Consider the following 57,671-nt stretch of genomic DNA (forward strand, 5'->3'; position numbering starts at 1 on the left):
CCCATTCCGAACACGGAAGTTAAGCCCACCCGCGTACCGGGAAGTACTGGAGTGAGCGATCCTCTGGGAACCGCGGTCCGCCGCCTACCCATTCATCGGGACCATTCCCGTTCAAGCCCACGGACGACGCGTCCGTGGGCTTTTTTCATATCTCGCGAGCTGTCCGTCGGTTTCCGACCGCTAGGCTTAAACGCTCGACTGTGGTACGTTCGGTAGCGCCAAGGTGGCAGAGTCTGGTCAGACGCAGCGGCCTGCAGAGCCGCCCAACGCCGGTTCAAATCCGGCCCTTGGCTCTAACACTAAACCCTAAAGCCCAAGACGACTATCCCTTGGGCGATCTGGATTTTTCACCAGTACCTCTATAGTATCTGATAAACTTCATCGGTAACATCAGGACAATCGTCAACGGGCACTAAACCCAAGGCTTTGTCGGAGCGTGATGTTTAGCTAGGCTTCGTCGAGTACCTGCTCCCATAGTCCGGGCAGATTATCGATCCGCTGCCAGCCGACGGTCTCGTCTACGTCTTCCTCGACGACGGTAATCTCCTCGAAGTAGTCGTCGAGTACTTCCGCGCGTTCCATTGCAAGCGGGGGAGAGCAGTAGTCCTCTTCAATCCAGACGGCTTCTCCCGTCTCTGGGTCGAATCGAGCTTTCCCAAGGGCGCGCGTCATCGCGCGACCGAACGGATTCATTGCTTGAATCTCGCCACTGTCGAGCCGTTTGCGGAGTTCTGCCAGACGATTCCCCGGACGGGCGCGCACGAACCGTTTAGCCATAGGTGGATTTTGGTAGTCCTCACTAATCAACCCTCAGCTGTACTCTACCGTTAGTCGAGGTTAAGCAGGAGTTCGTCGTTCTAAAGGGCGGTAGTGCGGTGATTCGAATCTTACTCTTCGAATCCAGGGCCGACAGTGAACGAGTCCGAAGCACAGGGAAGCTGATTATGCTGACACCATTGGCAGTGGTCATCGGCGATATACTGGGTGAACGAAAACTCTGTGATCTGATTCATTGATTCTACCACGTCGTCTTCGACACCTTCCAGCTCGCCCTCACTGAACGCTCGTGACTCGACTTTCGGTCCGATACCCCCCACATACGCGTATCCAGCGTGTCTGATTGGTTCTTCATAGAGATCTCGACAGGCTAATAGATAGATGGGGAGCTGCTTGTCGTCCTGTATGTCTCGATGCCGTTCAGTCGCCTTGTAATCGATGACAATCAGCCCGTCATCCGGCGTCCGATAGACTGCATCAATGAACCCGGTGATTTCGTGTCCGTCGATGTTGAGTTCGAACTCTCGCTCTGCGTCGACGACCTCGTACTCGGAGAGATCTAACTCGAAGTACCGATCAATACACTCTTTCGCAACTGGAAGGGCATCTTCGTCTCGACGTTGACTGGCGAGCCGTTCGCAGATTTCGTACCACTCCTCACGGCGTTGTAGTTCCTTGTTGGCTGCCTGCTCCGCCGTGTCGTGGAAGAGCAATCCGATCGCGCGCTGGGACACACCACTCCCGCTACTACTCGTCGATTCTCGATAGTCCTGGAATGCGTTGACGACGTAGTCGAGGTAGTGACTGCGTGGACATTCCTCATAGGCTGCCAAGGATGTATAGCTGTGAGTGAGCGACGGAGACGGGGTAGATGGCCCGGTCAGTGACTCGATCTGAAGCCGTGAGCGTTCTCTCTCTGTTGTAAGGTGACTGTTGAGAGATGCTGTTGCGAGTTCCAGCACCCGGCTGCGTGCGATCTCTACTGCGAGCGTGTCACCGTCGTGGACAATGGTCCCGCCGACCTCACCGACGGTCTCCCGCGCGAGCGTGTCGGTCCAGTCCGCTGACCCATCTGGTAAGCATTCCTGTGCATCACTCCAGATGGGAAGCTGTCCACGTTGTGGCTGCCACGGGATCCGTGGTGGCAATATCTCGTCGACTACGCTCGGAATCGGGTGAATGCTGTCGTCAGTATCGTCGTCTCCCTCGTGCCCACCTTGTAAGACGAGAATATCTTCAGCGCGTGTGATTCCGACGTGGAACACGCGCCTGGTTTCTCGGGCATCGCGTGCGACGTAATCTTCAGCAAACACTATAGTCGGGCCGTCCGATAGCCCTGTTTCGAGAGCATCGTACGCGCGTGAACTCGGAGCCCACTCATCGGCGGTGACCTGCGGGATGAGAACGACTGGGAAATCGAGTCCTTTGCTCTTGTGGACGGTCATCACGTTGACCGCATCATCGGCAATGTCCGGCTGGCTTGTCGGCGTGGATCCACTCTCATCGAACAGCGAGCCATAGTGTTCGAGCGACTCGATAAACTCAGGTGTGAGTGGGGGTTGGACGGCGCTGTCGCCGTACTGTTCGATGACATCGTCGAGTTGTGCGAGGTCGCGTCGTTCCTGCTCGCTGAGGTACCATTCGATGTTCGTACAGCTCTTCAGTTCACGGTACAGGTGGCTGAGGGATGCAGATTCTTTGATGTCGAGGAGCTTGTTGACGTGCTCGCGGGCTTCTGCAACGCGGTCTGGCTCCTCAAACTCACCGGGCGGGGTTTCACGGAGAGCGTCGACGAGTGGCGTGTCGCCCTCGTTGAGTGTGCGGAGATCGGCATCGCAGAGTCGGTACCGCATCAGCAGGACGCGATTCCAGCTCACCTCGTCTTCGGGTCGAGCGAGAGACTTGAGGTAGGCTGTCACCGTGCCGACGCCAATTGATTCTGTGGCAAGATCACCGGCGACCTGGTATGGAATCCCAGCGTCTTCGAACTCTTCTATAACGGGGGTAGCGTGGTCGTTTTTCCGAACAAGGAGTGCAATGTCTCCTGGACCGTATGCCTTGTCGAGATTATCTGCCGCGCCAGTCAACAGATTCTGGACGACGGTTCGAAGCTGGGGTGCTCCATCCCTGTCGTCGTCTTCGTCGGGTAACTCAACGGTAGCGACAGTGTCACCGTCGTACTCCGGTTCGTCGACACGAGTGAGCGTCTTATGCTGTTCACGGTGGTCCAGCTTCGTGATGGCTTCATTCGCCAAATCGAGGATCGGCTGTCGTGAGCGAAAGTTCTCCTCTAGGGGTTTGTCTGTGAGTGCCGCAAACGCGTTGTCAAGTTCCTCTGTGATGTTGGCGACGTGTGCGCCCCGCCATTCGTATATCGCTTGATCGTCGTCACCGACGACGAACAGGTTGTCGTCAGTGACCAGTGACGTGACGAGATCGAACTGAAGGCGATCCGTGTCTTGGAACTCGTCGCAGAACACGTAGTCCCACCGGGCGGCAATCTCGTCACCGACTGGCGAGTCCATTAACTCCGCAGTCTTTACGACTAACCCATCGAAGTCGATGAGGTTTCGCTCGTCGAGCTCACGCTCGTACGCGGCATAGCCTGCAGCCAGGTCACGGGCCGTAAGGCAATCTGAGACAAACGAGTCGAGATGGTCTGTGAGTTCAAGATCAAGATCGTTCGGGATGCCTTTCGGTGCGCTACTGTATCCACCGAGTAGGTATTTCGGCAGTTTGTACGCGTTATCTGGAAGGTCTCGTTCACCCGCCTCATATGCTTCGAACGCGTCTTCAAGCGCGTCGCAGAGCTCAATAAGACGATCAAGGAAGTCGCGTGTGCTGGCTTCGATGCCGGCCGTCCCTAACGCATCCCGTTCCTCAACGAGTTCTTCACGTGTCTCTGGAATCCCACCCAAGACGCTTGAGACAGAGCGACCACCAAGGTGGTCACTGGCGATGTTCTCGATTCGGTCTGGTAGGTCAGCAAGATCGTATACGCGGTCGGCCGGGCCGAGGAACGCGTCGATGTCCTCGGGCGTGATGCCGCTGCGCTTCATCGATCCGATGAAGTTGAGAAGTTTCGAGGCAGCGCCCGATGCATATCCGTCGCCACCGTACACATTAGGCTTGACAGATCGGTACTCGATCTCGTCGAGGACATCCAGGACGATGGCGTACTTTTCGGGGTCGGTAGCGATGTCAAAGTCCGGGTCAAGCCCTGCAGTGTATGCGTAATCGGAGAGAATCTCGTTACAGATCGAGTGATACGTGTACGCGTCGATGTCGTACCCTGCTGTGCCGAGCTTCGCGTTGAGCTTCTCCCGCATCGAATCTGCCGCGTTATTGGTGAATGTCAACGCAAGAATCCGGTCCGGCGACACATCCTCTTCGTCGATGAGATGCTCGATCTTCCGAACCATCGTGAACGTCTTTCCCGTCCCTGCCCCGGCAAGCACCCGTATCGGATACTCATCTGCGTCAATGATCTCTCCCTGCTGTGGTTCCGGAGACAACTCGTCTTCCGGGACCGGGAACCACGACGGGTACTCGGTCTCGTCGCCGCTCATCGTTTCACCTCTGTGGCGAGCCGGTCAGGACACATTTCCCGGTACTCGCAATCCGGGCACGCTTCCTCGCTGATGATGGCGAACGGTTCCGGGTCGTACGTCTCGCTCGTGATGCCGTCGTGTGCAGCCCGGATGAGTGCCCAGATCGTGTCGTAGTGTTCCTCGTAGATTTCGGTTGTTTCGCGCGGATACCCCCGCACGGACACGCTGTATCCTGAGGCGGTGCTCTCGAAGGATGTTCTGTTGAGTAGCCCGTAGAAACTGAACCGCACTTCCATCCCGTCCTCGTAGAACGGTTCGTTCTTCACGCCCTCAATGTACGTCGCCGTCTGGAAGGCGTTCCGAACACGCTTCGGTTCGTGTGCGTCGCCGTCAAGATGGTCAGCCAAATACTCTGCTGTTCCTGAGGAGATCACCCCCCGTGTATTTCGCTTGTAATCGATGATGTGGAGACCATCATCGGTTCGAATGACGTTATCAGCCTTCCCGTGAAGCCCTCTCCCATCGCGTTCACACTCAACCCAGCACTCCGTTGCGACTGAGCGACGTGCGTGGTCTATCCCATCGCCACCATCCGGCTCGAAGAACGCATCGATAGCAGCCTGGTTCTCGACTCGCTGGTACTCGCAATGCGCAACTGATTCGTAATCGTCCGGGTTACTGTGTTCGTCCCACTTCTCGTCGAAGATACGCATTGCCCGGGCGTGAATCATCTCGGGGTCATCATCACGCTCGGTCGCATCACACACGGCCTCGATAGTTTCGTGGTAGATCTTTCCCTGGTTGAGATAAAGCTCAGTTCGAACTGGCGTGTTGATGTCCTGCGGGTAGCTGTACTCGTATTGTCGCGGACACGCTGCATACGTCGCCAAGCGAGACGGGGAAAGCGAATCGTCGCTCATCGCCGCACCTCTCCATTAGCGAACTCGACGCGCGCCCGTAGCGCTTTCCGAAGCTCTTCGCCTCGGGTTCCGCTCTTGTCGAGCAGGTCTTGAATCTCACCGAGCTCCGCTTCAACCTCATCAAGTGAAATCGTCACGTCCTGGCTGTTCGCGCGACGAACATCCGCGAGTGCGTTATCCACCCGTGAAAGCAGGAACTCTTCAGCTGCTTGCTCGCTCGTGATCTGCGGATCAGCATCGTCCGTCACCCACGGCAGATCTGCATACGCCGCGGTCAGGAACCGCGACGCCTGCGCACGCTCTTCGAGAGCGGTATCCTCGTATTCGTAAAGACAACAGTACAAGCGCTCTGTTGCCGCTCCAGCACCGATTGCCAAGCGTCGCCGTGCGTGCTCCGCGTGATACCGTACGAACGGCCGGCTTGACGCTGTCGAGTCCGTCGGGAAAGTTTGGTTAACACCCGTGTCGCTGAGATCCGTTACGCCTGGATAGTCCGGCATCGACGCAACGCGTTCGTGTGGAAACAGCCGTGTGAGGAAAGGCTCACCGGGGTACTCGCTGTCTGTGAGATTAATCAGGAACACCGCCTTGAACGAGGTGTTCTTGATCGCTTGCAAGTGATCGACTCTGACACCGCCATCGAGGTCAGTTGCGCTGGTCTGATTCTGTTGGGACGCGTACTCGTGGGCCCGTTCCAACATTTCTTCGAAGGACTCCCACGTCGCATCGAGAAACGCAGTATCATCCAGGAACGCAGCCATTCGAAACGCACGGCGAACGTTTCCGAACTGTGACCGCGCATCGAGTGGTGTCGCCTGCTCCGCGATTCGTTCTTTCAGCCCGGAATCAGTTGCCCACCACCGTACCGCGTCTTCCAACTGATCCATCTCGCCAACACGAGCTAAGCGATCCGTATCGAGTGCTGGTCCGTGATCAGGTACGTCATCGTCCTCGTCAGCGGCCAAGTGGCGAGTAACAGCAAGCAGCTCCCTAATCGCGGGATCGTCGCCAAATCCAGTAGTAGTAGCCGACTCTGTTGGGATTCCACTACGTTCGAACGATTCGATGGTGTCTGTAACGGTACTCCCGCTTTGTTTGGTAGCGACCGCGATGTCGGCGTAGTTCCAGCCCTCTTGCTCGACGAGCTCTTCAATCTCGTTCGCAATCGCAGCAAGTTGGTCGCCACCGGAATCCGCAGCGAGCACGGAGACTGATCCGGCATCCGGGTCGTTCACGACAGTTTCTTCCGCGAAGTACGCAGCCGTGGCGGCCGGGCGAGTTGATGGCTGGACACCGGACGCGCGCTGAGATTCACTGAACGTGACATAGTCCGTGACTGGACCTGTCTCCACCCACGTTCTGCGGACACTTGCGTCATCCTCGGCGATACAAACAAGCTCACAGTCTGCCGTGAGCGCGTCGAGATACGCCCGGTCAAGCGGAAAGAATTCCTCAAATTCGACTGCTAGCACCGCGTCAATATCGACGATGTCGTCGTAGTCCTCGCCCGTGAGGACAGCGAGAGCTTCCGATATGAGTTGCCCCCGCTCTATGTGATCGTGTTCAGCAAGCCAATTGTGGAACCCTTCAAGTGCCGTGGTAATTTCCCGGAGTTCTGGCGTCTCACTGGGAGAAATATCCTGCCACGAAATCGTTCCCATCACTCGATCTACGTCTTCGATGAACGAGGATTGGTTCGACGCCCGCCGTAGGTATTCTGTCTCCCATTCGTAACCGGCGAGGAATCGATGTAGGAGTTCACGCCGCAACGCGTCCGAAAGAATCACACGATCGTCCGTCTGATTAAGGACATCCGTCGCGTGCACGACAGGCGATGTCACGTACGGGGTCGCCGCACCAGGAAGCACCTCGTCCAACGTATCACGGAACGAGTCTGTACTCGTCGGCGCACCTGTGAGAACGAGTACGTCTTCGGAGTCGTATTTGTCGAGGAGTTTCTTGTATTCATCCTGTGTCGTTTGTCGGACGTTTTCAGCTCCGAACGGCGTGGAAACCAGAGTGCCGTCAAACTCTCGCGGAGATGAGTTAGCTGTCATATTCGATCTCTTCATACAAATTGTGGTGCCCAGAATATGCCACAGCTATTGTCTGTAGTGGCCTTTCTCCCTGAGCGTATCTGTGTTCGAAATTCAAACTCATCGATCCAATCCTAGAAACGGCTATCGGCTTCAAACGGGACCTTATTCCCGTGAACATCGGTCCAGACGTTATCCAAAAAGGCTTTTACCCCCGACGCTGTACGATGTCTTGTAAAGCAATTCTCGCAGGTGGCGGGCATAAGCCCCATTCTGTAGGTTTCAACCTGGTCACCTGCCAAATTAATTCCTAATAGATACATCACTGCTCGATTTCGCTCGAAATATCGTCAAGGCAGATATATTCATCGGCGGTTCTTCGCAAATCTCCAGACATCGTGTGTTCAAAAGCAGCTATTTTCACAACTTTCCCTTGATCTTGAACATATCTCACTGCTCTGAGGAAATCTTTGTCACCCGTAATGACGATGGCCACATCGTACGAGTCATTAAATCCGCGAGCAATCAGCTCTGTTGCTAACCGGATGTCTGCTTCCTTTTCTTTATAACTCCCTTCTGAGCCACTTAATCTGACAGACTCAACACGAAATCCGTTTGTTTGAAGGAAGGTGTAAAATCCTTGTTTGCTATCCCTTTCACCGGGTTTGTGAGAGTCGAACCAGTAACCCCGTATTAGATCATACTCCCCGGTCAACTCCTCAACCAATTTGTCTACATCATAATTTAATCCATCTTCCCCATAGCTTCTAGCCCCGTTTATTAGGTTCTGAGCGTCGATAAAAAGCATCGCGCGTTTTTCTACCATAACCGGCCGTTGAACGGCTGGTTTCATTAAACTACTTGAGGCGCATATTCAGCTATTTACCTTGTATATCTATACGATTCGCCGTTTACGATGGTCTGACCTGTCACAGTATAACAATCAGACGAACTTTCATACTGTCACCCTCGAAGTTAGTTGTTATGGCAGTCAGTCTCCTCTCGCCCGTAAAGGTGCTATGACAGATGAGTGAACAGCACGCTACTCACCAAGTGCCTGGGTTTGTCCCTGAACCGGACGATCTTCGAGCGGTCTTCCAGCGGCATTACGAGAACGCGGCTGCGATGAGTGGCGATGATGCATATAGGGACCTGCAGACCGAAGAATCGATTCGTCGGCAGTACACGGCTCGTGTTCTTTTCGAACTGTTGCAAAACGCACTTGACCGGGCTGAATCAAAGGTCGCGGTCGAAATCCGGGACGTTGACTGGGGTTCCGCTGAACAGGCGCTTGTTGTTGCTAACGATGGTGTGCCGATCCGAGTTGATCCGGAGTATGACTATTCGACTCACCGGAAGTTCGGAGAGGAGCGTCGACCGGATTTCAACGCACTCTGTACGCTACACGTATCGAATAAGCGCCCTGAGGAGAGCGTCGGGAACAAAGGGGTCGGTTTCCGGTCTGTATTCTGGCTAAACGATTTCGCGCGCGTATGGAGTCGATTTTCTGAATCTCCCGAATGGTGGGGAATGGAGATGCACCTGCCACTGGATCAAGACACCTGGCAGCAACGGCTCGACTATCGAGAAGTACAGAAGGGTCACTCTGAGTTTCTTGACTCGACCACGTGTCCATTAGGTGAAGGTGAGCAACGGGCTAGCTTCCATTTTCCACTTCCGTTACGTGCACCAGCACCACCAACTCTTGACGACGCTTCAGATTTTAGTACGGTTGTAGTCGTTCCAATTGACCCCGGAAAAGAGGATGAACTGCGCGACTCCGTTGAGACATTCCAGCAACGACATCTCAATTTCATCGGACTATTCGAGGACCGTCAAAACCTAGATGTCTCGTTTGATGTATGGGGGGAGCAATTTCAGAAATCCACCTGGCCATCAGCGACGCCAGAGGATGCGAAACGATCGCTCGTATTCTGGGAATCATCCGAATTACAACCACTTGCCGACGAGGCTGAGCACGACGTTTCCACCCCTGGGGCAGCCATCGCCTGGCCTCGGTCAAAAACCCGCTCTGACGAATTGAAACCAGGACTGTATGGGTATCTCCCCACGCGAATTAAAAGCCCGTTTGGTATCGATTTACAAGGTGACTTCCACTTACGAACGGACAGAACAGCGATTCATCTTAATGATGAGACGATCGGTCGTTACAATCGAGCCCTGCTTAGAGCGGCTGCAGAGCTACATCTCCACGCACTCTTTGACCACCTCGGTATCTCTGATGAAGATCTCGAATACGAGTGGATTAATCCCGACGAGGTCAGGACAGTCCCAGAGACGGTATCGAATGAAACACCCCGAGACGACCTTTGGCAGTTGCTAGATCCAGGGTCAACGAACTCATCAGCCGCTAATATCGTCGTTGACCACCTGGAAGATCTTCTGTTTTCGGATGCTGGCGTCAAGGATCCGGATCGCTATCGCAAGTGGGCTGAACTCGCTGATGCGTTTTTCGAGCAGCAGGATCAGTGGCCGCTCTCGACGTACGACGAGTTCTGGGAAGCAGCTGGGAACTGGATTAATCGGACGTGTAAATCCCGTCGAAATTCGGATACATGGCGACGACGTGCCACTGCAATGTGTGATGCAATCCGGGATATTGAGACCCGGGTTGCACCCATCACTGCAACAAGGGATGAAGACCAGTCAGGTAGAACCGCTGCTGTTCAGCTTCCTCAGCGAGGAACAGCAGGTGGACAGATACAGACTGAACGACATACGCATCGTCTTTTTATCCGCCGATCGGAGACGACGCAATTGGATCTCCCGCTTGCGCTCCGCGAGTCAGGGCGTGCCGTGACTTCGTATGAGTTCGCGTCTGGCTTCGATCGTGAGCCGCCGCACCCTCTCGGAGCGAATCAGTTCAACCGCTGGGATGTCCTCGGTGAGCTTCGGCAACTCCCAAACGATCTCTCCAGTTGGGAGTATAAGCCCCTAGATAGCGACGTAGATCGGGCTGACCGACTACAATCTGAACTGATTCAGTTTGCGATGGATCTCTTCGCACTAAGCTCGCAGGGTAGTGCTGCTCCCCCAGCAGAAACGGAGAAATACGGTCCTGGTTGGCGCGCAATTAGAGACGATGTCTATAGCGATAATGCGCGGTCCGCCGGTCGTGCGATCGCAACACTGTTTCTCCCGACACTAGATGGACAGTGGGAACCAGCACGTCAACTCACACGAGATCGGGTTGCCGTCGAAAAACTCCCCTCACTCCCCGAAAATGCGGATCTGGATTCATTCCTCGCGTTCATTGGAGTAACGCCGGAACCGCCCGATCCAGACGATGGGGTTCGACTCACGTTAGTCGAAGGGGGTGAGGACGGAACGGTTGCGCCCCGCGACGCACCCCCGGTGTTAGTTGCAGCAGGGACGGAGTGGAACCCACTCCGTCTCGGAACAGAACCTGCGACTTCAGACTCGGTTGATCCGGCTGCGTGGCTACCATCGCTTGATGCAGCTTGGGACTCGTGGCTTGCAGACATCATTGAAGCTGAACGGAACGAATTAGACGAAGAAAAGCAAGGGCGACGGCCAATCGAGATCCTTCCGGCACTTCGGAATCAAGCCTGGTTCCCAGTCGGTGACGCTGAAGGGGAAGCAGAACCACCGCTCCTCGTTGAAGACCCACCAGATCGGATTGCACCGGCAGAGCTCACGCTTGTCTCCCGACAACAGCGCCAGTTCCCGTCCGTACTCTGGAGTGTGTCGAAGGAAGCTCCACTCTCACAGGAGTTGTTGATCGCCCTTGATTCGGTCAGCGGGACCGATATGGATAGTCTCGGACGAGACGCTGCAGAACCAGCTTTCAGACTACTGACTCAGGTACATTCACTAACAGCGGATCGGTTAGACGAGATCGAAGAGAATCCACGTGCACGGCAGGCCTTGACTCGGTTATTTGACCGTCTTCTCAACACGATCAGTCGGGAACACGATCCTGAAGCGGACGACCGAGAGATCCCCATCCTCGGGTATCGACCCGTCGACGAACCACGAGCGCTCGCTGAACGAGGATTAGTGTGGTATGAACCGGACGAAGATGTGTGGATTCCAACGACAAACACCACCCGAGATCAAATGCGCCGGTTCTTCCCATCGGTGCCGCTGGCTGCAGCGACGATCGGGACTGAGACTCTTCGAGGATATGAGCCACTGGCCGCACGCGAGATTGATATTTCACGTCAGGTGTACCCAGCCCACCGGGGCAGCGAAGAAGTGGAAGTCGTTCAGAACCTCGAAGAGCAACTTCGACCAATCATCGCACATCTGCTTGCCCTCGCCAGTACGACAAACCAAGTTGATATTGACCCGGCGACGGCGGCTGATCGATGGCGAAGCAGCACGATTCGCTACGTTGAGAACGCATGGATCGAATTCCAAGCAACTCTCGGCGGGGAAGAGTCACTGACTGCAACGCGGTACAAGAACACTCACAATCACGCGCTCTATCTGCAACCGGACCCACCGACGATTATCTTTGATACGCCAGACGGAACCACAGGTTCACCACCGCTTGATGAATTCGGTGAGCCGTTAGCTAAACTGCTGCTTGAGGATTCCGCTACTGGCGTCGGCCCACTCTTCGGTCAGGCCCTCAGCGGCTACGAGTCAGATGATGTCAGCCGTGTCGAACGACTCTTGGAGAAACGCGACGCAATCTCCTTGGTTGATGCCTACGAGCGACATCTCCGCCAACTCGATGATGAAGAACACGAGGAGCTACGTCGCCGGGTGCGGACGGCGCTATCTGAACTCGATATTCGGGTTCGTGACTCGTGGAACCGACTCTCTCATGTCGACCCTGATGATGTGGATGTGACCGCGGTTTCATGGTCCTTTACCGCTGCTGATGTGAATGCTGCGTTACGATCGATAGACTTGACAGACGCTCAGGAGCCGTTCCGGCCACAGTTCTCCTGTGAACAGACACACCGAGCGAAATGGGACGCGTGGTTCACGAAGTGGGAACAACTTATTCCGTTCTTGGAGCACCTCATAGAGGAGCACATCGAGGTAGCGTTCTCTGACGATGAACTCGAAGCTCGCTTGCAGGAATACATCACTGAAGATGCGTCTCGACGAGTCGCCTTCGACCCCACACGGGCCGTCATCGAATGGCTACGAGGGAATCCATTCGGCGGATCACTCCCTGAAGCGGCGATACCAGCTTACGAAGAACTCGAAGATCGGCTAATTGAGTTCTCACCGCGGTACGAACCCGTCGAGAACGTGGCAACCACAGAGGATCTCGGCTGGGGTCGACCAAGGTTGTCCGAAGGTGATCCGAACGAAACTGAAAACGGAATCGTAGAGATCGAAGACCTCGAATCTGAATGGAAGAATACGAAAGCAGTTGGTGACGATGCCGAGCGAGCGGCCGCATCGTGGATTACCAAGCAGACTGTAGAACTTCTCGAAGATGCGAAGGCACGAGGAGAGTTTGATGAGGCTCTGGAGAGCCTTCTATCGGTGATTCCATCCTCGGGCCGGACTGCAGAAAATCTGGAACGCGGCCTTCGAGAATGGCACGAAACAGGTAGCGATGAAGCCCTCGAATCCGGTCTCCACATCTCAAGCGTGTGGGATGGTGCAGGGTACGATATGCTCGGGCTGGAACGCACCGGTGGCGAGATCGAGCCCGTTCGATACGAAATCAAGAGCTTGGGCGATGAAGGTCCTTACAAGGTACATTTGACCCAAAACCAGCTCCGGGTCTATCGCAAAGTCTTGCACTCATCTGAGACCGACGATACAGAGCAAACCCTGTATCAGGGCTCGTGGCGGCTGTTAGGTGTTCAATCCGGACGACAAGCTGTGGACCTGACCAGGGAGCTTGACGGACTCCCTGAATTAGTCAATAGCTTCCGGAACCAAGGCTATGGCCACGACGGATTAGTCATCTACGTTCAGGATAGCGACGAATCAATCGATCTCTGACTCCCAAGGAGAGGTGTTTTTCACAAGTCAGGGTTCTGTAGCTCCGCAATCGGTGGTTCGGCTCCAATTTGAACTGTATCTCATCATCTACATTCTATTCAACCAGAACAACCTGTTGTTCCGGGAAATGTTATCAGACCAGTGTAGTCCCCGGTCAGAATTCACACTACCAACTACGGCATTAACCGAACGGACACTAACTCTCTGCCGCTACTTGAATCAGACAGAACCACTAGATTCGCCCCCTGTTTGACCCCAGCAGTCTTCTTAAGAATAAGTTCGAACACGAACGAATCTCGTCCTGCCGGTGCATGCCCTTCGATACTCGTTTTATTGTCAGATAGATCCACTCCCGTTATTGCAGAATAGTTCCATACCTCGACGCCGTCCGGAACCGCAAGATCGATCTCGAACTCATCGATATTGGAGCCAGTTGTAATAGGAAACTCTAGAATATACTGGTCGTTATCTAATGTGGCGATGTTTTCGATTTCTTCACCTATCGCTGTCCTTCCGTTTGATGTACGAGCGCGGTATTCGACTTTGATTGAGAACGGGGAGTTTTGATGATAGTAGGCGATCGCAGGCGCTGTAAACAGGCTAAGGAGTGTGAGATCTACAAATACACTTTGACCAGCGCCAATTGTTAGTGAGATAACGGAAATTAGAAATGTTGTCAGCCACCACCAAGCAGTATTCTTGTAATAGTGTACGAACTCCGTTAATTCGTATCTTAACTCCTTGAAATTTGAGATAGGTTCGACGATTAAGAGAATGCCGACAGCGGCACCGACCAGTATTAGGTAGATAAAAATAACTTCCAGAACCTCAATAGTTTGAGGATTCAGAATCTCGTTCAAACACCTAGCCACCGTTGCCATCGATACTCCCTACACTCCGCCGTGGATCACGTCACGCTCAAAAAGCTGAATCACGTACTCACGGGCGTCAACATCTTCGGCATCCAACTGCAGTACTCCCCGTTTGTACCAGACATCTGCGGCTCGGTCACAGAACCAGTACGTTCCCTTCACCTCATCGATAATAGTGCTGTAGATGTCGATATTGAGGTCCTGTATGCCGTCGACCTCTGACGGAGTATCGACAGCTGAAATGATGTCTTCTATGTCCTCTATGGATCGAAGGTCACTGAACTCTGGATTCGTACGTAAGGTTTCGACTGGATCATCGTATTGGAGAACAGAGAGAAGTTTGGCTGCATCATACGTTCCCCCTCGGCCGCGGAGAATCAATGTTTCAATAGTATCTGCCTCTTCGATAAATCGCCAGAAGGAATCACGTGGGAGCGACAATGCGCGCTGTATCTCGGCAGTGGACGCAAGTTGCTGATTCAGGTCTGTAAACACATCCTCTGCGTCAACTAGATCCGTGGGGGTCTCTACAAGGAATAGTTCTGATGCGGTCCGGTATTCGTATTCCCCTGTTTGTGTGAATGAACCGTTGTTCCGGCTTGGGATCTCGAACGCGAAGGTCCCGGTCAGTTTTATTTGCCCATCGAAGGGATAGTCCGCAACTTCGGGAAAGGATTCCACGTGTTCACGGTCGATAGACTTGATAGCCACATCAGTCTCAGGCCGGTCACCAAGGTGCTCGGACCAGTATTTTTCAAGTCCCTCTGATCGACCGAGCCTGCTTGTGGACATAATGTCGTGAATTTCGCTTCTGTATCCTTTCGTTATGACACGTCTTCGGCGGGCACTGATTTTGTACTTTCGTCCATAACCCCTTGGCGCTTACGTTCATAACGGGCTTTCACATCCTCTGCGTCGAATCGAGGGGGCCAGCCTTCCTCTTCAGCGTTATCCGCCATTGCATCGAAGAATGACGGTGGTGGATAACGATCTTCGGGATCGAGGTGTTCCCAGTCGTCGAACAGATTAATCAGTTCGGAGAGGAACCGAAGAGAAACACCCATTCGCCGCAGGTCGCTCAAAGTACTTAACGGGTTGTCACTAACTTTGACGTGGACCTTCCCACCAAACTCGATTAGTGCTGTTACTTGATGCTCATCAAGTATGAAATCCCCTTGTATACCGTCAATCTGTTTACCTGAAAGAATGGGTGCTATTAACAGTACAGACCGCAGTACGTTCTGCGAGTCTTTCACCTGTCCAACACCCATATTATCGCTAGAACCTTCGACATCGGCTACGGTTGACGCGCGTTTTATTTTCCGGACACGAAGATCAGAGGACAGTGGTTCGCCTGCGTACTGCTTGTAGAGAATCCATAAAAAGAAATCAAAGTCGAATGAAACCGAGTCCATCTTCATATCCCCAGAAAGCGCACCCAAAAGGTCAGTCTGCTTTTGTTCAAGCAACCGTTTTTGTCCCTTGAACATCATTACGCCGTTTACGTAATCCCAATAGATGCGGATCTTGTCGTGATTGGGGTGGAAATACATCTGTTCGTTAGCGTTCTCATCGTATCCCCACGTCTCTACCCAGTCCTCGTCAACGTACTCTAGTGCATAGAGACCCCGGGCGAATTTCTCCGTCTTTTCACTCAACTCCGTCATCATTTGGAGCTTCTCGGGGGTGTCAATTTGTTTGAACCCTTCGTCTGGTTCATTAGGGGTTCCTTCCGTGTACTCATCAAATGCGTCTACGATTTTCTGTGGCGACATGCCGTCGTCCCCATGAACAGTCGTTTTGAAGAATCCGTTAAACACTAACCACCCAGGATACTCGTATTCATCCTCAACAGTGGTAATATCTGACATACCGAATCAAGAGAAGACTGGCTCATAAACTTTTGGCAAAATGACGCGTATTTGCGGGTGACTAATGTTGTTGACGGGTTCTAATTTAGATACGCACTTAGTCCAGATTGACGATTGGTGATCAAGGTGTAACCTCGCTCAGTTTTCTGATTCCGATGTGTCGTCTATCGGTGGCCGTAAATCCCGCCAGCGGAAGTCAACCGTCTCATCGGTTTCGAGGGCAACACGGTAAAGCTGTGAATCCCGTTCGTCCGTAGTCACTACCCCCGCATCGTCGGTGAGAACCTTCACAACCTCTCCGTGGTCGCCGTGGAACCTGCTGTGCTCTGGATCCGTCTCATCAGGAATGTCAACTCGGACACGATCCCCCTCAGCGAACCTCGCCATCATCTCCATTAGGCGGGGCCAGCTACTATAGCATCGTGGATTCACAGGCACGCATTTATGACTCCCTCGTGTCAGTAGGCGAGTAATGAGCGAGGCTGACTCGTCGCTTGATATTGACGCTCTCGTACAGGAGTACGTCTCCAACAAAGACTGGGAACAAGACAAAGCACACGTCAGGAACACATCCGAGGCCGTACAGACACTTGTCCGTGCGATCGTTGACACCGGATCGATCGATGAGTATGCGATGCGAACGGTGTACAACCTGTGTCAGAACGACAATGCGCTGAGTCTGGAAATGAAGAAAGAACGGATCGACGATCTTGCGATTGACTCAGCCTCGAAGACAGAAATCAACGACTGCATTGAACAAGGGACAGGAATCGTCGGAAAGGGGACGTACTCGGTGCCGATAGAAGGCTACGAAGAGGAGACCTACGAATTTCTCAAAACGGTGATCGAATCCGATGATAGAGAAACAATCGACGAGGCAGTCGAAGAGTTCGCCGCATTGGATATTGGTGGAGTTCAAGCCGGTATCATTTCCCCTATTCTGTATTTTGTTCATCCAACAAAATATCCGATCAGTAACGATCGGTCTCGCACTGGTATGGAGAAATATTTCGGCTACGGGATGTCCAGACAGTTGCGTCAGTATATCGAAGACGCAAACAAATTCCGAACGGTGCGGGATTCCTACCCATTCAATGAGGATTTCCGTCACTTAGATAGCTTCTTCAATTGGATCGAACAGCAGGATCTTGCCGAACTAGACGAAGCCGAGCTAGAGGGAGACGAAGCCGAGCTAGAGGGTGAATCGGAAGCTGAACAGTCAGTTGATGACCTCGATATTGACGATGTTTCGTTTTACTGGGTGAACCAGAACCGCGAGGTCGAATTCAATGATGAATTTCTCCGCTCACAAGATAAGAAGTGGCAACGCGATCTGACGGTCCTCGAAACAGGCGACATCATCTTCCACTACACTAACCAGGCAGTTCGTGCGTGCTCCGTCGTCACGACCGAAGCACGACTCACCGAGATGGAAGGCGGCGAGTATTATCGCGTCGATGTCGATACAACCCGTCTTGACGAACCGCTCCCACTAGTGGAACTCCGAGAGGAACTACAGAACTCCGAAGTACGACAAGAGCAAGAGCGGTATCCACTCGACAAGAACGGGAATGTTATTCAAGCGTATCTTTGCCACCTCACGCCCGAAGCGGGCCGATACCTGCTTGAGACAGCGGGTATCAACACGTCCAACTTGGTAGCATCACCATCCGAGGCGACGAACTACTTTTGGGCGACAGCCAATCCCTCTATCTGGTCCGTCGACGATATTGCTGACGGGAGCGAGATCTTCTATAACGCCTACAACGAGAAGGGGAACAAGAAACGGCTGTTCGACGCATTCAGATCAGCTGCTCCCGGTGACCGTGTCCTGTTCTACGAGTCTACCCCGGTCAAAGCAATCGTGGCCGAAGGTACGGTAAGCGAGGTAATCCCGCCAGAGCGAGATCATCAAGGGGGCACAACGACAGATGAACAACCGGAAACCACCGATAGTGACCAAGAGACGACATCTGATGTTGGTGTTCGAATCCAGTTTGATCGGCGTATTGAGAGCATCACGTGGGGCGATTTGAATGCGATTCCGGAACTCGAAGATGCGACCCCGATTACGAATGGGGCTCAGGGTAGCTTGTTCCCACTGACGAAAGATGAGTACGAGACAATCCTCGCACTGGAAGAGCCTGCAGTAGATGGCGTTAGTCAAGAGGCATTGGACAGGTTCGAACAGAAACTCTCCCCACCGCAGATCGACGCGCAGATTCCAGAGACGCTCTACTTCGAAGACGACGCTCGACTGCAACGCGAAATCGAAGCGTCGCTTCGTTCTGGCAAACACATCATCTTCACCGGGCCGCCAGGAACCGGGAAAACCAAACTCGCCAAGGCGGTTTCTGACGGAGCAACGGCCCACGAGCAAGTCGATGGGTACCGATTCACGACAGCCACCTCAGAATGGACCGCCTTCGACACGATCGGTGGATACGTCCCGTCCACGAATGATGGTGGTCAGGAACTGTTGTTTGAGCCTCGCCTGTTCTTGAAATGCTTCCGGCAGGACCGAATCGTTAATGAGTGGCTCATTATCGACGAAATCAACCGGTCTGACATCGACAAAGCATTCGGTCAACTGTTCTCCGTTCTCTCCGGTGACTCCACGGAACTTCCGTATGAACGCGAGCGCACCGTCGAACTGCTTTCTGTGAGTGACCACGCCAGTGATGGTGAGCTTGCTGAGATCATTGCGAACCCGGATGCGTTTCCCGTGACGCCGTCGTGGCGTCTCATCGCTACGATGAACACGTATGACAAAACCTCGCTGTATGAGATGTCCTACGCGTTTATGCGCCGCTTCAATTTCATCCACGTCGGTGTCCCGCCACTCACCACTGACGACGGCGCAGTCCGCACGTCACTCTTGGATCCAGATGCCGACGATAATTACTCGACCGCATGGCTCGCTGACAACCCCGGACTGCGCCCCGTGCTTGAGGCGTCGTACCCAGTAATTACTGTGCTGTGGCAGCGCATCAACAAACACCGCGTCATCGGACCGTCCATCGTCTACGACATCATTCGGTACCTTGACTCCTTTGAGCACGCCGGCGGGACCCAGAGTGAAGCGCTCTCATCAGCCGTTGTCTCGCTCGTGTACCCGCAGCTCGAAGGGATGCGACCTGAGGATCAAAAACAACTGATTCGCTCGCTCACAGACACCGACGTACCCACCGAAAATGGCGACATCAATCTCGACTTGGATGGAGAACGACTGAAGGAGAAAGCTGCTGACTTCTTCGGTATCAATTTCGACGATGACGCGTAGCCTGACTGCCGACGCGCTCGTCGACGCCACAACTGAAGAACTGGCCACGTATCTTCGGAGCGGTGCGATCAACCCGCGGGTGCTCACGCGGTCACTCGATTACGAAGGCCTCGACATTGACGACTGGGATCGAATCAAACGCATCCATTTCTGTCTGAGTGAGGATGTTCACAACTTCATTAGCAAGCTCCCAGAACGAGTCCGCCGGATCAAAACCGAAAATCAACGCGAACACGTCGACACCCAAGGTGAGGTTCGTGGTTCTATCAATTGGAGTGGGACGTTACGGACGTGGTCAGACAGCGGCTACGCCGATAAGAGCCGATTCGTCTGCGATACGCCCTATACCGAGTACGACATCGCTGAAAACCGTGTTCTGAAACGTCTACTCTGGCAGGTTCATCGTACCGTCACGACCGATCTCCGCGGTGTCGAGTATGACTGGCGTCGCCAATATTGGACCGACGACCAGATCGACCACTTTGACCGGCTCTACAAGCAGAACGTCCACCTGAACCGTATCGCTCCCGGACAGCAAATCTCCGTCACCGACCAAGACCTCACGGCCGCCCGCCGCTCCCGCCTCGACCTGTACACGGAAGCCTACGAACTCCTCGACCGGTACCAACGATTACAATCGAATCGATTCGATCCGGACATCACCAAGCTCCTGACCGAGACGCTCATCATTCCAGCATCCACGCCAACGCTCTTCGAACTCTTCTGCATCTTCCGGATTCTCCGGTATCTCAACGACGAAACTCCCGGTGTACGACTTCATCCAATCGCCGGTGAAAGTACCGCCTTGGCACAACTCGAAACCGATGACCGACGCATCGATATTTTCCACGACCAGAACGGCGCGATCGACTTCCACGAAACCCTTGACCCAGACGTTGTACCCGCCCACCCGACGTTCAAACGCTACCAAGACGCGCTCGTCGACTATACCAACGCACTTCGCGGGTTGACTGGGAGCGATCAAGATCCTGTTCTGTATCGAGGTCGCCCCGACATCGTTATCGAAATCTACGACACGAGTTCCCCAGACGACGACCTCGTCGCCGTGCTTCTCGGCGAAGTCAAGTACTCATCCGCAGCTCAAACATTCCGGCAGGGACTAGAGGAGTTGGCTACCTACCGACGGTTTGCGTACCACGACGACTACCTCATTGACAATCCAGATCTACCGGTCACTAGTCTCCTCATCACGAACGGGTATTCAACAGCCGGTACTGCTGACGAGCTCATTCACCTGAACGGGAGCGAGTTACTCACCGACGATGTTGATTTGTTCCGTTCGTTCGCTGCTGATTCATTTCCTGATAGCCCTACAATCAAGCCGTAAGTCGACTGAGGTCGAGATATAATGGGTATTGAAACATCTCATATCAGGAGAGTCTCCCAACAATCACATCTCGTCGAACCTAGTTAGCTCTAGTCGCTACACGGATGGTTCCCCTTTACGACTCGTCAGAGGTTTCTAACGTCGCACCATTACCGGCTGGCACGAGTTCCTCATCAAGTTCATCGAGTATCTGTTCGAACGAGAATTCGGACTGCGGGTCCTGGGCGACTCGCATCGCCTCAAGATGTCGTTCGGTTTTGGTAAGGCGATGATAAAATATTCGGTAAAGCTCTTCTTCTTGCTTAGCATCGGCGGCCGCAGCGCGACCGTTTATTTCATACCTTATTTCTGACATCTTCCGAGCAAGATCACTATCGTCACTCGATCGATGCGCATCAGTCGTAGTCCCGGTCGTTGAATTGTGTTCTTCTGTTGTCATAGTTTGTTGTTGTGATTCTCGATTGTTCATCTGCCGGTCTGTATGAGTATCGGCCCTTCTGCTGTTCGGACGCGTATGATTGCCCGTCCGCTGGTATTGACTCCGCTTGGAAGCGGCAGCCGTACTCAGGGGTGGGGGTGGGATCCGGACTGCTCCCGAAAATTACTATGGATGCGGGGATTCTGCATCCTGAGATTAGTTGGGGTTAGGTGTCCGGTGGTGTGCTTACATTCGTGAAAAACGGAAGCTCATTTATATGTCTTGTGGGGATAGGATGATCGCCGGACAGATTGATACGAATACTGTGTAATAGTACAACTTATGAGCGCCTCGCTCGGGGTCGACTGGGCCGGTGACCACTGGCTTTGCCTCGAACACCGACCCAACTCTGCTGCACCACATCCAGAGACGTACGACTCAATCAAAGACGTGTGGGAAGACTACGATGATGGACACGATATTGACCGTCTTTGTATCGACATCCCGATCGGGTTACCAACCGGCCCGAACGAACGTGCCGTCGACAAGGATTGCCGATCGCATCTTGACCGTACTTCAACCGTCTTTCGTGTCCCCGTTCGTGAAGCCCTCGAAGCTGACACTCCTGAGGAAGTAAACCAGAAAAGTCGTGCCGCTACGCAAACCGAAGAAACAGACGGTGTCGGCGTCCAACCACCTGCCTACGCCATCCGCAACCAGATCCTCGAAGTGAACAACTTCATCGACGACTGTGCACAGGATACCACGGACAAACTCTACGAAGTTCACCCAGAACTGTGCTTCACCGTGTTCTCCAGATCACCACCGCAGTATAGCAAGACGACTGCCCACGGTGCCGCTGAACGTATCGAAGCCCTCGACACGGTCGTTGACAACGCAGCAGTACTCGTTGGCGCGACACTCACTGCAGTCAAAGACAATATCGACGATGCTGCCGGGATCGAGGTCGATGACGTACTTGATGCCCTCGCAGCGATGTATACTGCAACTGCACCCGAGAATGAGTTCTGGTTGCTCACCGACGACGCCGACGCGACCCCACCGCAACGAATGGCCTATCGTTCCCCCTCAGAGTTAGATTAAGCTGTTGAGAGGGTCACAGAAGACTTCCCACATTAAATAAGAATCGCTCAGTCCAGCCTCTGAAACTATCGATTCATCCGTAGTCCAATAGCGGTATGCGAGTCTTTGTATGACATTCACTAAGTTGTTAGAGTAGATATGGCTCTGGTATGCCAAGTGACGCGAACGATTTTGTGGAGAAGTTAGACTCGTTCAAAGAATTTAGCGACGATAAAGGCGGCCACTACCTTGTAATCCAGTTCGAGGATGACAGCGGCCGCGTATTCAAGAAACAAGCAAGCGAAGACACTCGTTCAATCGCAGAACTCGAAATCTGTGTAGGACATACGAGAAATGCGATGCGGAGAATCTCCGAAGCAACCGACTTTGAATTCAACGAGGATATGAACACTCAGCAGAATCTCCGTCACCTGATGAGGGAAGGCTAACGATCTATGGGGGGCCGCCGCTAAATATACAGGTTCTTTCTAACGACTAACTCTCCTAATTACGGGTGTAAACAACACCTTGGGAATCGTTCTATGACATCCTCTGCTGTTAGCTGTCTTCAGTCAGAGTAACGTTGCCATCTTCGTCGACGGCGACTCGGTAACCATAGTAAGTGAAGCTAATCACAACAGAGTCTCCCGGGCCTTTGAAGAGATTATCTAACGCATCCGTATCAATCGCTTCTGCAAGCGGAGTCTCCAGTTCAGTCGGGTCGACATCCAATTCATCAGCGACGGCCTCAACGACTTTCGTACTTGGTGACGGTTCCGTAGGAGTTCCGTATTCACTCATCGTTACGCATCTGCCCGTAGATATGTGTTCGTTTGCCATAAAACCCGATATCCGGCTCCTTGGGACCTGAATCTAATTTTTGTCGATGCGCACATACAGATCTCCGGAGTGCGAGTTGCCATTCTCTGTATTGTGCAAGGCGACATTATGCCGGGAAGGACTCCAAGCACATCAACAGACGACGTATTAGCAATCTTCGAAGACAACTCCGACAAGTGCGAACCATTCACCGCTCCGCAAATCGCAAAACAACTTCAGACCGATATACACCGCAATACCGCTCGGAATTATTTACAAGACCTCGAATCCATAGGTGAACTCCGCACTAAGAAAGTCGGATCCGGACGTGTCTGGTGGAGACCCTGCAAATAATCATCTCTTATTCAACGGTGTATGGATCGGTAGCTCGACGACGAAGACCGAACCATTGGGATCTTTGTCTTCGACCCACACCTCACCACCGAATTGATTGGTTAAGAGATGAACGAGATACAGACCAATCCCAGATCCGGGGCTGTCTAATCCTTTTTCTCCCTTCCCGAAGATCTGGTCTTTCTGGTTATCGGGGATACCAGGCCCATTATCTGCAATCCGAACACGAACTGTGTCTGAATCCTCTTCGCAACTAATCGTGACTTCAGGAGTCTCTTTGTCGTTGTGTCGAACCGCATTTTCGAGGATATTCCGGAAGACCGAGGAGAGCATCTCGTTTGCCAGTACTGATACGTCGCAGAGTTCACCCGATACCTGAAAGTGAGCATCCGGGAACGAATCACGTACTGCGGCGAGTTCCGCATCCAGAAGCGGCTGTAGTTTGATTGGTTCCAATTCAGCATCCGCATCCTCTGAGAGTGACTCAACGAAGTCACGAGCAACCTCAGTGAACTGAATCACGTGCCGGGACTTCTGTAAGACTCGCTCTAAGGCTTCTTCTCCATCTTCATCGATATGGTCTTCCAGGATTTCGGCCCAGCCCAGAATCACCGCCATATCGTTCCGGATGTCATGCCGAACCACGCGATTCAAGGCTTCAAGCTGTTCGGTTTTCTCTTCAAGCCGTTTCCGATACGACTCACGTTCGGTCACGTCGGTAACTGTCACCAACTGGCCCGTCGTCACCTCACCAGCTAAGAACGGCGTGCTTGACACATCATAATATCGTGTCTCGTCATTCTGCGTAATCGCCAGCACGTCTTGCTTCGTGAGATGATCCGCAAGTGCTGTATTCACAGCAGTTAGAGGTTTGCCAAACGATTCCTCAAGCCCCGGAAAGAGTCTACGGGCTGCTTGGTTGTAATCCCGGACACAGGTATCCTGATCGAGGAAGATCGCCGGTTCGTCTGATTCGCCAGTGAGGCGGATCCCCTCAAACCGCTGTCTATAGAAAAACAGCGTTCCGACGGCGAAGAGCGCGACGCCAGGCGGCTCATACATTAATGGGTGCAGCCAGTCAATCTGGCCGCCAATGATCGTTGCACCAGCTGGGAGCCCTGAAAGTCCAACGAGCACGACGAGCGGACGGCTGTCACTGCCAGTATGATAGAATCGCTCCATAAGGACGAAAAATCCGACAGTGATGGCGGCATATGACAGTCCTAAGACGATCCAGTAGAGCAGTTCATGGTGAATAACGAGATGTGGAAACGGCTCAGTGACCCATTCGGTCGTAAAATAGAGATTGTGGAGTGGATTCGTGACTTTGAGCGCGATGAAAAAGAGGAACGTCCCGAGGATAAGATTCCGGAACGGGGCGTGTCGCGGTGGGCGGCCAGTATAGGCAGCACAAAAGTAGAGCCAGGCCGCGACAGCGACGAATGCGAACACAAACCCAAGAATATAGAACGCAACTTTTCCCGACCGTGTCGGTGCGATGAGGTAGCCGATGTATCCCCCAGACCACAGGGCGACTGAACCGAGGAAAACAACGAACCCTTCCCGTGTCCCCGGATGCTGGATCTTCCGTGCTTGAGGAATCGCAGCCACACAGGCAATCGCAGACAGCGCGAAAATGATGAGATGACCGAGAAGAAGTGGGTCTATCATTCTCATAAAAGACATTCTCTAGCTATCAATAACTGTTGGTCAAGTACTCTGACAGAGACCGATCTGACCTTCTCTCTGCTAATTGAGATGAGCTACCACTCGCAGTTCAAGCTATAAGCAAAACATATTCCGTTAGATGACGACTACGTGTTAGTATGACTGATAAATTATCGCAGGAAGAGATTAACACACTACTTTACGAGTCTGGAGTTGGTGTACTCGCACTTACTGACGGTACAGAAGCGTATTCGATTCCAGAATCGTTCGGCTACGACGGTGAGAAAGTGTATTTTCAGTTTGTCTATACCGCTAATAGCAAGAAGATGAGATTCCTCGAAACGACAGAGACAGCGACGTTGACGGTCTACGACGAAAACCCTACAAGAAGCGTCCTTGTTCAGGGTTCGATTGAACCTGTCCCTGGAGAGGACGAAACCAAGGCCGACACAGCAATCGCAGAAAATGCTTCTATTCCAACTCTGAATGTTTACACCGAAACGACCCCAGATGAATTCACAATGGACTACTACCGCTTAGAACCGACCGCAATATCCGGCCGTCAGTTCAGTGCTTTCACCCCTACTCCTGACGACCGATAGGCAAGCGCGTTCTGATGGGTGACCCATGTTTGCCGGTGTGAGTAGGCTCCTTTCGAATAGTTCTAGGGCACTTCTATTCGTTGTAACTACGAAAAAAGACGCTTGATTCGACTAACGACACTTCCGTCATCGGATTGCTCTCCAGAATCATCAGCATCCTGTTTATTGGCCTCGACGGAAGTCCTCTTTTTATCCGGCGCTGGCGAGTCAGATGTCTGGGTATCACCTCTGCTTGACGGCTCCTCTGTCTCGTCTGTGTTCTCTGAGCCTTCCTGGGACGTTTCGCTGCCCCGGTGCGTGCTCGTCTCGCTCGTCGTTTCTGTTGGTGTACTGGAGTCGTCAGCTGCATCAGACGCAGTACGGTATTGAGCTACCTTACGGAGCAGTTCTTGGAGTTCGTCCGGTCGGTTACGGTAGACCGGGAACAGCCACCATGTCCGTTGCAGTGCCTTTGGTGTGAGGGACTCATTCGTGCGGAGTAGTGTCATTGCTGTTTCCCAGTCAGATTCAACGACAGTATCGTGGTCGAAATCAACGGTATCGAGTAGTGTTTGCACCGCTGATGACGTTAGCCCCTCGACGATCTCATCCATCCGAACCGACCCTTGAACGGTTTCGATTTCAAGATCATCAAGTAGATCCTGCGCCCACAGTTCGTTTCCGCGGGCCTCAGCACGAGCGAGCAACGCCTCGTCGACGTTCGCCTCGTCGATCGTCGGCTGTTGCCCGATCTTTTCACCGAGTTCACGCACCCAGTGCCGCTGCTGGACGTACTGCTTGTCGTCTAACCCTGCGAGGTGATCGTCGCCTTCGGGCACAGCGACGAAGTGATGGAAGTGTGGCTCCTGATCGCCGTGGCGGCGGAGTACTCGACCCATCCGCTGAACGAGTTGCAGTTTCGTCTTGGTTCCCGAGACGTTAATCCCGACTTCTGCATCCGGAACGTCAATCCCTTCGTCGAGAAGTTTTGGCGCGATGAGGACACCGTGATCAGCCGCTGAGAACTGCTCGATCCGGCGATTAACCATCCGGTCCTTCTTGTTACTAGAGGCGGCGATTTTGCTGTGTACCACGAACACGTTCTCTGTCGCGTCGGCCAACTCCTCACCAAGTTGCTCTGCGGTTTCGATGTCCATAGCGAACATCACCAACTTGACTCCGTCATCGACGCCGGTGAGGTACTCACGAGCCAGCGTTACTGCACCTTCTATTTTCGGCTGTGACCGGTGCCGGATCCAGTTGCGACTCTGAATCGCCGCTTGGAGCTGCCCCCATGAGTCCGGCACGTCGTTGAGTTCGAGTTCTGCCGCCCGGTGTGCGCGGATGAAATCACCGAGGTCCTCAAGCTGGGTGAACGGCACACTCAGCTGGCGGAGCAGTTTCGTTGTCGTGTCGTCGTGTTTGAGTGCTCGGAACTGATTCGTGATGGACTCAGTCGCCTGTTCCCACTCCTCGCGCTCATACGGATCCAACCCAATCGGATGAACAGTCCACTCGAAATCCGGGATCACTCCATCACGTTGAGCGTCCTGCAGATCATACGTATAGACCACTGGCGCGAGGATCTCTTCAAGCCGGTCCCGCTTCGGGTCTGTTTGCTCCCCGATCGTCGCCGATAACCCCATCGCACGGTCGTAATTCGGCCGGCGTATCGCCTCGCCGTACCCACCGTCAAGATTCGAATAGTGATGTACCTCATCATAAATCACGAGATCGTATTGATCGGCCAAATCACGGTCGTAGCGCGGGAGCAGCGACTGAGCGGTGTAAAACTCCACTGTCGCCGTCGAAAACGACAACCTGTCCGGGCGTCCGCTACCGCTGCCTGCCCGAGTCGTCAATCCAAGCCTGTCTCGGATTTCTCGCTCCCACTGACTGAGGATCGCGTTCGAATGCGCGACGATCATAATCTCCGCATCGTCAGTCTGCGGGGTCTGCTCAGGGTTCTCCGGCACGTCACCGCACAGGTTAGCGATCGCTGCGATGCCAGCAACCGTCTTCCCCGTCGCCGTCGCCATCTCAAGGATGCCCTCGCCGTCGCTCGCAAGCCAGTGGTCAAGCCCTTCCCGCTGATTCTCCCAGAGAGACACCATCAGCACAGGTCGGGTCAGTAACGCACGGGCGTCCGCTTTGTCAAGCTCCTTGAACGCAGTAGTCTGAGCCAGCAACGTTTCGAGCAGGTCCGTCTCGGTCGTCACTGACTGCTGGGCTGCCGTTGCGAACAACTCAAGCAAATACAGCCCGCTGCCACGACTAATATGAGACACGTCCAGATCAGACGGATCGTACCGCTCCTGTCGTAGCCGTTTTAAGAGCACGCGTTCCGCTGGACGTGAAATCGTCGTGCCGTCCGGAGACCCACCTGCCGACAACTGCTGATTCAAACTGATGATCGCCTTCCGGAACTCGTGGAACTGATCTTCTCGGGTTTCAATCGGTGTCGTATCGATAAGCCCTGCAACGCGCTCAGATACGAAGCTCCCAAAGAGTTCACCGTAGTACCCCCCGAGAAAGGACCACTCATTCGGGCCGATCGGGCCTTGGTACCGTGACAGAAGCGCCTTATTGACGATCTCCTCATCAAGTATCGCAAGCTGCTCAATAGTGGGGCGGTCTGCAAGGAAATCATCGCGGTATGCGGTAAATGACCAGTACTCAGGATCCCCAAATCGTCGCACTACGAATAGTCTTGGACGGTGTCATATATGTGTGATGGTGCGTCTCACTCTCACGATCGCACAGTTCGTTGAAGCCTCTGACTAGAACAGCATCGCTACGAGAGACGGTTACACACTCATACAGAGTGTTGAGTCGTACTGACCCCATCAGCAGCGAACGTCAACTCCGTCACGAATGACTCGTGATCACGGTATGGCTCACTAATCCGTATAGCTGGTCCGGTGTAGAGTACTGGCGTCCCGTCTCTCGCTTGGAATGAATATCCGTTATCAAAATCATCGTCTTTCGGTCGATGCTCATCCCCGATCAATACACAATCGAACGAGACTCCGGACCGGCTAAGCAACTGATCCAGATCAATATCAGCAGTCGACCGATCTCGGTACGGTGTGACGCCGTCATGGAGACAGAGCACGTTCGGCTCGGGTGACGACGACCCGAACTGTATATCGGATGGCTTCCATCCCAGAGGCTTGAACTTCGCAACGTCGTCGATTCCAGTATTGCCCGCTGGAATTCCATACGCGTCAAGCGGCCCGCCAGCAACCGGCGTCGGACTCGTCGAGAGTTCCACGAGAGTACCCTTTCTAACCTGCTGTTGTAACCACGCGATCCCATTCTCCGAATTCGTGTGTTGCGGTGCGTATGAATCTCGGTCGTGTGAGCCTATGATACAGTAGACCGGGATCCCTACCTTGGATAATAGCTCCAACCTCGCCGCAGCGCTGTCGAGAGTTTCCTGGTCAACCTCGTGATCGACAATATCGCCCGTATGAATAACCGCTTCAACATCCTGCTCAATCGCAATCGTCACGATTCGTGTGAACGCCTCGGTACTCGACACCTCACTGATCCACGACACCGTCTTGCCGCGCCCCGTCACCGCCCGATTCTCATATCCAAGGTGCGTATCACTCACAAACAGCACCGTTACCGCATCGCCCCCTGATCCCTGTCCTGTATTCTCCCGAGCACGGCGAACACGGGCCGGATCAAGCAATACATCGACACCATCACCCGGCCGATCTGCCGCCGGCTCAGCCGGGAACTCCGCCAATAGTGAAATAGCTCGATCAACTTCGTTCGTCGAGACGTGTACCGGGAGCACCTCTCCAGACTCCGGTGCAACCGGGATCACCGCACCGGACGGAACATACTGTCGATCTTGTGGCCGTGGCTCCGCCACCGTGATTGCTAAAAAATCCGTAATCCGTGACCCATCACCATATCGGCGGACGTACTCTTTCCGCTTCTTATGGTTCCGCTTATTCTGCTGTTCCCCATAACACGATGCTTCTTCAGCCAACAGCTCTCCATCGTACAAGACTGATTTCACCGCTCGCTTCCACTCCAACTCCGTCTCCTCAGGCAGCGAGCTATAGAGAACCGAAAGACCGTCATACAACTCCACCAACTCGTTCTCAGCACCCATCGTACTCGACAACTCCCTGCCGTGCGGTGATATTTGTTCCGTACCGAGTCTGATACTACTACGTGCTCCAAGAGTTGAGGCGCTGGTTCTAAGCCATCCCGACTTGAGGATGTACATATGACCTCACACGATCTCGTCGAGGTGTTTACCTCAACACGGCAGAATCTCCGCGAGGCGGAACTGGAAGATGACTTCTTTCTAGATCTTATCGGGTCCCGGTTATTGATCGAACGCGTTGGTGAATCGAATAATCGAGGATGGTGGGACTCACGCGTCCTCTCAGAAACTGGCCGAGCAAGACTGGAAGAAGTGACTCCTAAAACCCGGCTGCAGTCTCAGATCAACCTTGCAATGAAGGTCGGTCGGAAAGCAGAATCGGATGTGCTCCCTGCGGATTCTATCTCGCTGTTTTCGTTCGGTCCAAAGCTCGAAGCACAACTCGGAGCTGCCATCGAAGACCTCAAAGCTTCCGATGAGCCGTTATTGACTGACCTTGAGGGTCTCTCTGTCCAGTCTCTAGAGACCGGTTGGGCGGACCCGATTATTGAACAGATGGCATCGAATATCTCCGTCTCTTCCATCTCACTCCAGGATCCAGGAAGTGGTTCTTATCGCATCAGCGAAGAGGGATACGACCAGTCCGAGATTGAGGCAGAGAAATGGCGACTGCTGGCCACTCTACTGCGTGGCTACGGCCAAAATACGGAACGGCTACACGTCCCGTATTACCCACTCAACTCGGAACTTAAATCGGAAAGCGCGTGAGGAGTCCCTATGAGCAACGAGCACCTGGAACCTGAAGACGAAGACAACGACGATCAAGCCACGAGTCTTGACCCAAAAATCGCCCATCACAGCACCTACATCGACGAGACCAAGCGAATCCTACAGGCATACACCGACTGTGAATCGTACGATGAACTGGAGCGGATGGTAGTCGAAGACAACATCCTGAACAAAAACACCGACGAGTACCGAACGAACATTCTCCGCGAAGTAACCCGTAGACACATCCCGAGTAAAGAAGACTACACCGAGACCCCGCTAATGCGGGTACTTTCAGCTGACGTTCGGAGTGATGTAGCCGAATGGTGTCTCTACTACGAGTTCGCCCAAGACCCATTCATCCGCCTCATCACGATCGAATTCCTCTATCCCGAGTTCCAGCGCGGCACTCTCTCTATCCAGGCCGAAGACATCGTCACGTTCATCAAATCCATCAAGGACGACTATGCTGACCTTCGTGACCGGTCCGACTCGACGATCAATGAGGCAGCAACGAAGTATCTCACTTCACTCAGAAACTTTGGCCTGTTAGAAGGTAGACAGCGAAAGGAATTCGCAGTCACCTACATTCCTGACGAAACGATCGCGTACGTCGTGTATCGTCTCTTCGACGACGAGGCTGCATCCGCATCGGACGTGATCGAACACGATGACTGGAAACTATTCTTGATGGATGAATCCGAAGTCCAGCGCCGAATCCGCGATATTTCGCCACAGTACATTAACTATGAGAAACGCGGATCGACAGAACGATTGAGAATGAAATACGAGACGGTAGACAAGTTGATCGATGCTTTCTGACTTTCAGACACGACTCGAAGAAGTCGAACGGCTCGTTCGAGAGGATAGAGAGGACGTCGGAAAGCGAGCGGGAGTTCCATTCATCGTGTTCACGTACGACCCCGCCGATGAAATCGAAGTCGATGAGGAAATTCGGAGTCTCATCGAGAAGCTGGAGTACCACGACCAAACGGTTGCCGCAATCGATATGCGTGACCTCGTCTTCAGCGTGCTTGAAGAGCGAGGCATCCTCGACAACGTAATCGACCTTGAACGGCGAGATCGTGAACAGCTGCTCAGCGGATTGAAATCCTCACTACTCGACGACGGCGAAATGGGACAACTGGCATCGGCTATTGCCACGCAGGCTGAAGACGCAGACACCGTTATCGTGTATCGAATGGGTATCCTGTACCCGTTCGCTAGTGCCTCGACTCTGATGGGGCAGTTGGAGACGAACACACCGGATGAGACCCCGATCGTGTTTTGCTATCCGGCGACCGTTGATGACAAGAGTTTAAGATTCCTCGATGAATCTGAGGGAACATATTACCGCGCGAAGGTGATCGGACATGAGTGACACTACTTCTACCTACCAAATCAACGAGATCTTCTACCGGCCGATTAATCGGAAGATCGACCGGGTCGTCAAAGTCGATAACGATGACCCGAGCGTCGTCAAGAAAGAACTCGAAGAGTACATCCTCACACCGCAACTCGAACGGCACTTCTCGGACGCCCTAGAGGCCGTCATCGACACGGAACACGCCCAAACAGAGGACGTTGGGATGTGGGTTTCCGGGTTCTTCGGATCCGGCAAAAGCCACTTCATGAAGATCCTCGGTCACGTCCTGGAAAACCGGGAGTTCGGGGATACCTATGCCGCGGAGATGTTCCGCGATCGGATCGAGGGCAACGAGATGCTCGACGGAGCCGTCTCATCGGTCACGAACAAATTCGATTCCGAGGTGTTGATGTTCCAGATCGGCGCGAAGGCCGATGCATCTGGAAGCGAATCCATCACCGAGATCATTCACCGTGAATTCAACACGTCCCGCGGGTACGCTTCTATGCCCTGGGTCGCCCAGATGGAACAGGAACTCGAATCACGAGGCGTGTACGATGACTTCGTCGCTACCATCGAGTCAAACACCGGGAAAGACTGGACAGAGGCTCGGAAGGATGCGATGTTTGTGCGGTCGGATATGGAGACCGCGCTGGTAGAGGCGACGGATGAGTTTGACGACGAAGACGACGCAGCCCGTGCGATCGATGACGTTCAGAACAACGTTCTGATCAACGCTTCGACTCTCGCGGAAGACATCGTCGAGTACGTCGAACAGCAGGAACGCGAAACGGGGAACAACTCCCGATACTTCGTCTTCATCGACGAAATCTCCCAGTTCATCGGGGATGACGGACAGCTCCTCTTAGAACTCCAGAGTATCGTCGAGGAGTTCGGCCAGAAAGGCAAGGGGAAGGTGTACCTCGGAGTCACATCCCAAGAACAGCTCCAGCAGCTCATCCCCGGTGTGCTCGAAAAAGAGGCCGAAGAATCGAAAGTCATCGATCGATTCCCGCACCGGTTCGACCTCACGTCCGAAAACCTCGACAAGGTCGTCCGTGACCGTGTTCTCAGCAAGAAAGGCGACGCCAGGGAAGCCATCGGGAGTTTGTACGATCAGCACGAAGGCATCCTTTCCGCCAGGTACAAGCTCGATTCCGGTCAGAGTCTAAAACCGATCACGAGAGAGAACTTCATCGATTGCTACCCGTTCCTTCCGTACCAGCTCGACATACTCCCGGAAATGTTCAAAGCGCTGGGTAAAGGCTCGGATGACCAACTCGCGGGCAGCGAGCGAACGCTCATCGATGTCACACAGAGTGTGCTGAAAGACGAGGCCCATCTCTACGACGACGAGCTCGGGGCACTCGTCACGCTCGATATGATCTTCGACGAGATCAGCAACGACATCCCGAGCAACGATGTCAAATCCATCCGGGAAGCCACACCAAAGAACGCCGATCCAGAAATCGCCAGCCGCGTTCTCAAGTCACTCTATCTACTCCAACAACTCCCCTGGATCCCGAACACCGCCGACAACATTGCAACCTCTCTCCAGACGGAGCTCGGCCCCACGAAGCAGTTAGAAAGCGACGTACACGACACGCTCGATGCACTCGTCGAAGCCGGGCTCGTCGGGCGAAGCGAAGAGGGATACCGGTTCCTTCGGGAGACCGAGCGCGAACTCGAAAACGAAATCAAAAGCATCGAGGTCGGCCCCGGCGACATCCGTCGCTCCTCGAAACGCTTCCTGAACGACATCCTCGACGAAACATCACGCGTCAACTACCAAGGGAAAACGTTCCAGCTGAATCTGAGCATCGACGGAGAAACCATCACGTCGAACGGACACGTCGATCTCAAAACCTATTCACCGATCCACCAGCGGTACGAAGATCTCGACCCGGATGGGCTGAAGACACAGAGTTTCAGTGAAGACGATACGCTGTACTGGATTGCCGACGACGAGAAGCAACACAGCATCTACGAGAAGCTGAAATCGATCTACCAGATCAACACCGTCGTCAAGTCAAAACGAGGGAACGAACTCAGCCAAGAGGAACAGGAAGCCCTCGGGCAGAAACAGGAAGATCTCCAACGTCTCCGGAACGAGGTCGAACGCGAGTTCAAACGGAGCTTCCAGCGCGGCACACTCATCTACAACGGAGACACCGAGGAATTCGACACGACAAGCACTTCACTTAGCTCGCTCGTGTCGCGGAAGACGAACAACGCCATCCCGAAAGTCTTCTCCAGCTTCAAACACGGATCAGCGACCGTCAAAGACCGCCACATTGAGAAGATATTCGGTGATCTCCAAGGCTCGTCGAACCCATCCGTGTTCTCGGACCTCGGCGTCGTCCAGGACGGCGATCTCATCGCAGAGGCCCGCATCGCTTCCGAAGTCGAAGATGAAATCCAGCGACGCGAGAAGGCCGGAGAGTCCCGCTCTGGAAGCGATCTGATCGACCACTTTGCCGAACCGCCGTACGGGTGGAGCCGGGAAGTCGTTCGCCTCGCCGCTGCCGTGCTCTTTAGAAACGGATCCGTCATTCCGACGCACAAGGAGCGAACGTACGAGACATATTCTGAGGACGGAGCACAGGAGCTGTTCACGCAGGTCACGAAGTTCAAGTCCACGTCGTTCGACGAGCGGGAGACCGTCGATGTCGAAACGCGAACTGATGCGAAGCAGCTCCTTGACCGGCTCTTCGACCGGAAGGTCAAATCGACCGACCAGGCCGTCGACGAAGGAATTAGAGAGGCAGCCAACGAGTGGGTTTCAACCACGAGCACACTCCTCTCGCAACTCCAGCGGGTCGACTTCCCGCTGGCAGACGACATAGAGCAATTCCAGACACGATTAAACAACCTGCTGCAACAGCCCACGTCGGCCAAGCGCATCAAACAGTTCGTCGATTTCGAAGACGAACTCGAAGACCTCACGAAAACCGCGAAGGATGTGGCCGAATTCTGCGGTGAGACCGGCGGCCAGAACCGGCTGGAGACCTACGAAACTATCCAGCGATTCATCACGACTGAGTGGGAGTCTCTCGTCGACGAGGCCGATGACCACGCTGGGCTCGTCGACATCAGCGACGAAGCGCGTGAAGCTGCTCGACGTGTTGCTGATACGTTAGACACGGAAGGTGTCATCAGCCAGTGGAACAATGTCAAGACTGACTACCGAACTGCCGCCGAAGCCTTCACGACCACGTACGAATCCCTGTACGAGAAACGCCACGAGACATACACAGAGTCCATCGAAACTGTCCGGGCATATGCTGGGTCCGACATCGAAGAAACCGATCTCAACGCCGCTCTATCCGATCTGACGGAACGGCAGGGAGAAGGAACAGTAGACCTGGACATTACCGATGAAGAGCACATCAACCCGACGCCGTCACTCCCACGACTCATTGAGCATATCCAAACCGTCGATGCGTACGAGGACGCTGCGAAAACCCAGATCGACGACTTAGAAGACGATGAAGAAGACGGCACGGTTCGAGAGAGTGTAGACATCGACTCCATCTTCGGATCTATCGTCGTCACTGATCCGGACGACATCGACCAACCAATCTCCGAGCTCCGGGCAGAAGTCGAGGAACTACTCGATCAGGATGACGACGTAGAGATCCGCTTCCGATAGCTCATACACCGGTATTCGAGATTTTCAGACTGATTTGGATCCCAGTTGGAACCTCTGAAATCGGCACTCCCACAATTATAAGAGACGCCGACTGCTTTTCCGTGGTATGTCACCGCGGGTGGGAATCACGACACCGCACGCCGTCACCCCATCCGTTTCACAGCGGCGTGCCATCCTCTAATATCCATGTCCACAACCCACGGTCAACCCGGTCTCTCGTCGGATCAACGATCAACAATCCGAAGCACGATCCTCAGTACACGCCACGCACTTGAAGACGAACTTCGCCGCCAACTCGAAAAATACGGCATCTACGAAGACAAGAGACTCCCGCTGGAGAACCTGACACACCTCTCCGTTGAAGAGATCGAAACTCGACGAACACTGAATGCAGCAATCGAACGCGAACTCGAATCCACCGAAGGCGACCTAAAGCGGTCAATCACCAACTACGTCCGGGAAGCGACGAAGACCTACCTCAATCGATTTGTTGCGCTGAAAACCATCGAGGTTCGCGGTATCATTGAGGAAACCATCACCGAGCGACCGGAGTACGGCAACCGGTCGTACATACACCACACGGTCGCCGAAATCGCAGGCGAGCTAACCAACGCACCTGACGATGGCTTCGGTACCGCACTCGAACTTGCGTACCAAGAAATCGGCGCAGAGATTCGGATGATTTTCGAGGAATCCGAACACACCGTCATCGACCTCGATCCACAGGTGCGTGAAGAAGTTCTCGACAAACTGGATGCCATCGAAAACGAGGCTTGGGAGAGTGACGAGGCTTTAGGTTGGGTCTACCAATACTTCGGAGAAGAAGAACGCGAGGAGATCGACGAGCGTGTCGATGAAGAGAACTACAAGATTGCAGGAACAGACATCGCCACGAAGACCCAGCTGTTCACACCGCGCTATATCGTTGAGTGGATGGTCGACAATTCGCTTGGACGGCTGTGGCTCGAAATGCAAGGCGAGAGAACTAGTATTAACGATGAGGACAAGTGCTTCTATCTTGCTCCGCTTGAAGACTCGCTGACTGACCGCGAGACGAAATCGGTCAAAGAGATCACCGTACTTGACCCGGCTTGCGGAAGTGGTCATATGCTGTTCTATGCTTTCGACGTTCTCTACCAGATGTATCTAGAAGAGAGTGAAATCGCGGAGAAGTACATCCCACGTGAGATTCTCCGGAACAATCTCTATGGTGTCGATATTGATTCGGGAGCTGCGCAAATCGCTGCCCTATCCCTCTATCTAAAGGCAAAAGATCAATCGCCGGATGTCGAGATTCCACAGTTGAACATCGTTTCAGCAGATGCAGTGTTAATTAACGGCGAACGGAAAAAAGAGATACTTGAACGCTCGGGGTCGGAATTGGAGAGGGAAATCTTAGAGCAGATCTGGAATAGCTTCGGTGACATCCGTGAGTTAGGCAGTTTGGTTCAGGTCGAAGACCGCATTGATGAGGTTCTCGACGAATACCGAGAAGAATTCGAGGCAACCGGCCAAGCACAATTCACGAGCGGTGGTGGGCTGACCTCTCAATCGACATTCGTTGCAGGCGGTGAGGAAGAGTCTTGGGACGAAATCAAGTCCCGGCTAATGCAGAGCGTACAGAACCTCGCTAGTGAAGCGCTCGAACATAATGACCCAATTGAGGAGATGTTTGCTGCCGAGGTTGGGAAAACAGTAGAACTACTCGATGTTCTGATGGGAGAATACGATACGGTCGTCAGCAATCCGCCGTATCTACAGAGTAAAAAGATGGGCGAGACGCTCAAGGACTACATCAGAGATCATTACGTGGGGAAATATGATGTCTATGGTGCTTTCATCGAGCGCTGTCTTTCCTTCTCGTCCGAGGATGGCCACGTTAGTATGGTTACTCCAGAGAATTTTATGTTCCTCTACTACTTCCGTGGACTGCGAAAGAAGCTTCTAAATGAGAGTTACTTCATAGAGGCTGCTCACCTTTCCAGATACGGTTTCGAACAACAGAAAGACGCATACACCATTCCCTTCGTGCTTAGAGGATCAGTTCCCTCAGAAGGAGAGTCGTCTCGGTTCTATAGGATGACACATGAGCAAGAGCACTACAAGAACTACGAGCGTAAAATTGCAGGCTTGCGGGAGATCGCTGAATCCCTTCGCTCTGGAGAGGAACATAACGACGTGTATGTCTTCTCTCAAAGCAGAATCGATGATATTGGTAGGCGGCCATTCCTGTATTGGTTCGGCGAAGAGACGCTGAGTTTGTTTTCTGAATATCCAAGTGTCGATGATATTGGCGAAGTGAAACAAGGGCTCTCTACCGGCGACGATGATCAATTCGTTCGGAAGTGGTGGGAGGTGCCAATAGAAGAGATTGGTGATCGATACAAGCGGTTCCAGAAGAGTGGAACAGACTCCGAGTACTACGATTACGCTGAAGACTACGTAGACTGGGGAGACTCAGGGAAAGATCTGCGTGATGCGGGAGCGAACCTTCGAAACGAAGACTTCTATTTTGAGGAAGGTGTCACCTTCAGAGCATTCGGGAATCATTTCGTCGGGCGCAAACAACCAGCAGATTCTATCTTCTCGCACAAGTCCCACGCAGTCTTCTCAGATGAACTCTCAGATAAACTTCTCTTAGCAAATCTCAATTCGACTCTGCACAGGTTCATTGGGAACGGACTCAATCCTGGCTTGAGCTTCGAGGTAGGCGACGCAAAGCGATTCCCGGTGAAAACGGATTACGACTATCAGTCAGACATAGAGGAGCTGGTTTCTACTGGCATCCAAGAGCGAGAAGAGCTCTCTCAATTGACAGAGACTAGCGCAGACTTCGACGGTGAGGAACTCATAACGCTGCTTGAATCGAGTTCAACCGATCTACAGTATGCTGAAGAGGTTAGCAAGGCTCGCATCCTTACTGTCCATGGGATTTCTGACACTCTCCTCTTCGATGAATATGAGATCTCCTCTGGGACGCAAGAGCAGATGTACGCCAATCTCCCAAAGAACACGTCTGAATACCCTGTGGACCGTAATGTTCACGTTGAGTATCCAGAGTTCTTGAACCAGTATCTGGAAGTAGTTGACCTGGAAGACAAAAAGCTTGATTCAGCAATCGAGACTCTCCGATCATTGGACGATGTAACGCTCCGCGAAGCAGCAGAAGCAACTGAGCTCTCCCCGTTAACTGTGGCTCAACTTCGATACGACTACGACCTCTATACTGACGATGAGCAATCAAGGGCCGCAGGTCGAGTGGTTTCACTAATCGTGGGGTCGTTGTTTGGCCGTTGGGAATCTGGCACCGATATTCCTACACTCGATGATGAGATACTCGCTTTTGACCACTCGACTACCTCAGTCACAAACCTGTTCTCGAAGGCTCTCAACGAACTATTTCAGGATTCAGCGCAGGCAGAACGCACACTTGAATCCGCTTTGGGAGATCACCCCGTTAATTGGCTTCGAGAGAATTTCTTCCGGTATCATCATGTCGATGAGTACAAACCGCGAGGTGAGCGGAGCCCTATCTACTGGCAACTCGAAAGTCCCAATGGCGGATTTAGTTGCTTCATCTATTACCACGATATAGACGCGAACACCCTTGCGAAGCTCCGTGGCCAGTATCTCGATCCACGGATTGACGTACTCGAAAACGAGCTCGAAACACTTAACGCTCAAACTAGCGGTGAGAATCCGGATAAAGAGCTTCTGAAAAGAAAGGAAGATGTCCAAAATGAGCTTGATGACATCAGAGAATTCCGCAATATCATCGACGAGATGATTGACGATGGCGTTACCGTCGATGTGGAAGATGGCATTTGGGAGAACATCAAGAAATGGGATCAGTACGAAGTTCTCGAAACTGGACTGCCCAAGCTGAAATCCAGCTACACAAGATAAACGGACGACAAGCCTAAATAAAAATAACAAAGTAATGACGGAATTATTCTTGGCCCCAGCATCCAGAAGGGATGACGCGTTTGAAATCTTTCACAGAACGGTCCTCAATGGCATAGAACGAGCAACCTATTCCAATTACTCAGACAGCAACTGGGGAGACTATGCCAGCATATGGGGGCTCACGTCGTCTTTTGAATCCTCGTGGCAGAACGTACATAGGGGAGACTGGATTTTATTCTATACCGATTCGGACCAATATGAGTATGCTGCGAAAGTAGCTGAAAAAGAACATAACCCGCCCCTCGGTGATGCAATTCGCACTGATCTATTAAATGTGAAAGGTAACGGCGACCGGGATTGGGACTTCCTACTGGTATTAGAAAACCCAGTTTCAGTATCGATCTCTGGCCATAAATTGGCTGACCTACTCGATTATGGCAACTACTATCCGGTCAGGTTCATTCGGGTAACGGAAAGCCGAATGGAGCATCTTAGGGAAGAATACAACTCTGTGAACGAATTCATTCAGAAGATAAGAACGGACACCACATAGCCCAGTCTGAGGTTCTACCAAGTCGATCATAACCGTCAAACCATCCCCGAAACACCAAACAGCCCCCAATTGAAAGGAGAATACAATGGGAGATCTCGCGGATAGCATTATCACGGAACTCCGGCAGAAGTTCGATCGCCACCCAGTCTGGGTGTGGTACGACGCTCAGGAGAAATACAAGGGTGTCCTCAACGAGGTCGAAGCTGATCTCGATGATGTCACACTCGCTCGCTACGATGGCAGTTACTTCGAACTGAAGCGCCGACTCCGTGATGAGGATCCGAACTACGAGCAGAACTGGCTGTTCTACATCCCTGAGTCCCGGAACGACGCCGAGTGGTTCCGCGATGTTCACGCGCTCGGCCGACAGTACCGCGTCGGCCAGGACATCGACGACACTCCGGTGACGCAGTTCCTCGTCGAACACGACGAAGAGATTCCGGACGCGTACGAGGACTGGGGACAGAACCGCGAATACCAGCGTCTGGCGTTCTTTTGTGTGCTCTTCGAGACTGTAGGCCCAGCAATCGACGAGTGGGTTCGTGACTATCTTTCTGACCCCGAGGACTACCGCGAAGACATCGAAGATAACGCGATGGCTGATGCCTGGGATGCACAGCTCCGCGAGGAGTACGGCATTAATGCCGGACTGGACCCAAAGGAACTGGCGACCCAACTCCTCTTCGGAGAGGTGACGAGTCGTGCGCCGACGGCACAGTACGACAACCTCGCTGCAGACGATGCTCAAGCTGCGGCGGAGTTTTGCGACGACTGGCAACAGTACACTCCTGCCGATTTCACTCGATATTCACGGGAGATCGAAGCCGACTACGACCTCACAGAGGCCGTGATCGAATCCGATCAAACCCGATGGAACGCTACTGCGTTCAAAGGTATCGACACTGGCCTGATTCGGCTCGTGATGGATCGACTTGCTGAGGGAACGTATGCTGATCTTCCGGAGATCGCGGCGGAACTCAATCGGACAGTCACGAAACGCCGGGACAGCTTCTGGAGCAACGAGGATCTCGTTGATTGGTCGGTGCCTGCTTTGGCGGTTGAGACGCTTCGTCAGATCGGTACCGTCGATGTCGACGACGCGAAAGCGATGGGTTCGAGAGAGCTTGCGGGACAGTACACGACCGATGACGGCTGGTGGCAGGTTGATGCAGCCTATCGACGCTACATCAACGCGACCCAGCAGGCCACATTCCCGTACCCAAAGGAAGCCACGGTGAAACGTCAGGTCACTAATCACTACATGGCCTTCCTTCAGGGTGTCAACCGGCCTCTGGCAGAGATTTTGAGCGACGATCCGACACTCGGAACGCCACAGACCTCGTTCTACGAGGAATTCGCTGAGGTCGAAAACGGAACGGCGATCATTATCTGTGACGGGCTCCGCTACGAACTTGCTGAAGCCATCCGCGAAAATCTTGGACGAAGAACCGACTTCGAACAGGATCTCTCCGCAGTGAGTGCTGCACTTCCGTCGATCACCGAGGTTGGGATGGCTGCACACCTACTGGGTGAACTCGGACTTTCACTCGACGACGACGAACTCGTCGTCACCAGCGGCGGTGAGCAAATGGCTGGAAAAGCGGACCGTGTTGAACGACTCAGTGCTGCGGGCTTCGAGGTCGTCGATATGGACGAGGTTGGCGACATTTCGCTGGAAGAGCTGACCGAGTCCGACCCCGTTCCGCGTGTCGTCTACTCCGGCACGATAGACAAACTCGGCGAGAGTCTTGACGACGATGCTGCATTCAGCCAGGTTGCGTCTCACGTCGACGATGTCGAACGGACTGTCCAGCGTCTCAAACAGGCCGGCTATACTCGCTTCGTGATCACCAGCGATCACGGGTTCCTGTATACGGACCGGCTGAATGACGATCACAAAGTCGAGGCTCCTGACCTTGCTCCGGTCGTCAAACGCCGGTTCGCTGCTGCCGACCGTGAAACGCCACTCGTCGATACTGATGAGTTCGTCGAGATCGATCACGAGGCACTGTCGAAACTCGGCATTGATGGCCCCGAGATCAAGTTGCTATTTCCCCGTAGTGTCGCGTGCTTCAAGTCACGAGGTGGGAATATGCGCTACTTCCACGGTGGGATTTCGCTTCAAGAACTCCTAGTCCCGTGTCTCACTGTGACCACGGGCGAAATCGAAGAGAGCGCGTCGATCAGCTACGATGTCTCGATCCCCGATCCGATTACAAACTCTATACTCACCGTGGAGATTGAGGCTAAGAGTGGGCAAGTCGCCTTCGACCCTGCACCAACATTAGAGGTTCGTGCAACCATCAATGATGAGCCGGTCGCAGATCCTGTTACAATGGAGATCTCCCCTGGCGACAATAGCACCCGTGTTCGGCTCAAGCAGGGAGCCATCTCGGGTGAAGATACGGTCCAATTCGAAGTCGTCGATACTGACACCAGAGAGACGATCACGAGACAGACTGTGAGCCTAGATTTACTATTCGGAGATGACGATATGGGATTTGACGTGTGAGTGATCTCGGCTACAACAACGGGCTGTCGTAGTCGAATCCGAGCAGGATTCATTCACTATCTTGAGTTCTCACTCCTGATGACCGACACCAATATGCCCCCGGCAACATTGCCGTTATATAATGACGACTGAGGACGTAGATCGGAAAGCCCTGGATGTCTTCTCCGGGCGCGTCGTCCGGAAAGACCTTGTTCAGGACATCAAATCCGGGGTAAACGTCCCTACCTACGTTCTCGAATATCTGATTGGACAGTACTGTGCGACTGATGACGAGGAATCTCTGGAAGAGGGCCTCGAAAAGGTCAAAGAGATTCTGTCAAAGCACTACGTTCGTCCTGACGAGGCCGAATTCGTCAAGAGCGAGGTTCGAGAGCGGGGACGCTATCGCGTCATTGACAAGGTCACCGTCAGGCTCGATGAACAACAGGACGCCTACATCGGTTCGTTTGTCAACCTCGGTTTGAGCGATGTCGAGATCAACGAACATCTCGTCAGCAAGCATCCAAAGCTCCTCGGTGGTGGCGTCTGGGCTATCATCGACTTGGAATATCTCCCTGATAATGCGAACAGTCCAAAGAGCCTCTTCGGCATCGACTCGTTCAAACCCATACAGGTATCGAATCTTGACCTTGACCAACTGAAAGATCGACGTAACGATTTCACGCGCGATGAATGGATGGACCTTCTCCTTCAGACCGTCGGCTACGACCCCTCTTCGTTTAGCGACCGCGAGAAACTCCTCTTCTTAGCTCGATGTATCCCGCTCGTCGAGTCGAATTACAACTACGTCGAATTGGGGCCACGTGGGACGGGAAAGAGCTATCTCTACCGTGAAATCAGTCCCCACTCGATCCTCATCTCCGGCGGTAAAACCACCGTAGCAAAGCTCTTCTTGAACCTGAATACAGGACGAATCGGCCTCGTCGGTCGCTGGGATGTCGTTGCATTCGACGAGGTCGGGGGACTCCAGTTCAGCGATTCGGAAGCCGTCCAGATGCTCAAAGACTACATGGAGTCCGGAAGCTTCTCTCGTGGGACTGAAGAGCTCACCGCCCAAGCCTCGATGGTCTACGTCGGAAACATTGACCTCGACGTTGAAGGCGTTCTCAAGAGTTCACACCTCTTTGAACCGTTCCCCGAGGATATGCAGGATCTCGCGCTCATCGACCGATTCCACTACTACCTTCCAGGGTGGGAAGTCCCGAAGATGCGGTCCGAGTTCTTTGGCGACCAGTTTGGATTCATCGTCGACTACTTCGCTGAATTCGTCCGCGAACTTCGCAAGGAGTCGTACGGTGACGCGATTAACGAGGAGTTCGCGTTTGGTGACCATCTGAACCAACGAGACGAAAAGGCAGTACGAAAGACAGTCTCTGGTCTACTCAAGCTACTTCACCCACATGGCCACTACACGAAAGAAGAGCTCCGAGAGTATCTCGAATTCGCTATGGAAGGTCGTCGTCGAGTCAAGGAGCAATTGAAGCGGATTGGCGGTATGGAATATCGCGCCGTCGAATTCTCCTACCTTGACCTGGAGACGAAAGAGGAGATCTATGTCTCAGTACCCGAAGAAGCAGACGAGTCACTCATTCCCCCAGGAACACAGCAGGCAGGAACGGTCTACACAATAGGTGAGAGCGAAGGACGCCACGCACCCTTCCGAATCGAGACTCAGACACTCCCCGGGTCGGGCAAGACGAACATTTCGGGCACGCCCGGAAAGCGGATGAAAGAGTCGTTCGAAACCGCCTGTGACTATCTCCAGGCGAATATGCGGGAACTCAGTCGTGAAGAGACCCTAGATGAATACGACATCAATGTCCAGGTTCTCAACCCCTCTGATGCAAATGAGGGTGGTGAAACGAGCGTCGGGCTACTCGTAGGTATTGTTTCGGGAATTCTTGACCGGCCAGTTCGGCCACAAACGGTTGTACTGGGATCGATGAGTTTGATGGGCGAATTAGTCTCCGTGAGTTCGTTGATCGATAAACTCCAGCTGTCTGCGGATTCTGGAGCCAAAACGGTGCTCCTTCCAGCGAAGAACAAAGAAGACTTGCCGAAAATCCCCGACGAACTCCTCGACCAGCTCCAACTCGTGTTCTACACTAATCCCCTTGATGCGGCTAGTAAGGCGATTGAACTAGAGTGATTCATACTCCCTAAGATTCGTCCACTAATTCCCACAGCAGAGCGTTTCCGACCTTTCGACTCTCGACATCGCCTTCCTCTTCGAGACTTTGGAGCTTCAGATAAGCAGTTCTTCGGTCGCACCCCACGTGTTCAGCAACGTCGGTCGTCCCGACTGCACCGAGTTCCTCAAGGACCCGGAGAAAATCATCCCGAGGATACTCCTCGCTAAACCGACCACTGTTTTCGTCACGCTTCCGATCGCCCATATCTCCGATATTGACCCCGGTTCACTAATGAGTGCTGGGACGGCATCCATTAGTCGAACGTCCAAAGGCTTATGCCATTAGCGGTATGACTATTGGATGGAAGCTCAGCCATCGGGCGTTAATCAGGAAACGCCCGGGTGTGGTAGCACCCAGGCTGGGTTCAGAATAACCAATCTCGAACCCATGACGAAATCAACACCACCAAATCAAGAAAGTATCGACAGCGAGCTTATTGAAGACATAAACAAACTGAAACTGTCAGATTTGGCGGAAGGGGCCGTTATCTGTCAAGTCTGTGACTCTCGAATTTGGGAAGGCGGACGCATTACTGTGTCCGCTTTTCGATCGAAGTCTGATCCGAAATTTAAGATTGAGGATGTGTTTTGTCGGGGGCATGGAGATGAGTATAATCGCTCGTGGGATCGATCGCTCCGGGAGCTGGTTGTCCAAGGGCGGGTCGGTACGGTGTCAGACGCGGCGACGCAGTCGGCGTGGCTGGTTTTACTGGAACCTGAATTGGTTGTCTTCAGTCCGCGGAACACGCTAGAGGCATACACGCTGGATGATGCTGATCCGGACTCGGGTGCCGATGGTGAGGATGCCCGTGTTGATGTGACTCATTCGGGTGTGGTGACGGAGTCATCTGGCCGTGAGCAGCCGTCGTCGTGGTGTGACAGTGGTGGTTCGCAATGACGGGGGGATCGGAGTCCCCGTCATTCTCGGTGTGGCACCTTGACGGTGAGTTCGAGCTTCCACCTGTCGATGAGTCGACGTTCCCGGATCTGTACCTTGACCTTGGGGTGGATTTGCTTGCGCCGGGTGACGGCGTCGTGACTGATCGGCATCACGCTTCTGCGGATCGGTACGAGGCGGATGATGCGATGAATCAGATTCGCGGGCAGATCTCCCCGTTCACGTTGTCGGGCTGGTTACGGCACGGGTGTGAACGCGTGTTGCAGATTGCTGGGATGTCGGCGTGCCATCCGGGTGAGCCGAATGCGGATTATATGCGTGCGGACGTGTATGATCGTGACCTGAGCCAGGGGTACCACGAGAAAGGAGCCTGCGTTGAGACAGGCGATACCGACGCTGGCTGTGTTGTCTACGAGTTGTTCGGTGGATTCGGTGACAAACCGGGCGAGTTGTTGCGTCGGCCGATTCGGTTCTCGCCGGTTCGCTCCCAGGTCGATGTTCTCCGTGGTGAGGCCGAGGCGCATTACCGGCAACTGCACACGCAGGTTCGGTCGCGGAACGATGAGGACGGTGGGCAGCCGTTGCGGCACGCGACTCGGGACGTGGTCGGGAACGTCGAGGGAACGTGGTTGTTGACGCTACGGACACTGAAGCCCGAGTTCGTCGGGTTGTTGCTAGAAGCGGTTTCGTTGCTCAATTCGAAGAGTGATACGTTTGAGTTCCAGCTCGGTGGTGCGCGGAATTTCGGTGCGGGGATTGCTGATGTGGGTGTGGTGAATCCGCTGTACACCAAGCGAGAGATCCGTCGCGTGTACAATCGGGCGCAGAACGCCACGAAGGCGATGCAGGAGAAAGACGATGAGTGGCGGAAGACGTGCCGTGAAGAGTTCACGCGAGCGTTGCAGGCGCGTGTGAGCGATGCTGACGGCGAGCTGAGTGCGGCGATCGATCGTCAGGACAGTGTCGTCGAGGGAGAGCGAGGTGATCTCTGATGAGTGATGCTCGTGACTTTGTGGATGCTGATGCAGTCGGTAAGACGGTTGCTGATCCGATGGTGGCGGTGTATCGCCACGATGTCCACAAACTCCGGAATCGGCGGCACGGTTCGGGTGCTGACGAGTATCACGGTGTGCCGGTGAATGAGGCTGTCCCGCGGGGTGCGGATGGTGATGCGGCGTTACTGAGCCGACCGTCAGGTGAGCCGGAACAGACGGTGGCGAACCACTCGTCACCGTACCGGTTGTCGTTGCTGACGGGCGAGTCCGCGACTGAACCTGGCCGGATTGAGGCGGCAGCGGATGGCGGGTTCCGGTCGTTGGTGGTATCTGATGATGCGTCTCGACTGCACGCGACGTGGTTGACGAGCGATGTGGCAGCGGCGTTCAACGAGTCAGTGTACTATCCGTACACGTCGTTGAAGTACCACGTGCTGCTGGCAGCGGCGTTGTTGTCGGAGTACCGTGCAGGACACAGTTTCGACGAGTTGTTCTTGACGGTGCGACCGGGTGAGGCAACGGCCGCTGATGCCGGTGTCGAAGCGGCATTAGAGAGTGGTGTGGTGTCGCCGCATCGAACCGTTCTATGGTCACCGCTGGTGACGCTGGCTGTGACGAGTGATCCGGGTGATCGGCCGGCGGCGAGGCTCGGGCCGGAGCCGGCGCGGTCGTTTGCGGATGGCTGGTCACGCCTGTCGGACCAACCGTTCGACACTGACGGGTCGCGGGCGTTGATGGTGTTGGATTCGCAGCTTCGCCGGCTGCGGTCGTGGTCGACGGCGTTGCAGTACATTGAGGAGTTCGTTGCGTGGCGTGGTATGCCTGATGCTGGTGCTGCCGATGTAAATCGGGGGTGGCCGTGACGATGAGACGCTTCGAATCTCTTCGTCGCAGGGTTGTGTCGATGCCGGAATACGACGGTATAGACGGGTCTCCTGCCCGGGGCACTGGAAATGGGGTGTGTGCCTCGTGGTGTAGGTGTTCCTGTGAAGACACTGGAAACGGGGTGTGTAGTTGTCGAGACAGAGGGGCGGCATCACTGCTGCGAGATGCGGTGCCGCTTCGAGATTGGCGGACGATAGGTGTCCCCGTTGACCCCTGTATTGCGCCGGTAGCGGCGCTGTACGGCTCGTGGCACTGGAAACAGGGTGTGTCTGGACCGCAGTCCGTGGCGCTTCAGTCTCGGAGATTACTCGGGATCTGGAGTGGAAACGCAGGGGGTGAGTCAGCGTGACACGAATTCAGCAGGTACTGTTCGAGCTGGAGACGGGGTATCTGGGGCACCCGTACTTCGTGACAGGGAACGCGCTCTATCAGGCACTAGCACAGCGTGTCGATGAGTCGATGCGGCGAGGGCTGTGTGTCAGCAACGGTGTGTTCCTGCCGAAGGCGTACGGGACGCCGCCATCGTGGTACTCTCAGGAATCGTTAGGGAAGGTTGGATTGTCGCTACCGCCGGTCGAGGCGTATGATGATCTGTTCCTGCTGCGGGATTCGGCGCAGCGTTGGCTAAAGTCGTCGTGGCCACGAGACGCGCATAACGCCCATCCTGTCCAGTCGCACGGTGGGCGGCTTGCGTTCGATTCGGTCGCGTGGTTTGGTCGCCCGCCAGAGATGCAGACTTCGAAACGATCGGTTCGGTGGTTCGTCCAGTGTTACCTGTCTACGACTGGTTCGCACTCGAAGTCGGTGCTTCCCGTCGCAGACGAGACGCTGGATGGCCTGCAGGTCGGCGGCGCGCGGAACTACGGGTTCGGTCAGTTGTCGATCGTCGATTCACAACTGATCGATCTTGAGGCGTTGGACTACGACCGGATCGCAGCAGCTGATGAGCACTCCATTGAGTTGGTGTCGCCGTTCGTCATAGCGACCGACTACCCCGGTGCTGATGATCAGTCGGTGCCGTGGTGGTGGGATGTGTCCCGCCCAGCTGCGCCGTCGAGTGCGGCTGACTGTGACCGTAACAATGAGGGTGAGGTGAGTGAAGCGAGAGGATCCGGGCTACGGCGACGGACGGAACGGCTCGTCGACGATGGAGACGTGTATGACCTAGCGACGATTGACCACGGACAGATTGTCGGGTACGACGGATCGGACCCGGTTAAGACGGCGAAGAACGGGGTATCCCGGGTTGGAACGCATTCGCGGTTCGGATTCGGTGAGCTTCGAGTCCGCCCGGCGAGCGATGATCGTATCCCGGATCGTGCCGAGCTGATACACGACGTTGAGAAGGCAGATGTCTCAGGGGGTGAAGCGTAGTGGTGCTGGAACTGGTCGCGTTCGATATTGAGACGACTGGGTTCGGTGTCGACGACGAGGTTACTGTAATCGGATTCGCGGTGCCGATGGGCGTCCGCGTGTTCGTCCAGACTGGTAGTCGGGATGCCGACGGTGTGGAGAGACGTGTTAGTGATCGCGTGCCTGTACACGTGCAGGTAACGACGCATCCGACGGAGCGAGCGCTGTTTGAAGCAGTGGGATCGTTCACTGCGGACCGGCTCCAGGATGATGACGTGTTGCTGGTGGCGTTCAACGGAGAACGATGGAAGGGCGGGTTCGATCTCCCGTTCCTTCGGACGCGCTTGGCACGGTTGGAGATTGAGTGGCCGTTCCGTGAGCTCCCGTACGCGGATCTTCTGCCGGTCTTAACGCGGCGATTCAATACGACCGTCACATCCTGTGATGGTGGTGACGGTGATGTCGTATCTGATGATCAGAGTGACTTAGCAGGCGTCTATGACGTGCTGTGTGATGGCCGGTACAGCGACGTGGATCCGTTCGTCGAGAGTGGTGAAGCAGTCACAGCGTTCAATGAGGGACGGTTCGCTGACCTAGTGTCTCATAACGTTGCGGATGTGTTGCGGACCCGTGATCTCGGACGGCTTGCTCAGTGGTATTGCTCGAAATCAGAGTTCTCGGTGAAGTCACTGTCACCGACGGTGCAGAGGTGATGCTCGCGTAACTGTGCAACACCGAGTCTGACGGGGAGCGATGGAAGCGGTCGATCTGATTGAAGCGATCATCCATATGCTGGCCGGAACCGCGCGAACCAATCGAGCAAGCGACCGAAGCTAACAGAAACTGATGACACGAGCTGACGGACACCACGAGTTCAGCAACGAATCGAACGAACAAACGACGACGAGTGAGCCAGACGGCGCGGAGACGCGTACGTCTGACTCAGCGGCGAGCCACGACTATGAGCAGAACCGCGAGAACGCATCGGTAACTCCCGAGACACGCTCTGACGTGTTGGCACGAGACAGTCATCGGTGTCAAGTCTGCGGGCGAGAAGGTCCAGAGCGAGGTGGTCTGGCGACGTTACACGTTCACCATATCGAGCGTGACCCCGTCGGAGTCGCTGAAAACGACTTGGAGAATCTGACGACGCTGTGCCGGTCCTGCCACAGTTGGATTCACCAGCAATCGACGCGTGCAGACGCTCCAGTAACACTCACAGAAGCCGATCTCAGTGTGCTGCTTCCGCAGGACATCGAGATCTTACGGTACTTGGCTGACGAGGGGCCAGCGCAGACTGGTAAGATCGCGGACTCGTTAACGGCGGAGTTGTCGCCAACGACGGTCCGTGAACGCCTTGCAGTCCTGATGGGGCTTGACAACCAGGTCGAGACGCGTGACCGGCAGATCGTTGATCAGGATGTCCAGACGGGTGCGTGGGGCTTGACAGGCCAAATCGAGCATTCTGCGCGTGGTCACATCCCGTCGGATCCGCAAGCGTTGATTCAGCGGGTTGAAGACGAGCAGGTCCGGCAAGCCTTAGAACGCGGTTGTAACCGGCAGACGGTTATGGACGTGCTTGACATTTCTAGGCGGACGACTTTCCACAAAGAGAAGCGAGCGTGTGCGTATGATTTCCCCCTGGATGCGTTTCGCCGCGGTGGTCGCGGTGGGCAGCATCCAGGTGGTGACACCACGAGTGAGACAGCCGACGAGGCAGACGTAAATTCGAGTAGTTCCGATGAGCAACAACGGCTGGATTCCGTTGGCCACGGTGTCGGAGACAGTACTCCGTCTGACCCTACAGGACTAGGAGAGTCCGTTCAGGGCGATCAAGAAGATAGGGATGAGTCGACACCGGACGAGGGAAACGTAATGGTCCGCGAGCAGTTACAGACAGCTATTGCGGCGCTACAGCGGATCAACGCAGAGCTGTAGTCGTCTAAGAACGGACGATACGCGGTCAAATTCCTGTTTTCAACGCTGTTTCTATCACCCTGGGATTTGAATCCAATCTTGAGTTCGCTGAAACAGGTTCCACTGGGAGTGCGAATTCCGGTTAGAGTGGTGTTCCGGTGAGTTCGACTTTAGCGCTGTACTCGAAGTCTCCAGGTGATGCGCTTCGGGCAGCGTTGAAGAGTTTCCCCTGTATTTCTCGATCAGGAAGTTCTGTTATTGCGGCGATACGGGTGATTAGGTCTTCGAATTCAAACTCCCAGCCGAGAAGTGGTTCTTCCACATCTGTAGAGATGATCTTGTAATCGGCTTTGGATAGGATTCGGTCTCCGCTAAAATCATCCATCCAGTGGCTGACTACTTCGTGGCCTTGTTCTTGGTAGTATGTAGCGATGTGCTCAGCTTCTTCGTCTGTGAGCGTGAGGTTGAGTTCTGCGTTGACGAATCTCTTGAGTTCGTCAATATCAACCTCAACTTCACTGATCGTGTAGTCTGTCCCAATCTCTGATGTTTCTACCCAGCGGCTGTCTTTCGTGCCGTGAGTATACACGATCGCTCTAATGATGAGGTTTCGAGCCTCATCAAGGTAGTAGTAGCCATATTTATCGAGTTCATCAAGGTCGACTTCGATTTCTGTGCCGTTTGTTTCGATGGTTGTTGTTAGCGTCATAGCTGTTGGGTTGTTGTCTTGTTAGCAACGTGCGAGGGGTGCCCTGTGGGTGTACTGAAACGTGTGCGTATCCAGACAGTCTCACGACTACCTACAAGTGGTAGTCTATTAGCTACGCAGGGTTACCGCGGGCTTCCATCGCCAAAGGGAGCTCTGAAACAATAGTAACTATCGGATCGTGACTTAAATACCCTTGGGGAAAGGGGATAATCCACGGTGGACTGCTTCCGCTTTCGATATTCTATTTCGTCTGCGAAGTCCCCCCGCAGTGAGAAATAAATTATACTTAACATTAACACAGGCCGTCTCACTTAGACTATTACCACTAATGTAAACAGTTCCATCCTCTGCCGCGAGCATTTCTCCGATGCTTTCGAATTCTCTCATTGATTCTAGTAACCGATCGTGTTCGTAGAACCAACTTCGCCTATCAGGGATACCGCTACTCGTCGGCAGAGTCGCCCGACATCTTCGCCGCAGCCTCACGATCCTTGAGAAGCTGCTCTTTGGACTGGCCAGTCGTTTCGACCAGTTCATCAACGGTTGGGATGTCTTTCAGGACCATTCTTTCACTCACAGATTTGCCGGTCGAACAATTATTTCGCACAGTCGTACGCAGGGGCCGCCTCTTCTTAGAGCCAGGCGAAGCCATCGAACAAATGGTTTCTCGTCGACGTAGTCTCCGACGCGGGCCGCGTATGACTCTCGCCGTGTCATTCGTTGTGGGTGGCAAGTAGTTCCTCAATAAGTTGGTACTGGTCGAGGAGATGGGTTATTGTTCGCCCGGATTCTGTGAGGCCGCGGTCTGTGTTCTGTATGACCGGTGTTGAATGGGCGACATCGTTCCGGAGATCCGTGATTGGGTCGAGTTGGCTGCTTGCTTGATGCCCGGCATCGAAGTCGAGTGCTTGTGATGCAGCGTCGCTGTTTCCGATGATAGTCACGAGTGTTGAGAATTGGGCGTAGTGAATCGGGTCAAGTGCGACGCCGGCGTCTTTCGCATCAGCGAGGCGTTCGTCGATGGCGTCCAATATGTCTGGGTGAAGCGGCGTGGTTTCGCGCCAATCTGGCACGTGTTCCTGGATTGTCTTTCGGAAGGCTTGTTCAAGTTGTGAGAGTTTGGTGTAGAGGTGTTGGTAGACTGGCTCGGTGTTGAGGTCTGCACGGGTGAGTATACCCGTGACTTGGTTTCGGTCCGCGAGATAGTAGAACGGGCGGTCATAGAGTGCTTCGAGAACTGTGTCGAGTGGGGAGTCGCTGGCGATGAGGACATCGACTGTGAGCGGTTCTGTAATCTCTGCGAGTGACGTGTCTGGCGAGGCTGTCTCTGCGGCGTCTCGTGTCACGTAGCCAATTGGGCGGCCATCCTCGAACACCGGTGCCGAGTCGTAGTCGCGTTCTGAAAGCCAGTCTGCTGCCGTCGGAACGTCGTCAGCCGGGCATATTTCTGGGTTTGCGGTAGCAATATTGTCCGCGGTGCAACCGTTGGTCATGGTTTGTCGTGTGAGGGGAGTGCTGTAATACCGACGTTAGATTTATTACTTTCAAAAATTAATAGGACTGTATAGATGCGTAACAAGCATCCATACCTCGTATATGATAGTATTCCATACGACGAGGCATCCGATCTGTTTCCCGTCTCTTCACTCCCGACCGATGCAGTTGTCCGTAATGCGAATGCTGAAGAACTGATTGAGGCAACGCCTGACGAGGCGATCGTCGCTGTCGCACCGGTGAGTATGGCAACAGGGTACGCACTGGCCCAAGAACCGCTCACCGCCGTGAAACTCTCTCAGCTATCTGGGACGGGGGCACTGCCAGTGCCGATGGGGGAATATGAGCTGTTGGTACGAGGCCGTCCACAAACGCGCCACAATCACTCACTTAGTGAATACGCCTGATATTCCCGGGATATGTATGATACAGGCGTGCTGTGAGTCTGGCTGCCCGAATGTGACTCTGCTATCGGCCCTTCTGTATTCTCATATCCTGCGCCGAAATACCCGGGTGTTCGATTCACTTTCCATAGAGAACTCTCCGTTTCGCTATCCAGTTAAACTTCATATGGAAACGGGCACTCGTTTATAATATCCTACTGGCGCAACTACGCTATTGCACCGGTATCCTCAGCGACGAATGTCCCTTCCCCGCAGACGGGGCATTGTTCGTCAACAAGTTCATCGATGGTCTTGACCGCGTTTGATCGACACTCCGGACACGCCTTCTCATCCCGGTCGAGATCTAAATCCACCTGCGCTTCGCAGTGGATACAGAAGCAGTAGGTATTGAACCCGGTGCGACGGTCGATCTCTTCCTGGGACGCGTCCTCGCCGATCACGTCTCGCGCTCGTCCCATCTCTCCAGGGTGTGGACAATGGATGCGTTCGCCGTCGTCAGCGATTGCGTACATATAGTATCCCCAGCCGGACGGCATCTCGAACTCACAGTCCGGGTTCGTACAATGGAACTCGAATATCTGGGGCATCGGGACGAGGTATACTGGGACGACAGTAATCAGTTTCCCTGACACGAGGCGACTTCGGTTAGACTTCGTTCTGTAGAACCGGACACCCGTCTCTATGTGGGATTACTATTTGATGTAGAGCGTCTTGATCCTCAACCCGCGTCTATTAGTGAGCTATATTCGGCTCTGTTGAAAGCCCCACGAACGGATAGAGGTGGCGTGGGAAATACAAGGATATATCCAGCACAGCCAACATCGGCGTGAGCTGCCAATCTCACTCTATCATCACTGCCCAACAATAATGCATCTATGAGAGAGATCAGCAAATATGCTGATTGACGCGCTTACTAGGGTGTTCGGGGCTAATCTCCCGATATTCGCCTTGCTGTTCGTTGGGATCGTGGTCGAGAAATACTACGTGTCCAGAGTAACGACATTCACGAACGTTCTCGCGTTGAATATGTCGTTTCTGGGCTTAGAGACAGCACCAAGATTCCTCGTTTGGTACGGTGACCTCGGATTGATTCTTGGAGTGTACGGGATGCTTGCGTATCTTGTAAATGCTGAGATCGGGAAGCTGTACCGTGTACCGGCGTTCACGATGTACGCGTCGCTCCCGGTCGCGGTCGTTATCCTCGCGGCACCAACGGATTGGTGGCTCGCGTTGCTCGTCGCAGGGACAGTGAACTTCGTCGGGGGAGTAGTGCTCGAATCAGAGCTCGGGATTGATGTCGCTCACTGGGGACCTAGGCACGGCGAAGTAAGTCGGTTCATCGACACCAGGAAAATGGAATTCATCGATCCGTACGGAGTACATCAGCACGTGGATCTCGAACTCGGGAAATTCGAACGACGCTGACCGTCGCGTTCCAACCGGCGTCTACCCCACGATCCCTATGGCTAGTAGCACCTGAACAACCGCGAATAAGATTAGCAGCACCGAAGTGCCGAACATAGCTAACTGCAGCCGCTTCGGCTGCCGGATCGACGCGTCGTAATGCGAATTGTCCCACACGTGGAAACTGTACGCTGGGTCAGCTGATTTTGCACGTCCGGATTTTAATTCTCGGCGGTCGGAACCACTCTTTCCTGACGCCCCACCGGTAGCAATACCGAAAACCCCGTGGCCTTCGTACGCTAGAACTTTCCCACCGACAGTAACCGTCGTTTCCTCTCCACGGTCCAAGGGGCCGAACTCGACTTCGTTGGTATGCACTACTTGCATCGGGTTCGTTTCAATTGTCCATGTGAACGCGCTTTCTTCACTGAAATCGTATTTTGCGTCCTTGTTCCGGATGTGTACGTCGAATTCGGGTTTGTCGCTCGTATAGTAGACCGGGTCCGGTGCTTCGGCGGGTTCGACATAAAATTCTAACCCGTCAAACACGTCGATTGTTTGTGTTGCTGGCATACGAGCCGTGAGGAGAGCAATCGGGTTATATGTACTGTGGCCCGCTCGTTTTGTAGATCAGATGTCTGATAAAGTGATGAACGACCTTGACTCGGAATGGACCGTTGAGTGGGCGACGCCGAAGCCGCACGATGATGGGGTTCTCGATACCTTGGTTTTGAGCCGAGAGAAAGCCAGTGAGTATGGTGACGAGCTTGTCCAATCGTTGCGGGTCGACGGGGAGATACTCCGACGGTGGGGCCTTGATCCGAACGAACCGTTCGCTTGGATGGTTAAGGATGGTGAGATCGTCACGAAGCAGATTTCGCGGCAATTGTTTGAGCGAGTTGCGGAAAGCGAGCGGGATGGCGCGTACTATGCCCGCGAGACTCTGAAATATCGAGCGGAACGATGCCTTCGCCAGTCGTCTTCGTACAGGTAGAGGCGGATACCGAGTAGTTCACGGAACCCGGCTTCCTGGATTGAGAGTGTTTTGGCTCCGATCATTTGTTCCACTCTGAGGTGAACGGTTATCAGACCAAGTTGTGTAAGTGGTAACGAACATTATGGCGGAGCAGTTTGATCTCCCGCTGGGCGGCAGGTCTAAAACAACGGGACACGTTGAACTCTTCAGGAGCTACGGGCGGTTCGAAACGTACTTTGAGGACGCTGTCCGGATGCGTGTCGTCACGTACTGTGATTCACCGGAGTTCATCCTTGAACTGTTTGACCGCGTTGAGTCGCTTGAACAATTGGAAGTAGTCGCGGGTGACGTTGCGGATTATCGGGAGCGACTCATCGATAAACCAGAACTTGCAGATCGGCTTGAACAGCTCAAACGAGACGATAAGTTAGTGATCTATCTTTGCGAGACGAAAGAAGTACACAGCAAACTCTACCTGATCGAATACAGCGCTGAAAGTGACGACTCGGACGGGAGTGACGAGACTGATGCATCCCAGCAAACTTTCGAGTGGACCGATTCGGACTCGACTGCAAGTGGCGGTGGAACTGATATAGACGAGTCAGAGGATGCTGCGGAGACAGAGACGGTGCGGCCAGCGACGGCGATCGTTGGGTCCCCGAACTTGTCGAGTAACGCGTGGACGCGGCAGGCGAATACCGGGGTCGTATTCGAAACGGCGACGGACACATCGCTGTGGGGCGAGCTCGTCGATTTCTATGAAGAGCACCGGTCCTACAATAACGACGGCCCGTTTCTCGATGATCTTACGGAGCGGTTGGAACGGACATCTGATGACCGGGCAGAGGTGGTCTCGCTGTACACTGAGGGGAAGGTGAAGACCCGTGATGAAGTAGGCGAGCTTCACGGACGGCTTGATGAGCGGATTGAGTCAGAGGTGGATGAAGTCGATCTGGTACTGGGCGATGAGACGGAGCTGAGTGAGGGTGCTGAAGAGAAAGTCGACGAGCAGCAACACGAGTCAGATGACGGTGAGAGTGAGGGATCAGCAGAGGATTTAGATCCGGGTGACGAGAGTGAGACGCGAATCAACCTCTCATTGCTGGGGCATAGCGAGGATGCGATTGAGGCGTTGTCTCGAATGACTGATTACGACGCGTCTCTCTCCGGTGATTCACTGACGACGACGCCACAGGCGGTCCAGCAGTACAAGCGCGATGTCTATGAGGTGCCGACAATGCGTGTCCAGCGTGCACAAACAGGTGATAATGCTCCGGTTGAATTCGGGCGTGCACTGAGCTTCCATACTGATGGGCGGGTCTACCGGGTAGGACAGCCGCTGCCTGACGATCCAGATGTCGTTGATACCGCCCTGTCCGATTTAGAGGGGTATTTTGAGACGGTCGACAAGTACGGGAATTGCAACGATGAAGACGCCGTGAAAGCGCACATGACCGAGGCGTTGCTGTGGATGTTTTGGGCACCGTTTGCGAACCGTGATGCAGCATTCTACGATCAGTACGGGATTGACCTTGACAAGGCGCTTCCGAACCTCTACATCTACGGCGAGTCGGACGCCGGGAAAGGAACATTCGCACAGTTCGTGCTGTCGATGATTAGCGGGGGGCGAGTCGTGAATCCGGTTGATGCCGACGAGGTCGGGAAGCGGAAAGTACGGGGAATGCGGTCTGCGAATACTGCGTTCCCTGTCGTCGTCGACGACATCACGAAAGATACCGTGAACCGGTTGGATACGTTCCGAAACTACTGGGGGAACTGGACGCCGGAAGCGAGCTTCCCGCTGTTCGCATTCATTAGTAACGACAAACGGCCGGATGAGTGGTTCCGAAATCGCTCGAAGATTTTGCATTTCAACGTGAATTTCGACACGAGCTACAAGGGTGAGGCCGAGGTCAACCGGCTGATCGAGCAGGATAATCCGCTGTTCCTCTGGTTCACCCACGAAATGCTGACCCGAGAGCTGACGCTTTCGAATGATGACGATGCGTTACGGACG

General features: G+C 53.9%; 43 protein-coding genes, 1 tRNA gene and 1 rRNA gene (1 of these 45 running past the window's edge). 25 read left to right on the plus strand and 20 right to left on the minus strand.

Annotated features, from left to right (window positions below; genetic code table 11):
* Together rrf and EAO78_RS09280 are read left to right on the plus strand one after the other, a co-directional pair.
* A 5S ribosomal RNA gene (gene rrf, locus EAO78_RS09275) occupies positions 1-89 on the plus strand; the annotation flags it as partial.
* Positions 90-217: 128 nt separating this feature from the next.
* Positions 218-293, plus strand: a tRNA-Cys gene (locus EAO78_RS09280).
* Positions 294-447: 154 nt separating this feature from the next.
* Here the strand turns inward: EAO78_RS09280 and EAO78_RS09285 are convergent.
* From EAO78_RS09285 to EAO78_RS09305, 5 genes are all read right to left on the minus strand, one after another.
* On the minus strand, positions 448-777 hold the full coding sequence (locus EAO78_RS09285; RefSeq protein WP_122105571.1) for a hypothetical protein: 330 nt from the start codon (positions 775-777) through the stop codon (positions 448-450).
* 110 nt (positions 778-887) lie between these two features.
* A complete protein-coding gene (locus EAO78_RS09290) occupies positions 888-4,346 on the minus strand; it encodes an ATP-dependent helicase (RefSeq protein ID WP_122105572.1) in 3,459 nt (1,152 codons plus the stop codon).
* Positions 4,343-5,248: a RecB family exonuclease gene (locus EAO78_RS09295; protein WP_122105573.1), complete on the minus strand. Its 906-nt coding sequence runs from the start codon at positions 5,246-5,248 to the stop codon at positions 4,343-4,345. Before EAO78_RS09295 ends, EAO78_RS09290 begins: the two co-directional genes overlap by 4 nt.
* The gene (locus tag EAO78_RS09300; protein WP_122105574.1) at positions 5,245-7,305 is read right to left on the minus strand and encodes a PD-(D/E)XK nuclease family protein; all 2,061 of its coding nucleotides are present in this window, start codon (positions 7,303-7,305) and stop codon (positions 5,245-5,247) included. The genes EAO78_RS09295 and EAO78_RS09300 overlap by 4 nt, the downstream gene beginning before the upstream one ends.
* A gap of 301 nt (positions 7,306-7,606) precedes the next feature.
* Complete coding sequence (locus EAO78_RS09305; RefSeq protein WP_122105575.1) at positions 7,607-8,137, minus strand: LabA-like NYN domain-containing protein; 531 nt, start codon at positions 8,135-8,137, stop codon at positions 7,607-7,609.
* A gap of 173 nt (positions 8,138-8,310) precedes the next feature.
* Here EAO78_RS09305 and EAO78_RS17690 point away from each other — a divergent pair, with 173 nt between their 5' ends.
* Positions 8,311-13,245, plus strand: a complete 4,935-nt coding sequence (locus tag EAO78_RS17690) for a hypothetical protein (protein ID WP_136516496.1) — start codon at positions 8,311-8,313, stop codon at positions 13,243-13,245.
* A 173-nt stretch (positions 13,246-13,418) separates the two neighbouring features.
* Here EAO78_RS17690 and EAO78_RS17695 read toward each other — a convergent pair whose 3' ends face one another.
* The 4 genes from EAO78_RS17695 to EAO78_RS09325 form a co-directional block, all read right to left on the minus strand.
* Positions 13,419-14,126: a hypothetical protein gene (locus EAO78_RS17695; RefSeq protein WP_136516497.1), complete on the minus strand. Its 708-nt coding sequence runs from the start codon at positions 14,124-14,126 to the stop codon at positions 13,419-13,421.
* Between the two features lie 9 nt (positions 14,127-14,135).
* The gene (locus tag EAO78_RS09315) at positions 14,136-14,909 is read right to left on the minus strand and encodes a hypothetical protein (protein WP_136516498.1); all 774 of its coding nucleotides are present in this window, start codon (positions 14,907-14,909) and stop codon (positions 14,136-14,138) included.
* Between the two features lie 32 nt (positions 14,910-14,941).
* Positions 14,942-15,988 carry a hypothetical protein gene (locus tag EAO78_RS09320; RefSeq protein ID WP_122105578.1) on the minus strand — a complete coding sequence of 349 codons (1,047 nt, stop codon included), beginning with the start codon at positions 15,986-15,988 and terminating at the stop codon, positions 14,942-14,944.
* 138 nt (positions 15,989-16,126) lie between these two features.
* Positions 16,127-16,375, minus strand: a complete 249-nt coding sequence (locus EAO78_RS09325) for a hypothetical protein (protein ID WP_122105737.1) — start codon at positions 16,373-16,375, stop codon at positions 16,127-16,129.
* Between the two features lie 85 nt (positions 16,376-16,460).
* Here EAO78_RS09325 and EAO78_RS09330 point away from each other — a divergent pair, with 85 nt between their 5' ends.
* Together EAO78_RS09330 and EAO78_RS09335 are read left to right on the plus strand one after the other, a co-directional pair.
* The gene (locus EAO78_RS09330; RefSeq protein ID WP_122105579.1) at positions 16,461-19,271 is read left to right on the plus strand and encodes an EVE domain-containing protein; all 2,811 of its coding nucleotides are present in this window, start codon (positions 16,461-16,463) and stop codon (positions 19,269-19,271) included.
* The gene (locus EAO78_RS09335; protein ID WP_122105580.1) at positions 19,261-20,619 is read left to right on the plus strand and encodes a hypothetical protein; all 1,359 of its coding nucleotides are present in this window, start codon (positions 19,261-19,263) and stop codon (positions 20,617-20,619) included. The genes EAO78_RS09330 and EAO78_RS09335 overlap by 11 nt, the downstream gene beginning before the upstream one ends.
* 115 nt (positions 20,620-20,734) lie before the next feature.
* On the opposite strand, the gene EAO78_RS17700 is transcribed toward EAO78_RS09335, so the two are convergent.
* The gene (locus EAO78_RS17700) at positions 20,735-21,058 is read right to left on the minus strand and encodes a hypothetical protein (RefSeq protein WP_136516499.1); all 324 of its coding nucleotides are present in this window, start codon (positions 21,056-21,058) and stop codon (positions 20,735-20,737) included.
* Positions 21,059-21,379: 321 nt separating this feature from the next.
* On the opposite strand from EAO78_RS17700, the gene EAO78_RS09340 reads away from it, so the two are divergent.
* Positions 21,380-22,141: a DUF429 domain-containing protein gene (locus EAO78_RS09340; protein ID WP_122105581.1), complete on the plus strand. Its 762-nt coding sequence runs from the start codon at positions 21,380-21,382 to the stop codon at positions 22,139-22,141.
* 149 nt (positions 22,142-22,290) lie between these two features.
* Positions 22,291-22,569, plus strand: coding sequence for a hypothetical protein (locus EAO78_RS09345; RefSeq protein WP_122105582.1), 279 nt, complete (start codon positions 22,291-22,293; stop codon positions 22,567-22,569).
* Positions 22,570-22,678: 109 nt separating this feature from the next.
* Here EAO78_RS09345 and EAO78_RS09350 read toward each other — a convergent pair whose 3' ends face one another.
* Complete coding sequence (locus tag EAO78_RS09350) at positions 22,679-22,921, minus strand: HalOD1 output domain-containing protein (RefSeq protein WP_122105583.1); 243 nt, start codon at positions 22,919-22,921, stop codon at positions 22,679-22,681.
* A 372-nt stretch (positions 22,922-23,293) separates the two neighbouring features.
* Complete coding sequence (locus tag EAO78_RS09360; RefSeq protein ID WP_122105584.1) at positions 23,294-24,964, minus strand: sensor histidine kinase; 1,671 nt, start codon at positions 24,962-24,964, stop codon at positions 23,294-23,296.
* A gap of 155 nt (positions 24,965-25,119) precedes the next feature.
* Between EAO78_RS09360 and EAO78_RS09365 the strand changes: the two genes are divergently transcribed.
* A complete protein-coding gene (locus tag EAO78_RS09365) occupies positions 25,120-25,563 on the plus strand; it encodes a pyridoxamine 5'-phosphate oxidase family protein (protein ID WP_122105585.1) in 444 nt (147 codons plus the stop codon).
* A gap of 86 nt (positions 25,564-25,649) precedes the next feature.
* On the opposite strand, the gene EAO78_RS09370 is transcribed toward EAO78_RS09365, so the two are convergent.
* Together EAO78_RS09370 and EAO78_RS18430 are read right to left on the minus strand one after the other, a co-directional pair.
* Positions 25,650-28,241, minus strand: coding sequence for a DEAD/DEAH box helicase (locus EAO78_RS09370; RefSeq protein ID WP_122105586.1), 2,592 nt, complete (start codon positions 28,239-28,241; stop codon positions 25,650-25,652).
* A 116-nt stretch (positions 28,242-28,357) separates the two neighbouring features.
* Positions 28,358-29,674, minus strand: a complete 1,317-nt coding sequence (locus EAO78_RS18430) for a metallophosphoesterase family protein (RefSeq protein ID WP_238987656.1) — start codon at positions 29,672-29,674, stop codon at positions 28,358-28,360.
* Between the two features lie 117 nt (positions 29,675-29,791).
* Here EAO78_RS18430 and EAO78_RS09380 point away from each other — a divergent pair, with 117 nt between their 5' ends.
* The 8 genes from EAO78_RS09380 to brxL all read left to right on the plus strand — a co-directional run bounded on the left by EAO78_RS09380 (position 29,792) and on the right by brxL (position 44,577).
* A complete protein-coding gene (locus EAO78_RS09380; RefSeq protein WP_122105588.1) occupies positions 29,792-30,439 on the plus strand; it encodes a BrxE family protein in 648 nt (215 codons plus the stop codon).
* A 9-nt stretch (positions 30,440-30,448) separates the two neighbouring features.
* Positions 30,449-31,261, plus strand: coding sequence for a BrxA family protein (locus EAO78_RS09385; protein WP_122105589.1), 813 nt, complete (start codon positions 30,449-30,451; stop codon positions 31,259-31,261).
* Positions 31,251-31,820: a BREX protein BrxB domain-containing protein gene (locus EAO78_RS09390; protein WP_122105590.1), complete on the plus strand. Its 570-nt coding sequence runs from the start codon at positions 31,251-31,253 to the stop codon at positions 31,818-31,820. The genes EAO78_RS09385 and EAO78_RS09390 overlap by 11 nt, the downstream gene beginning before the upstream one ends.
* Entirely contained in the window at positions 31,813-35,457 is a 3,645-nt protein-coding gene (brxC, locus tag EAO78_RS09395) for a BREX system P-loop protein BrxC (RefSeq protein WP_122105591.1), read from the plus strand. Before EAO78_RS09390 ends, brxC begins: the two co-directional genes overlap by 8 nt.
* Positions 35,458-35,643: 186 nt before the next feature.
* Positions 35,644-39,363 carry a BREX-1 system adenine-specific DNA-methyltransferase PglX gene (gene pglX, locus EAO78_RS09400; RefSeq protein WP_122105592.1) on the plus strand — a complete coding sequence of 1,240 codons (3,720 nt, stop codon included), beginning with the start codon at positions 35,644-35,646 and terminating at the stop codon, positions 39,361-39,363.
* A gap of 34 nt (positions 39,364-39,397) precedes the next feature.
* A complete protein-coding gene (locus EAO78_RS17705) occupies positions 39,398-39,916 on the plus strand; it encodes a hypothetical protein (RefSeq protein ID WP_136516500.1) in 519 nt (172 codons plus the stop codon).
* An 85-nt stretch (positions 39,917-40,001) separates the two neighbouring features.
* Positions 40,002-42,428: a PglZ domain-containing protein gene (locus EAO78_RS09405; RefSeq protein WP_122105593.1), complete on the plus strand. Its 2,427-nt coding sequence runs from the start codon at positions 40,002-40,004 to the stop codon at positions 42,426-42,428.
* 121 nt (positions 42,429-42,549) lie between these two features.
* Positions 42,550-44,577, plus strand: a complete 2,028-nt coding sequence (gene brxL, locus EAO78_RS09410) for a protease Lon-related BREX system protein BrxL (protein ID WP_122105594.1) — start codon at positions 42,550-42,552, stop codon at positions 44,575-44,577.
* 10 nt (positions 44,578-44,587) lie between these two features.
* Here the strand turns inward: brxL and EAO78_RS09415 are convergent, their stop codons facing one another.
* Entirely contained in the window at positions 44,588-44,824 is a 237-nt protein-coding gene (locus tag EAO78_RS09415; RefSeq protein WP_004594176.1) for a helix-turn-helix domain-containing protein, read from the minus strand.
* A gap of 96 nt (positions 44,825-44,920) precedes the next feature.
* Between EAO78_RS09415 and EAO78_RS17710 the strand changes: the two genes are divergently transcribed.
* The 6 genes from EAO78_RS17710 to EAO78_RS09440 all read left to right on the plus strand — a co-directional run bounded on the left by EAO78_RS17710 (position 44,921) and on the right by EAO78_RS09440 (position 50,688).
* A complete protein-coding gene (locus tag EAO78_RS17710) occupies positions 44,921-45,517 on the plus strand; it encodes a hypothetical protein (RefSeq protein WP_136516501.1) in 597 nt (198 codons plus the stop codon).
* The gene (locus tag EAO78_RS09420) at positions 45,514-46,509 is read left to right on the plus strand and encodes a hypothetical protein (RefSeq protein ID WP_122105595.1); all 996 of its coding nucleotides are present in this window, start codon (positions 45,514-45,516) and stop codon (positions 46,507-46,509) included. Before EAO78_RS17710 ends, EAO78_RS09420 begins: the two co-directional genes overlap by 4 nt.
* The gene (locus tag EAO78_RS09425) at positions 46,509-47,375 is read left to right on the plus strand and encodes a hypothetical protein (protein WP_122105596.1); all 867 of its coding nucleotides are present in this window, start codon (positions 46,509-46,511) and stop codon (positions 47,373-47,375) included. Before EAO78_RS09420 ends, EAO78_RS09425 begins: the two co-directional genes overlap by 1 nt.
* Before the next feature lie 367 nt (positions 47,376-47,742).
* Positions 47,743-48,771, plus strand: coding sequence for a hypothetical protein (locus tag EAO78_RS09430; protein ID WP_122105597.1), 1,029 nt, complete (start codon positions 47,743-47,745; stop codon positions 48,769-48,771).
* On the plus strand, positions 48,771-49,463 hold the full coding sequence (locus EAO78_RS09435; RefSeq protein WP_122105598.1) for a 3'-5' exonuclease family protein: 693 nt from the start codon (positions 48,771-48,773) through the stop codon (positions 49,461-49,463). Before EAO78_RS09430 ends, EAO78_RS09435 begins: the two co-directional genes overlap by 1 nt.
* Before the next feature lie 133 nt (positions 49,464-49,596).
* Positions 49,597-50,688, plus strand: coding sequence for an HNH endonuclease (locus tag EAO78_RS09440; RefSeq protein ID WP_122105599.1), 1,092 nt, complete (start codon positions 49,597-49,599; stop codon positions 50,686-50,688).
* A gap of 121 nt (positions 50,689-50,809) precedes the next feature.
* Here the strand turns inward: EAO78_RS09440 and EAO78_RS09445 are convergent, their stop codons facing one another.
* From EAO78_RS09445 to EAO78_RS09455, 4 genes are all read right to left on the minus strand, one after another.
* Positions 50,810-51,376 carry a hypothetical protein gene (locus EAO78_RS09445; RefSeq protein WP_122105600.1) on the minus strand — a complete coding sequence of 189 codons (567 nt, stop codon included), beginning with the start codon at positions 51,374-51,376 and terminating at the stop codon, positions 50,810-50,812.
* Between the two features lie 442 nt (positions 51,377-51,818).
* On the minus strand, positions 51,819-51,941 hold the full coding sequence (locus EAO78_RS18605; protein ID WP_255470481.1) for a hypothetical protein: 123 nt from the start codon (positions 51,939-51,941) through the stop codon (positions 51,819-51,821).
* A gap of 148 nt (positions 51,942-52,089) precedes the next feature.
* A complete protein-coding gene (locus EAO78_RS09450) occupies positions 52,090-52,869 on the minus strand; it encodes a CBS domain-containing protein (protein WP_122105601.1) in 780 nt (259 codons plus the stop codon).
* A gap of 611 nt (positions 52,870-53,480) precedes the next feature.
* A complete protein-coding gene (locus EAO78_RS09455; RefSeq protein ID WP_238987657.1) occupies positions 53,481-53,906 on the minus strand; it encodes a hypothetical protein in 426 nt (141 codons plus the stop codon).
* 262 nt (positions 53,907-54,168) lie between these two features.
* Here EAO78_RS09455 and EAO78_RS09460 point away from each other — a divergent pair, with 262 nt between their 5' ends.
* Positions 54,169-54,699, plus strand: a complete 531-nt coding sequence (locus tag EAO78_RS09460; protein WP_004594164.1) for a hypothetical protein — start codon at positions 54,169-54,171, stop codon at positions 54,697-54,699.
* Positions 54,700-54,720: 21 nt separating this feature from the next.
* On the opposite strand, the gene EAO78_RS09465 is transcribed toward EAO78_RS09460, so the two are convergent.
* Positions 54,721-55,251 carry a hypothetical protein gene (locus EAO78_RS09465; RefSeq protein ID WP_122105602.1) on the minus strand — a complete coding sequence of 177 codons (531 nt, stop codon included), beginning with the start codon at positions 55,249-55,251 and terminating at the stop codon, positions 54,721-54,723.
* A 76-nt stretch (positions 55,252-55,327) separates the two neighbouring features.
* Here EAO78_RS09465 and EAO78_RS09470 point away from each other — a divergent pair, with 76 nt between their 5' ends.
* Together EAO78_RS09470 and EAO78_RS09475 are read left to right on the plus strand one after the other, a co-directional pair.
* Positions 55,328-55,672 (plus strand): hypothetical protein, encoded by a 345-nt coding sequence (locus EAO78_RS09470; protein WP_122105603.1) that lies wholly within the window; start codon positions 55,328-55,330, stop codon positions 55,670-55,672.
* A gap of 109 nt (positions 55,673-55,781) precedes the next feature.
* Positions 55,782-57,671 carry the 5' portion of a tyrosyl-DNA phosphodiesterase gene (locus EAO78_RS09475; protein WP_203227858.1) on the plus strand. The gene runs 414 nt beyond the window's last position, so only the first 1,890 of its 2,304 coding nucleotides appear in the window; the start codon lies at positions 55,782-55,784; the stop codon falls past the right edge of the window.

This window comes from Halobellus captivus, from assembly GCF_003697845.1.
GTDB lineage: Archaea > Halobacteriota > Halobacteria > Halobacteriales > Haloferacaceae > Halorubrum > Halorubrum glutamatedens.

What these genes read in the sequence shown, in the direction of transcription:
- EAO78_RS09295 (WP_122105573.1), bottom strand. Translation starts at nt 5,248, where the DNA reads ATGAGCGACGATTCGCTTTCCCCGTCTCGCTTGGCGACGTATGCAGCG.
- EAO78_RS09365 (WP_122105585.1), top strand. Translation starts at nt 25,120, where the DNA reads ATGACTGATAAATTATCGCAGGAAGAGATTAACACACTACTTTACGAG.
- EAO78_RS09420 (WP_122105595.1), top strand. Translation starts at nt 45,514, where the DNA reads ATGACGGGGGGATCGGAGTCCCCGTCATTCTCGGTGTGGCACCTTGAC.
- brxC (WP_122105591.1), top strand. Translation starts at nt 31,813, where the DNA reads ATGAGTGACACTACTTCTACCTACCAAATCAACGAGATCTTCTACCGG.
- EAO78_RS09325 (WP_122105737.1), bottom strand. Translation starts at nt 16,375, where the DNA reads ATGGCGAGGTTCGCTGAGGGGGATCGTGTCCGAGTTGACATTCCTGAT.
- EAO78_RS09425 (WP_122105596.1), top strand. Translation starts at nt 46,509, where the DNA reads ATGAGTGATGCTCGTGACTTTGTGGATGCTGATGCAGTCGGTAAGACG.
- EAO78_RS09465 (WP_122105602.1), bottom strand. Translation starts at nt 55,251, where the DNA reads ATGCCAGCAACACAAACAATCGACGTGTTTGACGGGTTAGAATTTTAT.
- EAO78_RS09460 (WP_004594164.1), top strand. Translation starts at nt 54,169, where the DNA reads ATGCTGATTGACGCGCTTACTAGGGTGTTCGGGGCTAATCTCCCGATA.
- EAO78_RS09360 (WP_122105584.1), bottom strand. Translation starts at nt 24,964, where the DNA reads ATGATAGACCCACTTCTTCTCGGTCATCTCATCATTTTCGCGCTGTCT.
- EAO78_RS09380 (WP_122105588.1), top strand. Translation starts at nt 29,792, where the DNA reads ATGACCTCACACGATCTCGTCGAGGTGTTTACCTCAACACGGCAGAAT.
- EAO78_RS09290 (WP_122105572.1), bottom strand. Translation starts at nt 4,346, where the DNA reads ATGAGCGGCGACGAGACCGAGTACCCGTCGTGGTTCCCGGTCCCGGAA.
- EAO78_RS09405 (WP_122105593.1), top strand. Translation starts at nt 40,002, where the DNA reads ATGGGAGATCTCGCGGATAGCATTATCACGGAACTCCGGCAGAAGTTC.
- EAO78_RS09285 (WP_122105571.1), bottom strand. Translation starts at nt 777, where the DNA reads ATGGCTAAACGGTTCGTGCGCGCCCGTCCGGGGAATCGTCTGGCAGAA.
- EAO78_RS18430 (WP_238987656.1), bottom strand. Translation starts at nt 29,674, where the DNA reads ATGGGTGCTGAGAACGAGTTGGTGGAGTTGTATGACGGTCTTTCGGTT.
- EAO78_RS09300 (WP_122105574.1), bottom strand. Translation starts at nt 7,305, where the DNA reads ATGACAGCTAACTCATCTCCGCGAGAGTTTGACGGCACTCTGGTTTCC.
- EAO78_RS09385 (WP_122105589.1), top strand. Translation starts at nt 30,449, where the DNA reads ATGAGCAACGAGCACCTGGAACCTGAAGACGAAGACAACGACGATCAA.
- EAO78_RS09445 (WP_122105600.1), bottom strand. Translation starts at nt 51,376, where the DNA reads ATGACGCTAACAACAACCATCGAAACAAACGGCACAGAAATCGAAGTC.
- EAO78_RS17695 (WP_136516497.1), bottom strand. Translation starts at nt 14,126, where the DNA reads ATGGCAACGGTGGCTAGGTGTTTGAACGAGATTCTGAATCCTCAAACT.
- EAO78_RS09415 (WP_004594176.1), bottom strand. Translation starts at nt 44,824, where the DNA reads ATGGGCGATCGGAAGCGTGACGAAAACAGTGGTCGGTTTAGCGAGGAG.
- EAO78_RS09315 (WP_136516498.1), bottom strand. Translation starts at nt 14,909, where the DNA reads ATGTCCACAAGCAGGCTCGGTCGATCAGAGGGACTTGAAAAATACTGG.
- EAO78_RS17710 (WP_136516501.1), top strand. Translation starts at nt 44,921, where the DNA reads ATGGAAGCTCAGCCATCGGGCGTTAATCAGGAAACGCCCGGGTGTGGT.
- EAO78_RS09320 (WP_122105578.1), bottom strand. Translation starts at nt 15,988, where the DNA reads ATGTCAGATATTACCACTGTTGAGGATGAATACGAGTATCCTGGGTGG.
- EAO78_RS18605 (WP_255470481.1), bottom strand. Translation starts at nt 51,941, where the DNA reads ATGGTCCTGAAAGACATCCCAACCGTTGATGAACTGGTCGAAACGACT.
- EAO78_RS17690 (WP_136516496.1), top strand. Translation starts at nt 8,311, where the DNA reads ATGAGTGAACAGCACGCTACTCACCAAGTGCCTGGGTTTGTCCCTGAA.
- EAO78_RS09350 (WP_122105583.1), bottom strand. Translation starts at nt 22,921, where the DNA reads ATGAGTGAATACGGAACTCCTACGGAACCGTCACCAAGTACGAAAGTC.
- EAO78_RS17705 (WP_136516500.1), top strand. Translation starts at nt 39,398, where the DNA reads ATGACGGAATTATTCTTGGCCCCAGCATCCAGAAGGGATGACGCGTTT.
- EAO78_RS09330 (WP_122105579.1), top strand. Translation starts at nt 16,461, where the DNA reads ATGAGCGAGGCTGACTCGTCGCTTGATATTGACGCTCTCGTACAGGAG.
- EAO78_RS09450 (WP_122105601.1), bottom strand. Translation starts at nt 52,869, where the DNA reads ATGACCAACGGTTGCACCGCGGACAATATTGCTACCGCAAACCCAGAA.
- EAO78_RS09390 (WP_122105590.1), top strand. Translation starts at nt 31,251, where the DNA reads ATGCTTTCTGACTTTCAGACACGACTCGAAGAAGTCGAACGGCTCGTT.
- EAO78_RS09440 (WP_122105599.1), top strand. Translation starts at nt 49,597, where the DNA reads ATGACACGAGCTGACGGACACCACGAGTTCAGCAACGAATCGAACGAA.
- EAO78_RS09345 (WP_122105582.1), top strand. Translation starts at nt 22,291, where the DNA reads ATGCCAAGTGACGCGAACGATTTTGTGGAGAAGTTAGACTCGTTCAAA.
- EAO78_RS09470 (WP_122105603.1), top strand. Translation starts at nt 55,328, where the DNA reads ATGAACGACCTTGACTCGGAATGGACCGTTGAGTGGGCGACGCCGAAG.
- EAO78_RS09340 (WP_122105581.1), top strand. Translation starts at nt 21,380, where the DNA reads ATGAGCGCCTCGCTCGGGGTCGACTGGGCCGGTGACCACTGGCTTTGC.
- EAO78_RS09305 (WP_122105575.1), bottom strand. Translation starts at nt 8,137, where the DNA reads ATGAAACCAGCCGTTCAACGGCCGGTTATGGTAGAAAAACGCGCGATG.
- brxL (WP_122105594.1), top strand. Translation starts at nt 42,550, where the DNA reads ATGACGACTGAGGACGTAGATCGGAAAGCCCTGGATGTCTTCTCCGGG.
- EAO78_RS17700 (WP_136516499.1), bottom strand. Translation starts at nt 21,058, where the DNA reads ATGACAACAGAAGAACACAATTCAACGACCGGGACTACGACTGATGCG.
- pglX (WP_122105592.1), top strand. Translation starts at nt 35,644, where the DNA reads ATGTCCACAACCCACGGTCAACCCGGTCTCTCGTCGGATCAACGATCA.
- EAO78_RS09335 (WP_122105580.1), top strand. Translation starts at nt 19,261, where the DNA reads ATGACGCGTAGCCTGACTGCCGACGCGCTCGTCGACGCCACAACTGAA.